Here is a 57,671-nt window from a genome sequence, read left to right as displayed (position 1 = left end):
GTTGAAAGAAAAATTGATCGCTGCTTTTAAAGCCGGCATTAAAACCGCTCTCATTCCTGTCAAAAATTACGAAAGGGATTTAGACGAGATCCCTGCTGAAGTGCGAGAGAATTTAAACATCGTTGCGGTGAAAAACATCGCTGAAGTGTTAGAAAAAACCTTACTTTAGAATGAAAGCAGGCATTATTGGTTTAGGGCTTATGGGGGGCAGTTTAGGGCTAGCCTTACAAGAATGGGGGCGTTTTAAAAGCGTTATAGGCTATGATCATAACGCTTTGCATGCTAAATTGGCTTTGACTTTGGGGCTTGTAGATGAGTGCGTGGGATTTGAAAAGATTTTAGAATGCGATGTGATTTTTTTAGCCATTCCGGTTGAGGGCATCATTGCATGTTTGAAAAAAATGACCTCTATCAAAAAAAGCGCAACGATTATTGATTTAGGGGGGCAAAAGCGCAAATCATTCACAATATCCCTAAAAGCATCCGTCAAAATTTCATCGCCGCGCACCCCATGTGTGGGACAGAGTTTTATGGCCCTAAAGCGAGCGTTAAGGGGCTGTATGAAAACGCTTTGGTGATATTGTGCGATTTAGAAGATTCAGGGACTGAGCAAGTAGAGATCGCTAAAGAAATCTTTTTAGGCATTAAAGCACGCTTGATTAAAATGAAATCCAACGAGCATGACACCCATGTGGCTTATATCAGCCATTTACCCCATGTTTTGAGCTACGCTCTAGCTAATAGCGTTTTAAAGCAAAACGACCCAGAGATGATTTTATCCTTAGCGGGTGGGGGTTTTAGGGATATGAGCCGTTTGTCTAAAAGCTCGCCTTTAATGTGGAAAGATATTTTCAAACAAAACCGAGACAATGTCTTAGAAGCGATTAAAAAATGCGAAAAAGAAATCGCGCAAGCTAAGGCTTGGATAGAAAATAACGATTATGAAAGCCTTGCAGAATGGATGGTGCAAGCGAACAAACTCCAGGAATTCATGTAAAGGTTCATGTAAAGTAAAATGATGTAAAATAATTTAAAATTTACATATCGTTGTTTTTAGAGTTGCTAGAAGCAAAAGGGGGTGTTTTTGGATTGTCCTTATAGGCTGTTTCATGTGGATTGCCTGTGGATAGCATGGATTGATCTACAACCATAAGAGATTATCTTAAATTCAGATCTTATGAAACGCTTCCAACAAAAACAAATTTTAGCCGTTTAGGGATTTGATTCCTTAAACCTTTTTATCAAAAATACCGGTGTTTTTATGAGACATTTTAAGGGCGGTTTTAATACTTCTTAGCGTTGTTAAGATACTTAGGCAATTCATTCAACTCAGCGTTTTTATCGTTCTTAAAAACCACTTGCTTTTCAACTTGCTCATATTCTTTACAATCTCTTCTCATTTTTTGTAAGGGATATTTTTGGTTGTCATTAGGGATGTAAAAACATTCGCTTTTAGCGTTTTCATAGTTATCGGTTAGGCTTATATCATAGTGGTACCAAAACCCGCTAGGGATAGCGATATTCTTAGAGCTAAAAGTCCTATAACCCTGTTTGATGATGGTGAGTTCTTCTACTAAAACTTGATGGTATTTCCTAGCCAAATTACGGCCCTCTTTTTCTACTGATAAAACAGAATGCCTGTTGGTGTTTTTGGCTTCAGGGGTGATATTAGTCATTCTGTAAGTTTCTCTTAAAGGGTTAGACGCAAAATCAAAAGAAGCGTCATTCGCCACAAAATGCCCCCTATCAAAACCGCTTCTTGTGTAATCTTGTGTCGTGGCTTGTTGGTATTTGGCTAATCGTGTGTCCGTTTTAAACTCATAGCGTTTTTCAATATTATTTTTATCCACTAAATCCCCAAACAACACGCTCACGCCATAAATAGGGTTTTTTAACTCGCTAGAATAACACACCGAATAAAAGTTATTTTTTAAGACTTTACAATCAATGTTAGTGAGAATGCCATTAGCATAGGTCTTAGTGGGGTTAGCGCTATTTACTTAATCCTTGATTTCATTAAGCTTTTTAGTGGTGTAGCTGTTAATAGCCTTAGTGAAATTATCCAGCATGTCCGCTTGGAGCCAACCCATAGCAATCAAGCTAAAACAGAGCAGGTTTTTAAAGATTTTCATGTTTTGCTCCTTTTTGATTGGCTTGAATACTACAACAATATTTTTAATCGTTTGTTTTTACCCACTAAATAGCCTAGTGTATAGCGTTTTGATGCGTTAAACGGCACGCATTGAATGATTGAACTTAAGAATAAAAAATTTCATTGTATTTTTTAGTGATCCCATCTATCCCCCATGCGTCTTCGTCAATATCGCCCAAGTTTAAATAGTCTTCGTTAGAGTCTAAAAGCGCACAACAAATCCTTTTTTGCTCGTTTAAATCTAAATTTTGGAACTCTTCGCTATGGATTTCATCAATCTTACAATCGGCGCGTTTTAAAAAGCGCTCATTAAGATCGTTAAAGATTTTTAGGCATTCATTCGCGCTTTTAGCGTTAAGGATTTGTTTTTTAATTTCTAAATTCACTTCTTTCAATTCAGCATAGACAAAACTCCCGCCCCCTTAAAACCGCATTTTTTAGAAATGCCCCCTTGCTCGCCCCCTATGACTTTTTTTAACCTTTCTTTGGTGATTGTTTCTATATAGTCCATTTGCTCGATGCCAATGTAGCGGCGTTTCATTTTGTGCGCCACCGCGCAAGTCGTCCCGCTCCCGGCAAAAAAGTCTAACACGAGATCGTTTTTTTTTGTGGCTGACATTAGAATAATTTCTAGTAAATGTTCTGGTTTTTTACCATTTTTTAAAATTACACCCCCTTCTTGTGCAACTCCTCCTGTTGTAACAATTTTTTTCCAAATATCACTTAAAAATACAGATTGGTTGTTTTTTGCAGAAACTAATTCAATTCTCGCCGTATCTGTGTTTCTATTAAAATCTGTCCTTATAATTTTAACATTTTCATGAGAATTTTTTAAAGCATAAATTTGAGAATTAAAATGTAGAGTAATTGCCTTATCCCTAAGTGCTATATTAGGTTTTGATGCAAAAATTCTATATGAGTTTTCAAACTTCCATTCATCTTGTTCTTTGATATTATTATTTTGCAAATATTGACTTAAAGGCATAAGCCTATGACAAGATAAAATCTCATTAAGTTCTTTTTCGTTATTACTAGCAATTAAAGTATCTATTGTATTAGAAATATATTCTGACAGCGTTGGAATGATAATGTTATATTCTTTATCCCATTTTCTTTTTTGAACTTTCGGTATTGCTAAGCATACATTTTCCTTATTTTTTGCATAAACTAATATATACTCTTTAACCTTTGGAAATTTTTTTCCTTGAATTGCATGTTGAATTTTATTTCCCGACTCATTGCTCATTTCACACACTATACAATTCACAAAATTCTCCCTAAAAAAAATCTCATCCATCAAAACTTTTAAATAAGCTTGTTCGTTGTCATCGCATTGCACAAAAATCACGCCATCATCGCTTAAAAATTCCCTAGCCGCTTCAAGCCTGTTTTTCATAAACACTAGCCATGAGCTGTGGTTGAAATTATCGTTGTAATTAAAGCTGTCATTACCCGTATTATAAGGGGGGTCAATGTAGATGCATTTCACTTTTTTAGCGAATTTCTTTTTTAAAGAATGAAGAGCGATCAAATTATTGCCTTTGATAAGATAGTTCGTGTTCTTGTCTTTTAAAGCGCTTTCTAAATCGCCTTGTCCATGCATTTCAAAATGACACAACGCTTTTTTATTTAAAAGCGTGTCAATTTCTTTTTTATGCAATATTTCATGGTAAAAAAGCTCGTTAGATTTGGTGCTGTTATCTTTAGTGCTACCCAGTAAAACATTGTCTTTAAAAGGGAAATGCAAAACGACGGATCCGCTAGACTTTAAAAAGCCCCCTTGTGAATATAAGCCTATTTTATTTTTAAATCGTGTGAAAGATTTTTCTAATTCTTTTATTTCTAAACATTCCAATAACGCTTCTTGATTGAATACAAGCGTGTTGGCGATCATTTTAAAAAAAGCGTTTTTGTAGTCGTTAGCGTTTTCATGCTCAAACATGAAAGTTAAAAGCTTTTCATCATTCTGTAGGATTAAAGTTTCTAAGCGCTCTTTAGTGAAATGATTAATTAAAATATCCAGTAGGGTTTTGAGTGGGGTTTTTAACATTCTTTGTCCTTAAAAATTTGATTGAAAGCGGTTGTGAATTCGCCATTGACTACGCTATTATGGAGCGTGAAAAAAGGCAAGCCTTTTAAATGGAGTTTTTTGTCATGGCTTTTAAGCGTGGCGTTTTCTAGCATTTCTAAAAACTCTTCTTTCCAAGCGTTAGAAGGCTCTAAATGCTCGCCTTTAGCTTCCATGTAACAAGTGAAGCCTAAAAATTCATCGCTATGCGTTTGAGCAAAAAGGATAAAATCCGGCTCAAAACCTTGCGCGTAAAAGGGGCCTTCTATATCGCAAAAAACTTTTAATTCAGCGAAATGATCGTTCCTTAAAACGCACCATTCTTTGAATTTCTTGTCTAAAATCTCTTTATTTTTATTGATAAAATCTAAAAACTCCCTTTCTAAATCGCTGTCTAGTTTTCGCATGTCTTTAAAAAGCAGCCATTCATAGGGGGGAATGTTTTTTTCCCATTCGCTAGCGCTAAGGCTTTTATTATGCGTTTCAAATTCTTTCAATTCTAACGCGCTCACGCTAGGTTTATCTTGCTCTTTTAAAAGCGTGTCTTTTAAGTTTTCAATGATATAAACAGCGAGTTTTAAAAGGATTTCGTTGTTATCAAACTTTTGGTTTTTATGGAAGTTTGTTTTTAATGGAGAAATATATTGCTCTATAAATCCCACTTTATTGTTAAAGGGATGTTTTTTAAAGGCTTTTTTAAGCGTTTTGAAATCCAGGTTTTTTAAATTAAGAGCTTTTAAAAAATAGTTTATAGGGATTTTATCTAAAGTGTGGGGTATATAATAAGTTGTATCGCCTTTATTTTCTTCTTTAAAATCCACTTTCTTTTCACGCACAATAAAGCCAAATAAGGGGACATGCAAACTTTGGAGCTTGACCTTAACAGAGTCTGTATAGTCTTTATTGAATAGGTTTTTATTCTTGTCTTTTGTATTGCTCGCATAGTAGCATTTGAAACGCTTGGTGGGTGTTAAAGGGATAGTCTGTTTTTCATTTACAAATCCTAATCCTAAATCTTGTAACTCGTTGTTTAATTGAGCGATAAACTCGCTGTTATAAATGGCATGGTAGTCTAATCTCTCTAGCGCGCTTAAGGGGTTGGAAAGATCAAATTTGCGTTGGTAAAACTCTATGCGGCTTGGCTTGAAATCGTTATAGCTAAAGGGGTAGTATCTCGCTCCTCGCCCTATGAGCTGGGCGTCTTTTGTGGTGTCTTTTTGATTCGCTTTATTTTTAAGCCTGACAATGTCAAACAAATTCAACACATCCCAGCCTTCATTGAGCTTATCCACGCTAAAAATCACTCTTTTAGGGTTGTCTCTGTCTTCTAGGGAGTTTAATAAGAGCATGCTCTTTTCTAATTCTTTTTCGTTATTGGTGTTAATCTGGGTGCTTTTTTTGAATTTCGTTTGCAAGAATGCCACAAGGTTAGGGGTGTATTTTTGCTTGTCAAAAAAGTTTTTAGCGGCTTTAAAAAAAGCGTTGCGGCTGTAATGGAAAAAATTTTCCAAATCTAAAGGGCTTAAATTTTCTAAAAAGGCGTTGAAGCGCTCTTGATTTTTTTTACTCTCTTCAATCCTTTCGCTTTTAAACAAAATGCATGGTTTAAAGTTTTCAATATTATGGTGTTGGGCTAGTAATTCTTTATACAAACTGGAAACGCATGCCCCTAAAAAGCGCGTTTCTAATGCTTTATTTTCATAAGAAAGGGAGTAGATGTTTTTGCAAAATTTATCCTCGCTAAATTCTTTTAAGGTGTAAGTTACCACCTTTAAGTTTTCGTATTTGTTTTTAACGCTTTTTTCTTTAGGGATAGTGGCGCTAAATTCCAGCAATAAATTGTCTTTATTTTGTTCTAGGGCTAATTTCACCACGCTTTCCCAATTGCGTTTTTCACTAGCCTCACTATCATTTAATTTCTTTTTAGTCTCTGTGTTTAAATGGTGCGCTTCATCCGCTAAAAAAACTAATTTTTGATCTTTTAAATCCTCTAGGGTGATAGCGTTTTCTTTAGCTTTAGTGAATAATGAAAACAAGCCTTGAATGGTGCTAAAATAAATGTTGATAGCGTTGTTATGACTCTCGTTTAAATTATTGATGCTTTTAATTTCTGTATTTTCATCATTGATATTAATATTTTCACTAAAAAGGTATTTTGATGAAACGCTGTCTGTAAAATTCAATTTCGTTTTTTCTAAAATGCTGGTGCTATTCACAAAAAAGATGAAGTTTTGATAGCCTTGCTTGTAGCATTCTAAAATCAAACCCGCCATCACTAAGGTTTTACCGCTACCGGTGGCCATTTCAAACATGAAATGCTTTTGAGTGGGGTTGGATTGGCGTTTTTCTAAATAATTATATATCGCTTTTTTTTGATAATCTCTAAGCTCTTTTTTTAAATTACTGGTGATGTGGGTGGGTAGATCTATTTCTCCATTACTGGGTGCGTTATTTGGCGTGCGATCTTTTATTGCTGATTGGGGGGGGGGGTAACTTTGAGTGAATGAATCTTGCATGAAATCCCTTAATGAAAAAGTGAGAAAATTATAGCGTAAAGTTTTGAGATTGGCTTTAGAGGCGCTAGCGAACAATTAAATTAAAATCAAATAAAGTTTTAGTTTTAATATTTAATGGAATAAAGCCCTTAAAATCAAAAGCGCTTCTTTTTCTTTGCTATAATCAGTCTCAAAAAACCAACTTTTTTAAAACAAAGGAATGATTATGCAAGAGATTTTTTTATGTTCTATTTCCAATGTGCGCAGTGGGGATTGCAAAGAAGATTGCGCTTATTGCACGCAAAGCTCACACCATCAAGGAGCGATCAAGCGCTATAAATTCAAAGATGAAAAAGTGGTTTTACAAGAGGCCAGAGCGTTAAGGGAATTGGGGGCTTTAGGGTTTTGTCTGGTTACTTCAGGGCGCGAATTAGACGATGAAAAATGCGAATACATCGCTAAATTGGCTAAAGCCATCAACAAAGAAGAATTAGGCTTGCATCTAATCGCATGCTGCGGGCGCGCGGATTTGGAGCAATTAGAGTTTTTAAGAGATGCGGGCATTCATAGTTATAACCATAATTTAGAGACTTCGCAAAATTTCTTCCCTAAGATTTGTTCCACGCACACATGGGAAGAAAGGTTTATCACATGCGAAAACGCATTAAGGGCGGGATTAGGCTTGTGCAGTGGGGGGATTTTTGGGCTTAATGAGAGCTGGGAAGACAGGATTGAAATGCTTAGAGCATTAGCTTCGCTCTCCCCGCACACCACGCCCATTAATTTTTTCATTAAAAACCCAGTATTGCCCATTGATGCAGAGACTTTAAGCGCGGATGAAGCCCTAGAATGCGTGCTTTTGGCTAAAGAGTTTTTGCCTAACGCTAGGCTTATGGTGGCTGGGGGGCGTGAAGTGGTGTTTAAAGATAACGATAAAAAGGAAGCCAAGCTTTTTGAATACGGCATCAATGCGGTGGTGTTGGGGGATTATTTAACCACCAAAGGCAAAGCCCCTAAAAAAGATATAGAAAAACTGCTCTCTTATGGCTTGACAATGGCGACAAGTTGTCATTGATGAGGGAATTTTTTAAAAGCGTTAGAGGGTTTTTGCGCCTTCTTAGAATGATTTTCCCCAAGCGTCTGAAAAACGCTTTTTTAGGCTTGAGCGAATTGTTTTACTACGCTTCCAGCTTGAGTTTTTATACGATTTTGTCTTTATCGCCTATTTTGTTGTTTGTGTTTAGTCTTTTTGTGTCTCATTACTTGCAAGCGCACAGCGGTGAAATGGAAGCCTTGATTTTCCCCAACGCCCCTAAACTCATTGGCGCGATTAAGGATTTTTTAGAAAATTTTAAAAAAACAGACATGACCTTAGGCACGCTTGAAGAAGTGTCTATTGTGGTGGCGTTGGTGCTTTTTTGTGAAAATTACCGCTCCATCACATCAAAAATTTTTCAAGCAAAGCCCAGAGATTATGCGCATTTTAAGGGTAAAGAAATCTTTTTATTTTGGGGTTTTGGCACGACTTTAGTGTTTTTATTCGCTCTGCCTTTAGTGGTGTTTTTTGATATTAAGATCCAAGTGTTTTTTGAAGATAAAGATTCAAATTTGTTGCATGTTTTAAGATGGATAGGCACTTACGCGTTTTTTTTGATCCTTTTTACCATTCCTACAAATAAGGTGTTTAAACATTATTTTTGGGTGTTTTTATGGGTGTTTTTTACGAGCGTTTCTTGGCATGTGCTAAAATGGGCCTTCACTTATTATGTGTTGTATAACCGCACTTACCATGAGCTGTATGGGAGCGTTTCTATTTTGTGGTTTTTGATGAGCTGGGTGTATGTGAGCTGGCTTGTGATTTTAATTGGCATGTATGGGTGCAAGGTGTGTGATGCATTCGATCCTAAAGAAGTGTTTAAGAAATTTTTAGGCTTTTTTAAAAAAGAAACTTGATGAAAAAAGTTTTCTTTTAGATCGGTTCTAAAAATCTAAAAACACATAGAACCATTTAAACCCCCAAAACCCAAACTAGAACAACTTAAAAACAAAAGAAATAAAAAAGCAACACTAACGGAATAAAGAATAAAAATCTAAAACGCTAAAAGCGTTTTTTACAATCAAACTAAAGAGCTTGGTTATAAAGCGATAACTTTTTAAAGAATAAAACTTTCTAAAAACATTTCTTAGCGCTTTTTAGAATTTAAGTGCAGTTTAAGGATTTTAAAAAACTTCATAAACTTCCTTTAAAAAGAAGCTTGGATAAGAGTTTTATAAATAATTACATTCTTTAGAGAATAAAACTTTTTTCTTAAATCCATGTTTAATTGATGCGGACTCTTTTCTCGCCAAAGATATAAATCTTAAACTTTTTAAAAAATTGGATTTTAGATCTTATGTTATGATTTTAAGTTTTATTTTGCCATCAAACTCGCTTTCTTAAAACCCTAAAACCTTTGAATAAAACAATAAAACCCCAAATCAAAACAACTAAAAATAAAAAAAATGAAAAAAACAACAGAAAAATAAAGCACTAAAATATAATCAATAATGGAATTAAGTAAAAAGCAAGATTAAAAAAAACATTTCCCTATCCCTGCACCGACCTACTTTTCCACCCTTGCAAAGGGTAACATGTGAGATTTTTAAACTAAGACAACTCTTTCACCTTTGGCTTTTAAGGCTTCTTGCACCTTTTCATACCACCCCATAATGATTTGCGAGGTTTCTGTCCCCGGACTTACGCACTTATTTAAAGTGCCTCTACCCTGTGGGATCGTCTGCCCCTCTTTTGCCCAATCTAAAATCTTAACGGGTCGCCTGTAATGTATCCAATCCACTAAAGGGTCTTCTTCTTCGCTAACACATAATGCCCGATCTTTGTGAATGTTATACGCCCCGCCGATGACTTGTGCGAGTGCTACAAGTTGTTGTCCATGCTTGATGGCTACAATGTCATTCACCCGCATCACTTCTAAAAAATCTCTAATTTGTCCTTTGCTCTCTTCCCAATCCGCTAAACCAATGAAGTGGTATTCTTCTAAAATTTGGCACACATCATGCACATCCCATCTTACTTGCAGATGTTGCTGATGGATTTGCATGTGCCAAAATCCTTGAAAAGGAATGCTTGAAACATCTACGACCATAAAAACCTCCTAATTGTTGGTATTCTCTACCCATTTTCTTAATTGCCCATACCTCTCATCTCCAAAAACTGAGAAACTTTAGCGTAAAACCCTAAAAACCCCTAAACAAACAAAACAATGAGTCAATAATGAAATCAAATAAAAAAGCAAGACTAAAAAAGCATTTCCCTATCCCTGCACCGACCTACATTCCCACTCTTGAAAAGAGCAGTATTATCAGCGATGAAGAGCTTGACTTCCAGGTTCGGAATGGTTAACTGGGTAGTTCCTCTTCTCTAAAGGCACAAGGAAAAGGGAGCTAAAGATAAAATGCATTTACCCTTAACTCCCCTTTCTCTTCAATAGGGAGCTGTTTTTAACAAAGAAGATCGTTAATAGCCTTTAGCTTTAAATCATTGAGATGGTATCTCATTCCTCATTAAAGTTTAACCCTATAAAAGTCTTCATAAAACTCCAACTCTCTTACACTCAGTAAGGCAGTGGTAACTTATCCATGCTTATTGCCGTTATCTTATCAAAAAGCAAAAAACAAGCCAAACGCTCTATTAGTAGTAGTCAGCTAAACGCATTACTGCGCTCACACATCTACCCTATCAAGCACATAGTCTTTGTGCGAGCTTCAGGGAAAGTTTATCTTGGAGTTGGCTTCCTGCTTAGATGCTTTCAGCAGTTATCACATCCGTGTGTAGCTACCCAGCGATGCTCTTGGCAGAACAACTGGTGCACCAGTGACACGTCCATCCCGGTCCTCTCGTACTAGGGACAGCTCTCCTCAACTTTCCTACGCCCACGGCAGATAGGGACCGAACTGTCTCACGACGTTCTGAACCCAGCTCGCGTACCGCTTTAAATGGCGAACAGCCATACCCTTGGGACCTGCTCCAGCCCCAGGATGCGATGAGCCGACATCGAGGTGCCAAACCTCCCCGTCGATGTGAGCTCTTGGGGGAGATCAGCCTGTTATCCCCGGGGTACCTTTTATCCTTTGAGCGATGGCCCTTCCACACAGAACCACCGGATCACTATGACCGACTTTCGTCTCTGCTTGACTTGTATGTCTTACAGTCAGGCTGGCTTGTGCCATTACACTCAACTTGCGATTTCCAACCGCAATGAGCCAACCTTTGCAAGCCTCCGTTACTTTTTAGGAGGCGACCGCCCCAGTCAAACTACCCACCAAGCATTGTCCTGCCTGTGGATAACACAGGCCAGTTAGCTAACAGAAACATCAAGGGTGGTATCTCAAGGATGGCTCCATAAGAGCCAAAGCCCTTACTTCAAAGCCTCCCACCTATCCTGCGCATGATATTCCCATTAGCAGTGCTAAGTTGTAGTAAAGGTCCACGGGGTCTTTCCGTCTTGCCGCGGGTAGGAGGAATTTTCACCTCCACTACAATTTCACTGAATCTCTGGTTGAGACAGCTCCCATCTCGTTACGCCATTCATGCAGGTCGGTATTTAACCGACAAGGAATTTCGCTACCTTAGGACCGTTATAGTTACGGCCGCCGTTTACTCGGGCTTCAATTCAACGCTTCATCTTGCGACTGACGCATCCTCTTAACCTTCGAGCACCGGGCAGGCGTCACACCTTATACTTCCTCTTACGAGTTGGCAAAGTGCTGTGTTTTTGGTAAACAGTCGGGAGGGACTCTTTGCTGAGACCGCATTGCTGCGGCACACCTTATCGCGAACTTACGGTGCTAGTTTGCAGAGTTCCTTAACCAGAGTTCTTTCACGCGCCTTAGAATACTCATCTCATCTACCTGTGTCGGTTTGCGGTACGGACGACTATGGATATGCTTAGAGGCTTTTCTTGGCACGACGGTATCAGCGATTCTCCCTTTGTCCTAAAAGGACTCAAAGAGCCTGTTTGGGTTTCAAATACAGAGGTGGATTTGCCTTCCCTCCAATCTACGCCCTTAGACTAGCGCTTCCATCAGCTAGCTCGCTTAACCCTATGCGTCCCCCCATCACGCTCCATAGTCGGTATTGGAATATTAACCAATTTGCCATCACCTACCCCTTTCGGACTCGGCTTAGGACCCGACTAACCCTACGATGACGACCATCGCGTAGGAAACCTTAGATTTACGGCGGATACAATTCTCATATATCTTATCGTTACTCATTCCTGCATGCTCACTTCATACCGCTCCAGCACTCCTTACCGGTATACCTTCAACGCTGGTATGAACGCTCTTCTACCACTGTGTTTAACACAATCTACAAATTCGGTGTCTATCTTAGCCCCGTTATATTTTCAGCGCATGACCACTAGACCAGTGAGCTGTTACGCTTTCTTTAAAGGATGGCTGCTTCTAAGCCAACCTCCTGGTTGTTTGAGTAGCCACACATCTTTTTCCACTCAGAATAGAACTTAGGGACCTTATTTGGTAGTCTGGGTTGTTCCCCTTTTGACGATTGATTTTATCACCCACCGCCTGACTCCCAAGATACGATAAAAGGTATTCGAAGTTTGATAGGGTTTGGTACCGCGGCGAGCAGCCCTAGCCCAATCAGGGCTCTACCCCCTTTTATTATCACTTGAGGCTATACCTAAATATATTTCGAAGAGAACCAGCTATCACTAAGTTTGTTTGGCCTTTCACCCCTATCCACAGCTCATCCCAACCCGTTTCAATGGGTACGAGTTCAGTCCTCCACGCGCTATTACACGCGTTTCAACTTGGCCATGGATAGATCACTTAGCTTCGGGTCTGCAGCATCTGACTTGTTCGCCCTATTAAGACTCGCTTTCGCTACGGCTTCGCATTCGCTTAACCTTGCCAGATACCACAACTCGCAGGATCATTATGCAAAAGGCAGTCCATCACCCTGATAAATCATAGGGCTCTGAATGATTGTAAGCAGATGGTTTCAGGTTCTATTTCACTCCGCTCACTGCGGTTCTTTTCACCTTTCCCTCACGGTACTTGTTCGCTATCGCTCAAAGAGTAGTATTTAGGGTTGGAGAGTGGTCTCCCCGGCTTCAACCTGGATTTCTCGTGTCCTGGCCTACTCTGGATCCTGCTACCTAAGAACGCCTTGTCGCATACAAGGCTATCACTTTCTATGGCTTACCTTTCCAGGTAACTCTGCTAAAGCGTTCTCTTGGATGTTGCAGTCCTCAACCCCGAATGCAAGCACTCGGTTTGCCCTTTTCCCCGTTCGCTCGCCACTACTTAGGGAATCTCGTTGATTTCTTTTCCTCTAGTTACTGAGATGTTTCACTTCACTAGGTTCGCTCTCTAAATTAGAGTAACTAATATCTCTATTAGTTGGGTTGCCCCATTCGGACATCTACGCATCAAAGCTCCTTGACAGCTCCGCATAGCTTATCGCAGTCTAGTACGTCCTTCATCGCCTCTCTTTGGCAAGGCATCCGCCATCTGCTCTTAAAAGCTTGTTTTAAATTTTAAAATATCCTTTAAAACCCGCCCTTTTATAATGAATAACGACAATTGCACGAATATTCTTCAAACGCTACCACTGCCTTAATGAATATAAGACAGAGTTATTGTAGTTTTACTTTACTTTTACATAGGCTATTAACAATGTTAAATCAAATAACTTCGTTTTTCTTCAAAAACTTGCTATAATCACTCTTAATGTTAAACCCTTTAAGAAGACTAAAAATGCTTGATCCCTAATCTTTTTTAATCAAGTTTTACCAACTAGTGAGCTTTTATTTAAAGCTTTTTAGCTTGTAGAACTTGCTTGAATGGTTTCAAATTAAAGAACTTTTTAAAGCTTGTCTTTAAAAACGAAATGTAATTATAGACATGCAATGCTTAAATTTTGCTTAAAGTTTTTGGAATGTGAAATAAATTTTAGAGTTGGAAAGAAATGAATGAAAGTTATTTGGAAATGATTGGAAATCATTGGAAATGATGGGGGAGCGATTGGAAAAGGGGGGTAGAGAATAAAGCTTTAAAGATTAAACGCATCATTAAATTAAATCAAACACATCGTTATAATAAGATAAAGACACATCATTATTAAATAAAACATATCATTAAAAAATCAAACGCATCGTTAAAAAACAAAACGCATCATCATTAGATAAAACAAATAACGCAAAAATAAATATGCACCATTAACCATTGATTGAATACCGCTAGATACAATACTCTAAGTCGTCTTTTTTTCAAAAAAGGGGTAGAAATGGCATTCAATCATTCTATCATTCAATCATTCTATCATTCAATCATTCTATCATTCTATCATTCAATCATTCTATCATTCTATCATTCAATCATTCTATCATTCTATCATTCTATCATTCAATCATTCTATCATTCAATCATTCTATCATTCAATCATTCAATCATTCAATCATTCAATCATTCAAGCAATCAAGCAATCAAGCAATCAAGCAATCAAGCAATCAAGCAATCAAGCAATCAAGCAACGCTACCATAACTTTTACCGCTTTTACAAAAGATCGCTTAAAAATCCCCTACTCTTTGTTATTCCTTCTATTATTAACCCTTGCATTAACCCTTTTATTCCCTCTCTCATTAATCCGCACCGCAACATTTTTAAAAAATTTGATTCGATAAGCCCCATTTTTAAACCAGTGGGGCTTACAGAGTTAAATTCAATACAAGGAGAAGACGATGGCTCAGTTAGAAGATTTGAAAGCGCATGAAAAATACAATTTGTTGTTGTGCATGGTTTCAGGCGCCTATAAAGGGACTATTCCAGGGAATGAGGATTTTAAAGAGTTGTGCGATGAATGCACTTTAAATTATTTCCGCTCACGGCGGAACAAAGCGGCTCAGCACAAGTATTTTGAACTCATGCGTAAAGCGGATTATATCATTGGCATTGTGAATGAGGATTCAACGACTAGAGGGGCTGAAGTCCAACGGAGCGTTTTTGCCCTAAAGATTGACCATGACACTATCGGGACTGATGAAGAGGGAGCGTTAAAGGTTGAGGGCGTTTGCGCTCAAAAAGGGAGCCAAGAATACGAAGAATTAGTCAATAAAAACACTTGGCATTTCACGCGCAGCACAAGACTTGGACAACCAAAATTGATTGAGCGAAAAAATGAAGGGTTATGGGTTTTTACCCATAAACCTATGAAAGGATTTTAATGGAATTGTTGACTTTAGATGGCGTGGTTGAAAAAGGCGTGTTTGAAATCCCTAGCTATCAAAGGGGGTATGCATGGCAGAAAAGGCAATTGAAGGATTTTTGGAACGATTTAGAGCATGTCTCTAAGCTGGGAAACAAATTCCATTACATGCATAGTTTAACCTTAAGAGGGCTTGAAAATGAGCTTGAAGATAGCGCTTTTGAAATCATAGACGGCCAGCAACGATTGGCTACGAGCTTGATTTTACTGGGCCTTTTAGCCAAAACCACCCAAAACAAAGACCCAAAGTATTCTTTAATCAACCTTGAACCCATTCTATCCTATAAGTATTATGGCTTGAGTGAAGCTTTTAGGGCGATCATGGAAGAAGAAAAAGATTTAAAAGCGTTTCAAACTTCTTTTTACGCTAAAAATCTTATTGAGGCTTACGCATTTTTTCAAGAAAAAATCAGCGATACGCCTATGGAAACGCTTGAAAAAATGTTTGACGCTCTCACTAAAAAAATGCTTTTTAGCGTGGTGGGATTGAACGATAACCGAATCGATCCGTTCAGCTCTTTTGAAACGATCAACAATCGTGGTAAGGATCTATCCACTTTAGAATTGTTAAAAAACCGCTTGCATTTTGTGGTGCACAAGATTTGCGATGAAGAAGATTTAGAAAATCTTCAACAAGAAATCAATGACACCTACACCAGGATTTATCACGATTTGAGGCAGTTTGAAGACGCTCATTTAGAAAGTTTTTTAAAGCATTTTGTGGCGTATTATTATGGCGAGAAAGGGGATTTTAAAAAAAGGTTATTGGAGATGGAGTTTAACGCTCATAAAAGATATACCGACAACACCAACTTTGATGATGAATATGAAAGAATAGATGATTTGTTATTTTATCTTTCTTATTCTTCTAAAGTTTGGCATTTCTTGCACACTCTTGATGAAAAATCTATCGCCCTTATTTTTGATGACAATAGAAAGCTTGAGATGGAAATCACGCCTAAAATGCACGGCTTGTTAGACAAGATGCGGCGCTTAAACGCTTTGAGCAAAGACGCTTTTCTGCCCTTATTGCTTTCTCTTTTAACCATACAGCTTGTTGGAAGAAGTGCTAATGAACAGCCTTACACCACCAAAGAATTAGAGGGCTTATTAGAATATTTGGAGCGTTTCGGGTTTTTAATCTATGGGGTTGCTGGCAAGGATACGGCCAAAAACGAATGGATTGAATTGGCTTTTCAAGCGTTCAGAGCGTATAGATATGGGGAAGAAAATATCGTCATTGAAAAATTTCCAACGCTAGAAAAGAGTTTTTTCAACAGACAAGGAAATAGCGGCTTGGAATTGCTTGAAGAGAATATCCATTCCAAAAAGAATACTGAGAAGTGGTATAAGTGGGGCAAGGCGCTGAATTACTTGCTTTATGAATACGAGCTATACCATAACCCTGAAACGACTTTGAATTTTGATAGCAGTTTAGAAAGCATTGAGCACATCTTGCCTCAAAAACCCGATCAAGGCTATAGCGCTAAAGAAAAAAATTGGGCTAAAAATCCCTACATCGTGCATGCTTTAGGGAACTTGCTCTTAATTCCTAAAAACGCTAACAGCTCTTTAAGCAACAAGTCTTTTGAGGAAAAAAGAAAAGAATACCTAAAAGGCTCTTATAGTGAAAAAGAAGTGGCTAAAAACGCTTCTTTTGGAGTCGCGCAAATCAAAGAAAGGAGCGAAAAATTATTAGACTTTTTAATCGCGCGTTATCGTATCGCTGAATTGGTGGGTGAAAGCGCCATTAAAGCTTTTAAAAACGCTTTTTTAAAGGATATTGAATGATGCGATCACTCAAAATAAGGGGGGCGTTTGAAAAGCGCCCATCCCACAACAAGGAGGAACAAGCCATGCCAAAAAGATAAAAAACATTGACCGACCGATTATAGCGGAATTTAAAGCAAATTTTTACCAAGGAGTATTTCATGGGTTTTCAAAACGAAAATAAGTTAGAGTTGGGTGCGTCAGTCAAAGCCACAATCAACGACAAAGTGGTGGAGGCTAAAGTCATTAATATTGGGTTTAATCGTGTAACCTTAAGGAGTCAAAAAGGCAACGAAGCCACTTATGTTTTCAATAGCGAAAAATTCTTAAAATGGTTTAAGGAAGTGCCTGTGAATGAAGTTGCGAATAATCACGCTAAAGAAAGTGCTGATGACTTTTTGAAAGGCGTTAAAATCGTTACGAGCGGGGAGAGTGTTAAAGAAAGGACTTCAACTGCTAAAGAGAAAGAAAGCAAGTTCAAGTTGGACTTTGATTTCCCTGATGATACCACTAGCCCTTTTATGGTCTTTGCTAACGCTTACGCTCACGAAAAAAGAAGCAAAAGACTTGGTTTGTTATTCTCTCCGATGAGTTATGGTGGAATGGGGTTTCAAGCGAGTTTGATTATCATTCATTCGCTTTCTTTTATGGCGGATTTAAAGCATCATAGCGATGCGGAGTGGAATGCTATGATTGAAAATAGAAACACTGACGATTGTTTCTTTGACACTTTTGATGATATGCTTATGGGTGATGTTACTTTATTCTGTAAAGTGATAGAAACTTATGCTAAAAACTTAACAAGGCCTGATGGTAAGGGCGAGAATGGTTATGGTGTAACTTTGGAAGAGTGGGCGAAATTCTTGCCTAAAAATAAAGAAGAGGCAAAATTTGTGGCACAACTCTTATGCGATGGTGGCATTAATAAATATGATTTAACATGTGCGGGTCTTACTCCTGGCGTTTTAGCTGACAATCTTTGGTCTTATGGTTTTAGAGATGAGGATTATGATGAGGAGGGGAATGTGATTAGGGAGAGGGATATTGTTACGGGAGAGGAGGGTAATGTAGAATAAACCCCCCCCTTATTGGGGTGGCTCTCCTTTTTTGATCTTTTATTTTTCTTTTTTCATTCTCTCTAATTTGTCCGTTTAATTTGGAAGGGCTTTAATCTTAAAACCCTATTTTTGCGCGTTATTTCGCATTCAAAAGGCGTTTTTCTTTAAATTCCTGGTATTCTTTGATCGCATAATTCACAAAGGGCTTGATCGCAATCCCACCCCTAGAGGCAAAATCCCCATACACTTCCAAATACTTTGGCTCTAGCAATTGGACTAAATCTAATAAGATCGTATTGATGCAGCTCTCATGAAAGCTCCCATGGTTTCTGTAACTGAATAAATAGAGTTTTAAAGACTTGCTTTCTACCATTTTGTCTTTAGGGATGTAGCGGATAAAAATCACGCCAAAATCCGGCTGGGAAGTGATGGGGCAAAGGCTTGTAAATTCCTTGCATTCTAGCGTGATTAGGGGGTCTAAATTGGGGTTTGGGTTAGGGAAGGCTTCTAGTAAATCGCTGTTGTATTCAAAAACATAGGGCGTTTTAGCGCCTAAGGATTTGAGGTTTAGTCCAGGGGTCATTAATCTTTCCTTGATTTAAGTTATAATAAGGCTATTTTAACCCATTTTTTAGGAAACTCATGAACCAACGCATAGAAATGATTACGGCTTTATTAGATGAAAAAAAGGCTTTTGATATTACGCACATTGATTTGTCTCAAACCCCCTATTTGGTAGAAGATGTCATTATCGCCACCACGCTAGCGAATAAGCATGCCCTTTCTTTATTAGACGCGCTTAAAAACACCCTTAAGCCTTTAGGGGAAGTCTTTTACCAGATAGATGAGTCTAATGAAGAGTGGATCATTTTGGATTTGGGGGATTTGATGATCCATCTTTTCACCGAAGAATGCCGTAAAAAATTTGATTTAGAAGGGTTTTTGAACGCTTATAAAAGAGGGCTTCCTTATCAAAACGCCTAAGAAACTCATCGCGCTTTTAGGGCCTAGCGGGAGCGGGAAAAGCGCTCTTTCTGTTGAATTAGCCCAAGAATTGGACGCTGAAATCTTTTCTTTGGATTCTTTGAGTATTTATAAAGACGTTAATATCGCTTCGGCAAAACCCAGCCTAAAAGAGCGAAAAAATATCAAGCATTACGCCCTAGACTACCTTAGCATTGATGAAAAAAATAACGCTCCCCTTTTTAAAACCCTTTTAGAGGACGCCATAAGGGTGTCTTCTAAAGAAATTTTACTCATTGTGGGGGGAGCAGTTTTTACTTAAAATCCATTTTAGAAGGTTTGAGCCGCATGCCAAAAATTAGCGGTGAGGAGGTTGTAAAAATAGAGCGAGAAATCAGCACCCTAGCTGACCCTTACGCGTTTTTAAAATCCATTGACCCTAACATGGCTTTTAAAATCCATCCAAACGACACTTACCGCATCCATAAGGCTTTAGAAATCTTTTATGCCACCCACACGCCCCCAAGCGAGTATTTTAAGGCTAACCCTAAAAAACCCTTTGAGCATGCCATCTCATTATTCGCTCTGTCTGTTGAAAAAAACGCGCTTACAAACAACATCAAACAGCGCACCAAAAACATGCTTGATTGCGGCCTTATTGAAGAAATCAAAGCCCTTTATACTCAATACCCTAAAGATTCGCAGCCTTTTAAAGCCATAGGCGTTAAAGAGAGCATTCTTTTTTTAGAAAAACGACTCACTTTAAAGGAGCTAGAAGAAGCGATTACCTCTAACACCATGAAATTAGCCAAGCGCCAAAACACTTTCAATAAAACCCAATTCAATAACCTTTATGTGGGGAGCACTAAAGAAGTTAGGCATGCGATTTTAAAACACTCAAAAAGCGATATAAGGGAGCGATAAATGGATACGCAAAATTTACCCGATCAAATTATCCCTATTTTTATGAGTTTTGATAAGAATTACGCGCTAGGGGCAGGAGTTTGCCTTTATTCGTTACTCTCCCATGCGAGCAGGCACACAAGCATGGTAGATTTTAGCCCCCTAAATCAAAGCAACCAACTTTTAGGCACTAACATCGTGTATAAAATCCATTGTTTGGTTAAAGGGGTAACTTTAGAGCAGCAAAACAAGCTTTTAAAAACCATTGAGCCTTTTAAAAAATTCGCTTCATTAGAGTTTATAGACATCAATTCGCTCGATCATTCCATAGAAAGCTATCTCAATGAGTCTTGCTCCAAGCGTTATGGCGGGCTTCTTGTTTTGTGCCGGCTCTTGCTCGCTTCGCTCTTCCCTAATTATTCTAAAATCATTTCCATAGATGTGGATACGGTGTTTTTAGGCGATGTTGCAAGCGCTTATTTTGCGCTGGATAACGACCCCACTAAATTGCTTGGCATGGTGAGAGACACTTTTTTCCACCTTTCTTTTGAAGCTTTTTGTGATTTTATTGAGCGTGCTTGTAAGAATTTTAAAATTGATTTTTCGCATTTTAGCCCAAACGAATTACAACGCATCCATCAGGGCTTTAACATGGGCTTTTTGGTGGCGAATTTAGATTTGTGGCGCGAAAATGGGTTTGAAAAAACCGCTTTAGAGTTTTTAAAAACTAGAGGGAAAGACCTTTTCTACCCTGAGCAGTGTTTAATCAATATGGTGTTTTTAGAGCGCGTTTTAGAATTGCCTATTTATTATAATTGCTATTCTGATTCTTTCAAAGAGCACTACCCTAAAAATATTATCATGCTCCATTTCATCCAATACAAGCCGTGGCGTTCTGTGAGTTCTTTAAACGGGCGTTTGATTTGCTATGAAGCTGAAGCGGGTTTTTGGCTCGCCAACCTTTTTTGCACCCCTTTTAAAAACGATTTTTTTAAAGAACGCCTTGAAATGGCTAAAGACCAACAAATGCAATCTTTTAAAACCCACATCCGATCAAAAACGATTAGGGATTATTTTTATTTTAGGATAAAGACTTTCTTAAGGTCTTTTTTTGGAAACTAGGTATTAAAATACACTTTTTAGAAATTTTTCTTATGCTTAATTAAAACTCTAAAATAAGGACATTTTCCATTTACAGATAAATCCTTACCATCATTTCCCTTCCTAAAACCAATAATCTCAAACTGCTTAGGATTAAATTTATGTAAAAAAGTTATAGGGACTCCCATAGAACCCCTATAGTCCAAAGGTATATCTATAGTTCTATTCACATTAATTCCATCAAAATTATCATATAGCTCATACTTATTTTTATCGTATTTCTTTGTGAGTGGTAATATCTCATGCCTTTTTTTATAATCCAAATTTGTAAGCCATAAACAATTATTAGGGGAGATTAAGCGATTGCCTAAGCTATCAATTTTAGTTTCTGTGCCATAAAGTTCATAATGTCTTGGAACAATAAAACTTGAAATCCCTCGACCAAGATGCATGCCTAACCATACTTTATTGTTTTTAATTAGAGTAAAAATGTTTTTGTATGTAATTGCATTGATGTTTCCAATAATCAAAAACTTCTTGCTGTGTTCGATCAATTGCGCTACAAACTCTCTAAAAAGCGAAAAAGGTGGATTAGTTACTACAATGTCTGCTTCTTTTAACAACTGAATGCTCTCCTCACTACGAAAATCGCCATCTCCTTTAAAAAATTTCAATCCATCAATGGTTGTTTGCCAATCCTTTTTCCCTTCATACTCGCAATAAAATCCCTTTGAGATTTTATTGCTATTACTAGATATTTCTGGTTCCATATAACAAGCAGAAATTAATTTTTTAAGCCCTAGTTCTTGAAAATGAACAAAAAAATATTTGAAAAAATTACTTACCCTTGCGTCATCACAATTGCAAAAAACAACTTTATTTTTAAAATATTGTTTATAGTATTGCAACTCGTTTTCTATATCTGCCAATTGCGTATAAAATTCATCGCTTTTAAGTTGCTTGGCTTTTTGCAATATTTGATTAGTCGCTTTTCTTGACATTGTTTTTACCAACAATTTGATTAAAAAGTGAGCTACCTAAAACCTTAAGGGAGGTTCTAGCTACTTCAAGCATGATTTCAAACATTTTATTTAAATCCCATCTTTGTCTATCTCCTTGCGTGTAAATAGAGGTGGCTTACAACATGATAGTTCTATCCCTATATGGAATAAACTTATTTTTACATAAATTTTGATTGATAGGCATTCCGTAATTAGCTGCCATTAATTTATCCAATCTATTAAGAACTCCAGAACTATACTCAAGAGTTACTACCCTTCCATCAGGTCTTTTTACCGATATGGTTTGAGTTAAAAAATTAGAGCCTTCTAAAAATAAAATGTTAAGGAAAATGCAATTCTTTGAGCATAAAATTAGCCATTTCAGCAATATTTTTATACGCTCTTTCTATAGCATTCCCAGCTTGCATTAAATCTTGATTACTATCTTTACCCACTAATATTCCTTTTTGAATATTTTCTATATCTTTTCTCTGATATTTAGCTTCTGTTATTAATATAACTCTCCAATTCCCATCATCATCTTTAATCTCAATAATACCTCCATCAGGTTTTATTTTAGAACTTTGAACGAACAAAGTTCTTCCAAGCTCACTATCAAGTCCTTGCAATACAGAATTAATTTCTTCCTTGGTTATGCTTGCTCTGTGCCTAAATGACAAGCTCTTAAATTCATCTTCAAGTTTTTGCATAACAAGTTTAGAGATACTGCTCACACCCATATCATGCAATTTGGCCTCATCGGTAAAAATATTCGTAACACCTAAAGACTCTTTATGCTGTTTGCTTAATCTTTGAGATTGATTTTTTTAGCCATTTTCTACCTTAAAATCTTCACTTCTTCTTCTAAATGAATGCCGTATTCTTGTAACACTCTGGTTTTAGCGAGTTCTATCAGATCTAGGGCTTCTTCAAATTCCGCGCCCCCCAAATTCACCAAAAAATTCGCATGCTCTTTGGCAAATCCCACTCTTTTTAGACAATAGCCCCTTAAGCCCACACCCTCTAAAAGCCTGCCCGCATGATCGTTAGGCGGGTTTTTGAAACAGCTCCCAAAATTAGGCAATTTGGGGTGGCTTTTGCGCATGCTTTGACACGCTTTTAAAACCCCTTCCCTAAAACCATGCGTTTTTTTAAACCTAGCTCTTAAAACAACGCCATTGAATTTGCTATTGCGATAACTCAACCCCAAAGCTTCACTCCCTAGCCATTCATTATTGATATAAGCGCTTTCTAAAACATTTTTGATTTCAAATTCTTTCATGCCGGCATTCATTTTAACTAACGCCCCTAAAGTGCCAGGCAATTGCCCTAAAAATTCCAAACCCCCTAAATCATTCGCCCTAAAATAATTAAAAATTTTAGACGAGTTGGCCGCCCCCCCTATTTCAACGCATCCGCCATGATCGCAAATATAATCGTAGTTTTTTCCTAATAAAGCGAGATTTTTCGCGCTAGGAGCGATTAAAAGGTTGTTCGCTAAACCTATAATCTGGTGTTCTTGAGAGATTTCATCATCGTTTTCTAAAACGCTCACTTTTAAAGGCACGCCGATTTTCACGCTGCTGTAACGAGAAAAATCAATGGTTGTTTCTAGCATTTTCTAGCCTATGATTTTAGGAATGAGCTTGATTAAGGTTTGGGTGTAATCTAAAAGCATGTTCGTCATCCACGGCATGGTTAAAATCAGCACCCCAATCACGGCTAAAATCTTAGGCACAAAAGACAAAGTCATTTCATTGATTTGAGTGGTCGCTTGAAAAATACTGACTAACAGCCCCACCACCAAGCCCGCTAGTAATACCGGTAAAGAAATCATCAAAGTGATTTTATAAGTCTCAATGGCGAGTTTCATGAGTTGTGATTCCATAACATTCCTTTTATCTTAAGATTTCTTCTAATTGCTGAAAGCTTTGTTCAAAAGGCTGTAAAGCGTTTTCATCTTGCGCTAAAAACTGCTCCATTAAAGCCTTTTTCTTAATCGCTTCATCAAGCTCTTTATCGTTCCCCATTTGATAAGAGCCGATGCGAATGAGCATTTCATTTTCTTTCAACAACGCATACAAACGGCGGAATTTTCTCGCATGCAGGTTTTGAGACTCGCTGATGATGTCTTTAGCCACCCTTGATGCGGAGTTTAAAATATTGATAGGCGGATAGATCCCATAATCGGTTAATTCCCTGCTTAAGACAATATGCCCATCTAAAATACTCCTTGCTTGATCGGCTATGGGATCGCTCAAATCATCGCCCTCTACTAGCACGCTAAAAAAAGCCGTAATGCTCCCCTTATTTTCTTCCTTGCCCGCCCTCTCCATTAATTGAGGCAATAAAGAAAGCGCGGATGGGGGGTAGCCTTTGGAAGTGGGCGGTTCGCCTAAAGCTAAACCGATTTCTCTTTGAGCCATAGCGAAACGAGTCACTGAATCCATGATAAACAACACGTCTAGCCCTTGGTTTTTAAAATACTCCGCCACGCTCATCGCACAAAAGGCCCCGTATTTGCGCATCAAAGGGCTATCATCGCTCGTAGCGACCACCAACACGCAAGAGCTTAAATCCCCTTTTAAGTTTTTCTCTATAAATTCAGGGATTTCTCTGCCCCTTTCCCCAATCAAAGCGATCACTTTAATCGGCGCTAAGCAACCCCTAGTGATCATGCCCATTAGCGTGGATTTACCCACCCCAGAGCCGGCAAAAATGCCCAGTTTTTGCCCCTTACCGCAAGTCAAAAGCCCATCAATGCTCTTCACCCCCACGCTAAAAACCTCATCAATCAAGCCTCTTTTTAAAGGGGCTATAGGTGTTGTAATCACAGGCGCTAATCGTTCATAATCTAGCGCCCCCTTATTGTCAATGACTTGCCCTAAAGGGTTAAGCACCCTCCCTAAAAGATTACGGCCTACAGGGAAATTCAACCCCTCTTTTAAGAACAGCACCTTATCGCCAGCCCTAGCCCCCTCTATAAAATTAAAGGGCGTGAAACCAAACTGCTCTTTTTCTGCCACCACCACCATTCCCACGCATTCGCTGCCATCGCTTTTTTCAATCTTCACCACATCGCCCACAGAGGGGTTAAAACCATCCGCATAAACAATATTGGGCATGATTTTTTTCACGCTCCCGTAGCGAGGCGATAGATCAAAATGCTGATTCAAGCGGTTTTTTAAGGATTTTAGGGGCATTTAAAGCTCTTTAGTCCATAAGACTTCAGCGATTTGGCGCTCATTATTGATCCTATTCACATGCACGATCACATCAATCGCACTTTTAAAATACGCTCGCATTAGATCTTTATCCAAAGAATGCGTATAACGCATGCTTAAATTCAGTGAAAGGGCTTCTAAAGTGTTTTGAGCACTATTAGCGTGAATGGTTGAGAGCATGCCCTTATGCCCGGTGTTTCCTAAACGCAAAAAGAGCGCTGCATTCCTGGTGTCAATCTCGCCCACAATGAGCCTGTCCGGGTTTAAGCGCATGGCCATATTGAGAGCGTCTTCATAATTAAAGCGCGTGTTCTCTTGCTTGCCCACTAAAAGCCCCACGCAATTGCTGAACGCTTTTAAATCCAATTCTTGGCTGTCTTCAACGCTCACCACCCTTTCATCTTTATTGACGCAGTCTAAAAGAGCGTTTAATAAGCTTGTTTTACCGCTTGAAGTCTCCCCACTAATGAGAATGTTATGCCCTTTAAGCGCTAAATCTTTCAAACCCTTTGGATCGCTTGCTTTGAAAGTGAAATCGTCTAAACTTAAGGGCTTAAGCCTAGGCACACGGATATTGAGCGTGATTTGATTGTTCGTAGTGATACTGAAGTGATTCGCGCTCACCCTATAGCGCGTGAAAGGGATAGAGCAATTTAAAGTGGGGTGCTCTTCATCAAAAAACAACCCCCTAAAACTAGCCAATTGCTCGCAAAACCTCAATAAAAACGCCTTATCAAAAAGCGCATGCCCTCTTTTTTCTCGGGTGTTATTGACTTTATAAAGCCAAAATTCCTGCTCGGTGTTGATGATTAGCTCGGTGATCCCGCTTTCTAAAAAAGGGGTAAAATGGCTAATTAGGGCTTGCAAAACTCTATGGGTTTGTAAAGTTTCCAAAAGCCCTATCCTTTTATCATCGCTCTTTTAAAACCTGTTCGCAACGCTTGCAAGGGGTGTTTTCTAACTCGCTTTTAAAACGCCAACACCTGGGGCATTTATAAAAGGGGGCTTTAAAGAGCGTGAATGCTGGCGTTTCGCTCAATCTTTCTTTTGCAATCCCCACAAAGCTTACCATCAGCAATTCTTCTACTAAATTTTCACGCAACGCTTTTTCTTTCACTTCAATAGCGCATTCCAACGAATTTTTCACCACGCCTTCTTTTTTCAAGCGGTCTAACTCTTCATTAAAGGCAGAACGCAAGGCTAAAACGGCTTCAAAATTTTCTGGTTTTTTAAACTCTTTAAGGTGGAGTTTTTCTAAAATATTAATGTCTTTTAAATCAAACACGTCTTTGGCTTGTAAAAACGCGCAAAGCACCTGACTATGCTCTAAAACTTCTTCAATCGTGTGCGTTAAAATCGGGGCTAAAAAGTAACACAATTGACTAGCCACAGCGAGTAAGACCATTTGAATGGCTTGGCGTTTTTCATTATTTTTGCTATCACAATACAAACTATCCTTACAAGCGTCTAAATAAATCCCGCTCAATTCATTGGTAACAAACGCCATTAAAATATTCAAGCCTTTCACAAAATCATGCTCTTCAAACGCGCTATTGACTCCAGCGCTTGCTGTTTCTAAAGCCTCTAATATAAAATGATCTAAAGGGCTGAAGCTATGGGATCGTTCTAAATCCTTAAGATCCATATCGCTAAAATTGGCGAGTAAGAATTTTAGGGTGTTGCGGAATTTCTTATAATGCTGTTCTGTTTGAATGAAAAAGGTTTGAGAGACTCTCAAATCGTTTTGATAGTCATTAAACGCTACCCACAAACGCACCACATCGCTCCCATGCTTTTTGAGTAAGTTGTCCAAAGACACCACATTGCCCTTAGATTTGCTCATTTTTTCGCCCTTTTCATCGACGATAAAGCCATGCGTAATGACTTTTTTAAAAGGGGCTTGGTTGTTTAAAACACAACCGATTAGAAGCGAGCTTTGAAACCACCCCCTATGCTGATCGCTCCCTTCTAAGATCACATCGCTAGGGCTTTGCCCTTTTTCTCCATGGTAGTCTTCTAAAACCGCCTTAAAGGTGCTACCGCTATCAAACCACACGTCTAAAATGTGCATGATTTTCTCATAATGCTTGGCGTTATCTTGATAATTAGGGGGTAATAAATCTTTCACGCTATACTCCCACCACACATCACAGCCTTTTTTTTCAAAAAGATTGGCCACATGCTCTAAAACTTCGCTTTCAAAACAAGGCTTACTGGTGCGTTTGTCTATGAAAAAGGCCAATGGCACGCCCCATTTTCTTTGTCGACTCAAGCACCAATCAGGGCGGTTTTCTATCATGGTTTTTAGGCGGTTTTTCCCGCTGCTTGGCACAAATTCCACCTTTTCAATCGCATCTAAAGCCACTTCTCTTAAGGTTTTTTGAGAGCCATCATTTTGAATAAAAGGCTCATCCATTAAAATAAACCATTGCGTGGTCGCTCTGTAAATCACAGGCTTGTGCGTCCTCCAGCAATGCGGGTAGGAATGTTCAATCTCTTGCTCTAGCAATAAAGAATCGCCCAATTGCTCTATAATGCGTTTTTGAGCCTTAAAAACATGCTCGCCCAGATAGCTTTCATCTAATAATTTCTTATGGATAATGCCCTCATCATAGCAACCTTTCTCATCTACAGACATTAACACTTCTAAATTATATTTTAAGCCTAAATAATAGTCCTCTTCACCATGCCCGGGTGCGGTATGCACGGCTCCTGTGCCATCTTCTAAACCGACATGCTCTCCTAGAGTGATTAGGGAATCTCTTTGGTTTAAAGGATTGGTCGCTTTCAAGTATTCTAAATCATTGGAATTGAATTCATGTGCAATCTCACTATCCACCACCCCTAAAGCGGCTAATTTTTCATGCAAGGCTTTAGCGACTAAATAGCCTTTTTGGGTGAGTGCATAAACAGCGTCTTTTTTCAAAGCGATCGCTTCATTCGCATACAAAGTCCAAGGCGTGGTCGTCCAAATCACCAAGCTCGCTTTTTTGACTTTTAACTTTTCTAAACTCTCCTTTTTCAAATCAAACGCCACGAAAATGGAGGGCGATTTTTTCATCTTGTATTCCACTTCAGCTTCCGCTAAAGCGCTCTCGCATGCATAACTCCAATAAATAGGCTTGTGGCGCTCTTTCAAAAGCCCTTTTTTAGCCACTTCCACTAAAGCCCTATAAATGCTCGCTTCAAATTTAAAATCCATGGTTTTATAAGGATCTTCAAAATCCCCCAAAACGCCTAATTGCAAAAATTCATTCTTTTGGATTTCTAAAAATTTTTTCGCATGATCTCGGCACTTTTCTCTAAACAGCGTGGGGTTTTCTAGGCTCGTTTTTTCTTTTTCTAATCGCTCTAAAATTTGCTGCTCAATGGGCAAGCCATGGCAATCCCAACCGGGCGTGTAATAGATTTTCTTCCCCTTAAAATATTCTCTTTTAACGACAATGTCTTTTAAAATTTTATTTAAGGCATGCCCTAAATGCAAATGCCCGTTCGCATAAGGCGGCCCGTCATGCAAGGTGAAATCCCCATGGTTATCTTTCCTATTTTGCATGCGTTTGAACGCTTGTTGCTTTTGCCATTTGGCGTAAGTTTTAGGCTCATTAACGCTCAAATTCCCTTTCATAGAAAAGGTGGTTGTGTTTAAGTTTAGGGTGTCTTTGTATTCTTTCACTGATTGTTCCTTAGTCTTTTATCTTATGATTCTTTTGTTTTAGGAGCGATATAAAGGTGCGTGTCTTTTCGCGGCACATTTTTTAAAGTAGGGATTTGTAAAATCGTGTATTCTTCTATCCCTTTTAAATAGTGCAAACTAATCGCATCGCCTATTTTCACTTCTTTACTGGCCTTAGTGCAACTCCCATTGAGCCACACCGCCCCTATGTTGCACATATCTGTCGCTAAAACGCGCCGCTTCACTAAACCCACTGATTGTAAAAATTTGTCTATTCGCATGCGTTTATTTTACCCTATTCTTTAAGTTTTTATCCATAACTTATAAGGGTTTTAGTTTTAGCATGTTAGCATTCAGCCACCACTCTTTTTAAGGAATTTGCTTGAAGTTTCAAATTGTGAGTTTGTTAGCCGCTCTTTTATTAGCCTCTTGTTTGCCCCCTAAGGGCCATCATTCTGGTTTGGTGAATATGTATATCGCTCATCAAGGCCAAAGCGTGCGCACTTATTGGCGCAAAATAGATAGAGGAGTTGTCGCCAAACACAATGAAACGCTTGAAAAAAACCCTAAAGCAAAGCTCAAAGACCCTAGGGGGCCTTTGTTCATGCTAGGGAGTGAGCGCTTCATGCTCTTATGGAAAAACCGCTACGCTTTAGCCAAAGTCCAATCGTTCAAGCTAGAGCCTGGGTTTTATTACTTGGATTCTTTTAGCGTGGAAACTCAAAAAGGCATCTTGCAGAGCGCCCCCGGCTATTCATACACCAAAAATGGCTATGATTTCAAAAACAACCGCCCTTTTTTCCTGGCCTTTGAAGTCAAACCTGATAGCAAAATCATTCTTCCTAGCGTGGAATTGAGCCTGATTAAAACCCCTAGAGGCTTTTTAGGGGTGTTCTTGTTTGATAATAATGAAAAGGGGGCTAACGCTAAGTGGATTGAGGGGAGTTTGAATTTAAAGCTTAAAAACGCTTCCTTTAAAGACGCGTGGGGGTTGGAACCATAAAGCATGAAGCGATCGCTCGCTTTTAGTAAGCTCTTTATGTATGATTAGATTGTAAAAAACGCTTTAAGCATTTTTTAGATTCTATTACCCCTATTCAATTGGAACAAAGCCATTAAATTTTTAAAAACTTTTAAAAACGATAAACATAATCCGCGCTCCAAGTAACATAGCTTTCAAAAATGCCCCTAGGGATTTTTGCTTGTAAAACCCTCACACTTTCGCAACTCTTTAGCTTTTTTAAAGAACAACTAGGAGCGTCGCCATGAACGCTTGCGCTCAATTCTAGCGTATGGTGCTTATCGCCCATTCTTAGCCCTAACGAACCATAGCCCTGAAATTGCGCTAATTGCACTAATATATTACCAAAATCTTTAAGAACATGGGCTGTTACGCTCTCACCCCCTAACCCAGCCCCTATAAAATAACCAATGAAAAATTTCTCATTTTCATACACATTGTGTAAAAAATCCATAAAAAAGCTGTAAGTTGACATTGTTATAATACCACCATTAAAAAAAGAAACAGGACTTATTATGTCTATGGGTATCACTCCAAATAAGTATTGTTGGTATTTATCTTTTTCCATGTAATTGCCCGCTTTATAGGAATATTGGAACCCTCCCCTAACGCCAAAACCCATTTTTTTAATCTTAACAGGAGCGGCATGCTGATACCCCACCTTAAAATTAAAGCCGTTTAAGATTGTGCTAGGATCTTTTCTTTCTAAGAGTCTTCCACCAAAATTGAAGTTATAGTGACTTAGCAAAACAAAACTATCTTTATAAGCTAAATTCCATGAAAACATCCCGCTATAGCCAAGACCGGCAAAAAAAGCACTTTTATCCGCTCTTTGATGTTTAGCCTTAGCTTTTTCTTTCGCTAAAGCTTCTTGAACTTTCTTTCCAACGAGTTTATTAAGCCCGCTCTCATCTATAGCGTGGCCAAAATGAAACCCTAGCACAGAATAAAAAGCTAAAAATAAAATGTTGGTTTTTAAAAAATGGGGGGGTAATTTGCATACCCTTTCCTTGATTGAAAAATTGTTTTAATATTTTGAATATTATAAAACATTGAAGCTTAAATTAAAAGTCTTAACAATATTATTGGATAAAAAATTACTTTTTATAGGCATTGATGAGTATTGATGAGCGTTTGCAACAACGAAAACCAAGCGTGTTGCGGTGGTTGGATTGGATTTAATAGGTTTGATTAGAACGGGTTAGATTTGAATGGATGGTATTTTAAAGTCAAAACCAGAGACAACCCTAGTCAAGTTGCCCCTAGCCACACCGATATTACTCGTGATGCCCGTGGCAGCAACCTTCTTCTTGATGATGACTATCGCTAGCGCTGCAACAACCTTCTTCATGATGAGAGCTGTGGTGGTGATGGTGGTGTTCACCGCCGTGATAGTGGTGGTGGTGTGTGTGGTGGTGATGGTGGTGGTGCCCGCCGTGTTGTTCTTCATGGTGTGCCATGATGACTCCTTTGATTAAAAATTTAAATTCTAGCTCACTGGCTAGGATTTTATTCTACAATATAAAATCTAATTAATTGTTAATGAAAGAAAATTTAGCGCTAATTTTTAATCTATATTCCCTAAATTTTGAAAAAAGAGTTTTCAAATTTGCTGAGAGAGTTTTTTCTCCCTCAATTGCCCGCAAGCCGCTTCAATATCCAAGGCTTTAGACTCTCTAATGGTGCATAATAAGCCTTTGGCGTTTAAAAAATCCGCAAACATTCTAGCGCTCTCTAAGCTAGGGCGTTCAAACTTAGAGCCTTCATGCGGGTTGAATAAGATCAAATTCACTTTGGATTTAATGCCGTTTAAAAGTTTTAAAAGTTTTTTAGCGCAGTCCAAGCTGTCGTTTAGATCTTTAATTAAAAGGTATTCAAACATCACTCTTTTTCGTTGTTCTAAAGGCCATTTTTTCACTTCATTCAAAACGCATTCAATGTTGTATTTTTTATTCAAGGGCATTAAAGATGAACGCGTTTTGTCATCTACGGCGTGTAAGGATATGGCTAATTGCACGCCTAAATTTTTGCCCGCTAAAATGGGGATTTTATCGGCCACGCCGCTCGTGGAAATGGTGATTCTTTTAGGTGAAATTTGCATGCCGGTATTAAAAATTTCAATCGCTTTACACACCTCATCTAAATTGTTCAAAGGCTCGCCCATTCCCATAAAAACAATATTGAGCGCTTTTTCAAGGGGGAGGTTATTATCTTCTTTAATGAGTAGGGCTTGCTGGATAATCTCGCTCGCTTTTAAATTCCTTACAAAACCGCCTTTTTGAGTGAAACAAAACGCGCAACCCACTTGACAGCCGATTTGACAAGACACGCATACGGTGTATTTTTCCCCCTCTAAAATGGCGTTCGTCTTTTCGTCAATCTTTTTATCCTTCATTTTCAACAACACCGCTTCAAAAGTGTGGTTGTCTCTTAAAGATTTAAAAAGGTATTTTTTAGAGCCATCAACGCTCTCCCTCACATGCGTGATTTCTATCGTGCGCAAAGTAAATTCTTGCTCTAAATAAGCGATAAAATCTTTTGAAAAATTATTTTGCATGTCTTTAAAGCTTGTTTTATACTTCGCATAGAGCCACAAATAAAGCTGCTTAGCCCTAAAGCTTGGTTTTAAAAGCTGGCCCAATTCCTTTAGAGTGAAATCATAAACGCTCGCTTTCATGCTTTAAGCCCTAATTCTAAAAGTTGGTGCAAGTGCAAGACCCCTAAAACCTTATTATGATCATCTACGCACACTAAAAGCTGGATCTTATGGCGTTCTAAAAATTCTAACGCTTCTAAAAGAAGAGCGTCTAAATTCTTAAAGCTTTTAGGTTTTAAAGTGGCAAAATGCCTCACTTCGCTCTTTAAACTCACCCCTTTTAATAACGCCCTACGGACATCGCCATCGCTTAACACCCCCACAAGCTCGTTAGCTTCATTGACTAAAATCGCACTGCCTAAGCGTTTTTCACTCATTTCTATGAGTGCGTCTTTAAAACTTGTGCTAGGAGCGATTAGGGGGAGGTTCGTGGTTTGCAATAAGTCTTTAACTTTGACAAAAAGTTTTTTGCCTAAAAGCCCGCCCGGATGAAAGGAGGCAAAATCTTCTTGGCTGAAGTTTTTCGCTCGCATCAAGCATGCCATTAAAACATCGCCTAAGGCTAGAGTTAGGGTAGTAGAAGTCGTTGGAGCGGTGTTAATGGGGCAAGCTTCTTTTTTAATTTTCAAGCTCAAATAATAATCGCCGAGTTTAGAGATCGAACTATTAGGGCTTTTAGTGAAAGTGATGATTTTATGGCTTAAGCGTTTTAAATGGCTCACCAGATTCAATAATTCTAAAGACTCGCCCCCATAGCTAATCATTAAGATCACATCGTTTTTTTCCACCATGCCCAAATCCCCATGCATGGCTTCTGTGGGGTGTAAAAACGCGCTCCTGTTACCGGTGCTTAGCATAGAAGCAGCGATTTTTTGCGCCACTAAAGCGCTCTTACCCACGCCCACTATCACAAGCTTACCCCCTTTTTCTTGGCTTTTTAAAATGAGCTTGACAACCGCTTCTAAATCGTTAGGTTCTTGGAATTGCTTAACGCTTTCTAAAAGTGCACTCGCTTCATCTCTTAAGACTTGCACGGCGATAGCGTTGTAATCAGGTAGCATGGACATGACAAATAATAGCCGGGTATTTTCTAAACTTTTTAAAGAGCGCTTTTCTGATGAAATTACGAGTGTGATCTTCTAATTTTTTAGGGTTATTCAAAATTTCGGCGTTGCTGGATTTTAATAACATTTCTAAGCCCCCTTGAATTTCTTTCATCAAAGGCTTTTCATCTTTAAAGCCCACAAGCCCTAAACTGGAAAATTGAGAGCTTTCTAAAAGCGCTTGCTTGTTTTTATTCACAAAAATCGTAGCCACAAACACCCCCAAGCTAGCGACTTCTTCTCTTTGTTGCACAATACTTGTGTCAATACTCAAATTGCTTTGGTTATCCACATAGCTTTTACCGCTTTTAATGGTGCCTACTTTTTTGATAAATGCAGGGCCGACTTCCACCTGATCGCCATCTTCCATTAAATAGATATTTTTTTCAGGCACCCCGCAAGAAATAGCGGTTTGCTTGTGGCGCGCGACATGGTTATATTCCCCATGCACGGGCAAGAAAAACTTAGGCTTAATGAGTCTTAACATGAGCTTTTGCTCTTCTTGGGCGGCATGCCCGCTCACATGGATATTGTCAAATTCTTGATAAGCCACTTTAGCTTCTTTTTTGATCAAGAAATTCAATACCGCTGAAACGCTCGCTTCATTGCCAGGAATGGCTTTAGCGGAGATGATGACTAAATCGTTGGGTTTGATAGAAATGTGGCGGTGCTCATCAGTCGCCATGCGATAAAGCGCGCTCATGGTTTCGCCTTGTGAGCCGGTCGTTACGATTAAGACTTCATTGTCCGGGTATTTAGCGACTTCATTGGCTTCAATAAAAGATTGATAAGGCAAATGGATATAGCCCAATTCTCTAGCGATGTCTAGGTTTTTTTCCATAGAGCGCCCGATCACAGCGATCTTGCGGTTGTATTTAATGCCGTATTGTATGGCTTGATAGACCCGGTGGATATTGCTAGAGAAGGTGCTCATAATCACCCTCCCTTGCGCTTCTTTAAAAAGCGTGTCAAAAGCCGGCGCTATGGTGCTTTCACTCGGTGTAGTTCCGGATTTATGGGAGTTGGTGGAATCGCTTAAAAGAAGCATCACGCCCTTTTCGCCATAGTGCGCTAAACGATACAAATCCGTGGGCAAATTATCCACTGGAGTGTGATCGATTTTAAAATCGCCGGTGTGAATGATCGTTCCCGCTTTAGTTTGGATCGCTAAAGCGCTGCTGTCAATGATAGAATGCGTGATGTGGATCCATTCAATGATAAATTCGCCCACGCTAATGGGGCAGCGCTTTTCTACGATTTTAAAATACGAGCGGTATTTTTTCAAACCATGTTCATCAAACTTGCTCCCAATCAGCCCTAAACTCAAGGGCGTTCCATAAAGGGGGAATTGCAGCTCTTTAAACAAATAAGGCGTGGCCCCTATGTGATCTTCATGGGCATGGGTGATGATAATACCGGCGATTTTGTCCTTGATCTGGTGCAAATAGGAAAAATCCGGGATTAAAATATCCACGCCAAAAAGCCCTTCTTTAGGGAAGCTCATGCCCGCATCAATCACGATCGCGCTCTTTGGGGTTTCAATGACCATCATGTTCCCCCCAATCTCGCCCAAGCCCCCTAAAGGCGTGATCTTAACGCTCGCTTTAGAGTTTAGATTCATCTTATAATGCGGGTTTAAATGCTCCACTTGGATCTTGTTGTTAGCTTCAACGCCCTTTTTGAGCTCCTTATGAAAGCCTAAAGTCCCTCTCTCATTCACATGCAAAATTTCCGTAACGCCCTCTACTTTGTTGCTATCCAATTCTTCTTTGGCGTAATTTCGTGTTTTTTGGGGGGTGTGTTTAGCTTTGTGGTGGTTGTTTGGTTTTTTGTTGGGGTGGCGCTCTTTTTTATGGTGTGAAGGCGCTTCATGGTTTGAAGACTCTGCGTTTTTTTGCGCGTTTTCTCTGAAACGCTTTTTGCGGTTGGTGAAGCGCTCAAACGCTCCGGCTCGCATCTCATCAGCTTTTGAATTTTCACTGCTGTTTTCATGGTTTTCATTATTTTGGTTGTTATCAGTCATAACGATTATTCCTTTATTTCAATTTTTATCTTTCAATTTTTAAAAAGGCACTAGCCTTTTAAAACGGATTTTAAGAGCTTGAGATAATCTTTTACCTCAGACGCCCTCACGCTTGTTGGTTGGTTTTCTAACGCTAAAAAATCTAACACCTTATCAAGCTTTTCTTTATAAGAAACGCTTTTTTTAAGATTGTTTGAAAGCGTCTTCCTGGGAGATGAGAAACAAGCTTTCAAAAAATCTTCTAATGTTTCAAACCCTTTTTGTAGGGCTTCTTCAAAAAATGGCGCTTGGACTAGTGAAGCTAACGCCTTTTCTTTCAGCGGCTCTTTAATCACTTCAAACACGCTAGAAAACACCTTTGGAGGCGGGCTAAACGCGCTAGGCGGCACATCAAACAAAAGGGTAGCATCCCCTATCGTGTGAGCTAAAACGCTTAAGGCATTTTGCGAACCTTTAGCACAAAATTTGAGCGCCACTTCCTTTTGTGTCATCACCAATAAACCCCTGCATTTAGGGTCTTTAAGCGCGTTTAAAACAAGCCTAGTAGCAATATAATAAGGCAAATTAGAAATCAAAAAATAAGGCTCTTCTTCTTTTAAAAAAAGAGCGTCTTTTTCTACCAATTCTAATTGAAAAGGCTTTTTTTGCACCTTTAGTTTTGATCGCATTTTCTCGCACAAATTGCTATCTATCTCATAAGTCTTTAAAGGATAGCGATCCAACAACTTAAGAGTCAAATCCCCTAACCCCACGCCGATTTCAATTAATCTTAACGAATTTAAGGGAGGCAAAGCATTAACGATTCTGTCTAAAAACGACTCATCCGTTAAAAAATGCTGTCCTAAAGACTTTTTAGCTACTACCATAGCACGCTTTTAATTCCTAGTATTATACCTTAAAAAGGGGATTTGTCTTTCCTTTTTAATGCAACTTCTTTATTATAGCTTTTTTCATTCAAAGATGTTGGTAGTTTTGACAATAGAAGCGTTTAAATTGGTGCTCGTATTAAAAATTAGTATTAAAATCTTTTCCGTTAATAATTGGTTAGATTTCGCATTATAAAATGAAATCCTAGCCAATGAGCTAGAATTTAAATTTCAATTAAAGGAGTCATCATGGCACACCATGAACAACAACAACAACAGGCTAACAGCCAACACCACCACCATCACCATGCACACCACCACCATTACTATGGCGGCGAACACCACCACCATAACGCGCAACAACACGCTGAACAACAAGCAGAGCAACAAGCTCAACAGCAGCAACAACAACAAGCACACCAACAACAACAAAAAGCACAACAACAAAACCAACAATATTGATTGGGGCGTTTGTGGGGGCGGCCTTAGGGCTACTCCTAGCTTTTAACCCTTTCTTTTAATCCAGTAAATCTATCCGTTTAAACTAGCCCTTTTAACTCCATTAGATTTTTAAACTTTTAAATTTCCTCTTTTTTATGATTGCCAAATGGCTCTGTTTTTTGTCAAATAAAGACAAATTCTTAGGGGTTTGCTTTGGGGTTTGTCCTTGACTTTTGGGGCGTTGGTCATTTTGGCATAAAGCTTATTTTCTTAAGGGGATAGAAATAATTCTCCCCTCTATAAAACTAAATCCTCTCATATAGAGCGCTTTTAAAAAATACCGCTTGCTCTAGCTTTTTGATTATTTGTCTTAAAAATCACTCCCTTAAAAACCCGTATTCATAGACTTTAGGCTGTATTTCTTTGGCGAGATCTTTTAGAGCGTCTTGCAAGTTAGCGTAAAGCTGTTTGTAATATCCATCTTTGGCTTTAGCGGGTAAATTTAATTTGCCTTGCGCGTTACGGCCTTGAAAAATTCTTTGATGTCATAAAGGCTTATATTAGCGTTGTAGGGGCGGTTTGTGAAATCTTGTGTGTGGTAATAGCGATAAATTTCTCTGCCAGCATCAAACACCTTTGAAGCGCACAGGCTGAATTCTAGGGGCTTGTTTTCTTTTTTGGCGTTTAAAAAGAGGCTATCGCCCTCCTCTTTTATCCCACCCTTTAAAAAGTCTAATAAAGCGTGACTAGAATATCTTTCTTTGGCATTGACTTCAGTTTCGCTAAAGGGGATAAAATGGTTAGTCCCTTGAGTGGTAGTGATGCGGTTTTGGGTATGAAAAAGCATGAAAATCAAACAATTGTTTTTAAACTCGCTGTCGTCTTGGAAAGCGTCATCATAGGGAGCGTAAAACTGATCCCTATCGTTTTGCCATGTGGCTTTGATGCAATGGCGGATGGAAAAGTAGATTGCACCGATGAGAAGGTTTGTGGGGGTTAAACCAAAAAAGTAATGTTGCGTTTAGGATTTTTGTTATTTGCCAGATTAACAAAATTATTGTTTTGAAAATCCACGCCAGCGCAATCAATAAACCCTAAAATATTAGAATTATTTATATTGTATTGTTTTAAATATTGATTTATATTTTTAACCCTATCCACTATCGGCTTAAAAGTTTTATACCCCAAAAATCCGCCAAGCGAGTCAAACACTTCCAAATTGAGCGCGTTGGTTGGTTTTAAGGGGGGGTAGCGGTATCCCACACCAAAAAGCCGATGGGGAATTGCCCTTTCACATTATCAAAGCTATCCGCAGGCACCATAAACCCCTCTAAAAATTTGGCTTTAAAGACTTCTCTGAATTTTTTAAAATTGCTAGAATTAAGGTATTTGAGCGTTGAAAAACTCGCCATAATGCAGCCATTTAATTCCTTATAAATGCGCATGAAAAATTGAGCGAAAAGTTCGTTATTGGCTTTATTCAATTCATCTTTATACTTCTTGCAAATAAGATTGCCCCTAGCCACTAAATCTTTATTCTTCCCTGTGCCGCTAGGCGTTTTAGCTGAAGTCGCTTCCGCATACGGCGGGTTGATGTAAATGATGAGCTTTTTTCGTTTCTCTTTGTCGTTTAAGATTTCTTGCAAGCTTTTTGGCGTTTTATCGCTCTTAAAGTCATCGTTTAAAAAATCAAATTGGAAAACATGGTTTTCTAGCAGATTCAGTTTGTTGGTAGCGGCCAATTCTTTAACGATCGCCACATCGTTGCTGTCTAAAGTGGATAGAAAACAATTAGCTTTATTAGTCAAGCCATTCAAAAGATTCCCAGTCCCCCCAGCGCAATCCCAAATGATATAGTCCTCTTGATAATCTTGCCCCAAAGCTTTAGCTAAATATTCTTGACTCTTTTCCACCCAGATTTTAGGGGTGAAAAACGCCCCTTTCCTCTCTCTCACATCGCTTGGCACTAACAAATCGCGCCGCTCTAAAATAAAAGCTTGAAACTCTGATTTAGGAGGCCTTTCATAAATGCTCCAAAATTCTTTGTGGGCTTGTTGGCCGTCTGTGAAACCAACTTCCATAAAATCTATTTTGCCTAACTCATTCACACCCCTTTTCAATCTATAATAACTGGAGTTTAAAATCGTTTGCAATTTCTCAATAATGGTTTTATCGCCATCGCTGAGCAAATCCGCTAAATAATAGTCTGCGTCTAAAATGCCTTTGGTTTTAGCCACCTCCCAATCTATATCAATGGTAGGTTTGACAGCTTCAAACCACTTTTGATAGATCGTAGGGAAATTGTTTTTATCAATCTGGATTTTGTTGAGTAAATGGCTAGAGTTTAAATTGTTTTCAATAAATTCTTTGCATTCCTGGCTTTGGTTTTTAAAGTCAAAAACGAATTTATGGGATTTCATGGTTTTAAACGCATCTAAAGCGTGTTTAAAACCCTCTGTGTTGTGGTTGCTTGGAGTGATAGAAAAATCTATATCGCTTTTATAAAAAAAGCTTGTGATTGCATCATCATAAGCGATAAATTCCATTCTAAAAGCGTTAAAAGCGCACAAATAAGGCGGTGTGTGGTGGTTATAAAGCCTGTGCTTGCCTATGGTTAAAAGAAGTTGCGTGAAAGCTTTGTTTAAATCGTCAAAATCGCCCCTTTTAGCTTCGCCCCATAAAATGGGTAAGATAGCGTTAAAGTGCTTATAGCTTAGCATGAAATCTATTTTACCCCCGCTATAAAGGAATTTTTTATCCTTAAAGAACTCGGCTTTGATCTGGCTTTTTAAGGGCTCTTCATTGAGATTGCTAAAATCTAAAAGCATTCAAAACACCACCGTTTTGTTTTCATGCACAAACACCCGATCTTCTAAAACCAGTTTTAAAGCCCTAGCCAAAACCAGTTTTTCTATATCCTTACCCGCTAGGCGCATTTTTTCCACGCTGTAATTGTGGTTAATGGGCAGAGTGTCTTGTATGATAATTGGCCCAGCATCAAGGCTTTCATTCACAAAATGCGCCGTGGCTCCGATGACTTTCACGCCCCTTTCAAACGCTTGCTGATAAGGGTTAGCCCCGATGAATGCGGGCAAGAAACTATGATGGATATTGAGAATCTGGTTTTCATAGCGCTTCGTAAAATCATGGCTTAAAATGCGCATGTATTTGGCTAAAACGAGCAAATCCGCGCTCGCTTTGTGTTTTAATTCCAAGTTTTTAATGATTGCTAAAACTTCTTTTTCATGCAAAGCTTGATTGTCGCAAGGTGCATAAAAATAAGGGATGTCAAATTTTTCCACTAAAGGGCGTAAAATCTCGTGGTTGGAAATAACGCCTAAAACTTGAGCGCTCAATTCCCCTCCATACACCCTTAAAAGCAAATCCCCTAAGCAATGGCTCTCTTTAGTAGCGAGCAGAATGATGTTTTTTTTATGCGTTAAAATGACTTCAATCAATAGTTCGCTAAAGTTTTCTAGGGCTTTAAAAAGAGCGGTTTTTAAGGATCGCTCTTCTTGCTCTTTAATTCCAGTATTCAAGGGCTTAATTTCTTTTTGGATCTTTAGCCGCATGAAAAAGCGCTGTTTTAAGGGATCAACAAATTCATCGTTTTTAACGATATTATAGCCCTTGTTAGCGATAATGGTGCTAATCGCACTCACCAAGCCTTTAGAATCTCTAGCTTGAATTTTTAAAATAAATTCTAACATCTTTATCTCATTAATAATTGATAGCCAAACGCTTGCGTGATGATATTTGTGGCTGATTGCGTGGCTTTTTCAATGAAGCGCTCCATGGGGCTTTTTTCTAGCCAATAGGCTTTTTTAACCTTACTCAATTCCATTAAGCGATTTTGCGCTTGCTTGATCGTGCTGATTTTATCAATGAGTTTTAATTTTAGAGCGTTTTGAGCGCTAAAGACCTTCCCTTCAGCAAAATCCTTATAATCCTTAGCGTTTAATTTCCTAGCTTTTGCGACATCATCCACAAACATTTGGTATTGCTCATTGACTAAATTTTGCAAAAAATCTTTTTCGTTGGGTTTCCACGCTCTGGTGAAAGTGCCTATTTCTTTGTATTCGCCCGCATGCACGCCTTGAGTGGCTACGCCGACTTTATTGAGCAAATTTTCCACATTCGCACCCGAAAAAATCACCCCAATCGATCCGATCAAACTCGCTTTAGAGGCATAAACTTCGCTCGCTTGCATGCCCGCATAATAACTCCCGCTCGCCATAACCCCCTAGCATACGCTAAAACGGGCATTTTTTGCTTCAAATCAGCGATTTTTTCGCTCAATTCCACGCTCGCTGACACCGCCCCACCAGGAGAGTCAATCAACAATAAAACGCCCTTAATGCTAGGGGTTTTTAAGATTTTATCCACTTCTTTGTCAAAATCCTCGGTGCTAAAAATCGCCCCATTTAAATAGAGTTTAGCGAGATTGGGCGGGGTGCTTGGGGTGCTTTCTTTAGCGCTAAAAAAGACTAATACAATGAGTAACAGCACAAACGACTTGAAATACTTCGTGATAAAATCTAAAGGCATAATGATTAAAGCCTTAAAGATTTTTTGAATGAAACTCCACATGCAGCTTTTCCTAAACTTAATATTTGACCGTAAGAGTGTATTATACTTCAAATGTTTTAAGGATTAAATCATGGCGTGTAAATTTTGCCCCAAGATCAGAAAAACAGATTGGATTTTTATCTTAATCGCTGCTTTAGGCTTTTATGCAGTCAATAAACTAGGGTATGTGCCCCAATTCAATACCCCCACTTCAAAGATTTCACACTCTCTTTCACGCCCTATTGAAAAGCCTGACAATATGACCGAAGAAGAAAGGAAAAAGCGTTTTATAGAGCTGCAAAAAGCATGCTTACTCCATAAAGACAAGAAAGCATGCGAAGAGGTTTTTTAGATTGCATTTGTTGTTTTTTGTGCTTTTTAGGGTCATTGTAGTTTTATACGCCCTTTTTGTTTGCAAAAAGGCTTTTTTTAGCGGTGATTTTTTAGCGATCTAACACCCCCCAACACCCCAAAATTCAAGCACTCTTAAGCTAAGTCTAAGTCTACTATAATCAAAGGATTTTAAAGGGAACTTAAAATCGTGTTTGTAAAGGTTTGGAATGAGTGAAAACATTAAAGAAAAAACCACGAAAGCTTTTAGGGTTGATTTAGATAGCAGAGAAAATCAAAGTATTTTAAAACCCATCGCACGCTATTCTTTTAACAACCAAGCCTATCAAGTTGATGAAGCGCCTGAAAAGATTGCTAAAAAGATTTATGAATTGATTAAAGACGCCAAACATTCTAACGATGGCATCGTTTTAAACCACATTAAAATTAAAGAAGCCTTTTTTAGCCCGTTCAAACCGCAGCTAAAAAGCGCTCAAGTGTTCCTATCGCATTTGCATGCGGATAAAAATGAGGCTTTAGAGGTTAAAGGCTATTTGGAAAGCAAAACAAACCACAAAGTGTTTGTAGATTCGCTTTTTTGGGATTATAAAGACGATGTCTTAAACAAATTGGCAGAATACGATGATACAAGTAGGATTAAAGACGCTTTCACGCTCATTCTCAGGGAATCTTTACAAGACATGATTGAAAAATGCCCCTATTTCGTGTTTTTACAAAGTAAGAACAGCGTTTCTCTTAATCAAGGGCTATCACGCAATCAAGATCTATTAAAAATCACTTATTCCGCATGGATTTATGAAGAATTAAAAATCGCTCATTCTACTAGTGAGAGTCGCCCAATTCCAATGATGGAAAGCATGCAAGTCTTTCATGATATATCGCTATTTTTAGAAAGTTTTGAGACCATAACCCTTAAAAAACTATCGCAACAAATCAATTCATAGGAACAAGCATGTTTTTTAAAACTTATCAAAAATTATTGGGTGCGAGCTGTTTGGCGTTGTATTTAGCGGGCTGTGGGGGCGATAGTGGCAAACCACTAGTTGGGATTGAAAAAAATAGCTTCAATTCTACCGTGAAAATCATTTCTAAAACCGACAACATAGAAATCCAAGACTTGAAGCTCAATCGTGGCAATTGCAAGCATGATCAAAATTTCTTGGTAAAGTTAATACAAGAAACAGCCAATGCATACCTGTTTGTATCAGAAAAAGAAAAAGCGATTAAAAACCACCAAGCAAAAATCGCAAGACTTCAAAAAGATTTAGAAGAGCTCACGCAGTATGTGCAACAATTCAACAATCTTGATAAATTGTTAGAAAATATTAGTGACATTCTCAACGATAAAGCTCATGGAAAATTCAAGCTTCTTAACAAAACAATTAGTTATGGTGTAACTGCTAATGACTTTTTTTTAGCTAAATCCTTAACAGGAATAGGAGTATTCTTCTTAGATGGTTCTTCTCATAAATATACAAAAAATGATAACCAAATATATGTTGCTAAGAGGATACTTGATAACTATAACTATCAATATGAACCAAGTAAAGAACCACCAAATGAGAAACTATGGAATGTTCTAGACAATATAATAGGTGCTATTGAAGACACCAAAAACCCCAAAGACTACCCTTATATCAACCTTAAAGAACTCAAAAAATTACTATATAGTTTTGCTGTTGATAATCATGGCAATTCAGCCGATGGCTTTTGGGTTAAAGTTGAAAAGGAAGGTTTTGATGACTATAATTTGTATGTGTCAAAAAAAGGTCTCCAAGGCCTTGCTAAACTAAAATCCATGTGGCCTAGCGTAGGGAAATTTTATTTCGCTTATTTGAAAGAAGCTATCCCAAGGCATGCCAAAGAATATACTGAAAAGCAGATTAGTTCTGAAGAAAAGTCTATCAAAGCCAATCAAGTCAAACTCACTGAAGCGACGCAAAATATTGACAAAATGGAAAAACTCATTAAAGATCTAGAAAGCAAGAAAAACACCTTATCAGTGTATTTAAAATTTGGAGAAAGTTTCACAGTGCATTATAAGTGTCAAAATCTCATAGAAGTTGGAGTCAAAACCGACAAAGGCGCTTGGACTTTTAACTTTAAGAGATAAATATCAAACATGGAAAATACCCCGATAGACAGAGCAAAAATCCTTATAGAAGAGCTTAAAATCTTGCAAGGCGTTATCAACAGAATGGCGCAAAATTCTTTAGAGTGCAAGAAATGGACACTCGCGCTCGCTGTGGGTGTCTTATCCCTTAAAATAGAAGCGATTTCTAATTCTTATGGGTTATGCGTTTTAGGGGTGCTACTTCTATGTTTTTGGTTTTTAGACGCTTATTATCTCATGCAAGAAAAATTATTCAGGAAGCAATACCAATGGCTGATAGAAAACAGACTTAAAACCGATGAAAGGTTGTTTGAAGTCTTTCCTGCTCATCAAACTTGCCAATTAACGCAATTCTTATCTGCCATGCGTTCGCGTAGCCTTTTCCCCTATTGGGTGTTAGGTCTTTGTTTGGTAGGCTATGGTTTGTTTTTAATTCTGTTTTAATGAAGCACTGGCTATAAAACAACTTGACTCCAATCAAACGACAACTTTTAAAGCGTTTTAAGATTTAGGGTATCGCAAAATAACCCCACCACTTTCCATATCCATTCCCATAAAACTTGATACAAGTTTTACCTAAACTCACACTCTTCTAAATGGAGTAAATGGTTGATTTATCTATCTCTTTAAACGCACTCAAACTAATTTTTGATAAATCCCAAAAACTTTCTGTCCTATTGATAGGGTTTATTCCTTTTACAAATTCATTTTTTTTATGAATGTTTTACACTATAGTGAGACTTTACAACCCACTAAATACTGGCATTTTTGAATTGGTTTGATGATCTGATTGGTGGTTGATTTATGAGTGGTTTTTGCTATTTTCTAAATATCTATTTAAATAATACTAAGCCGTTTCTCTAAATCAAGCTTTGAGAAATCTAATTGTATGTTTATTTAATACCGCATGCCTAGTAACTTAAGACTCCTTGATGAGAGTTTAAATTATCTCTAAAACAAAATTAAAACCATGTTCAATTTAAAATAACAGTGTCCAAATTTCCGAATTTGAACAAAAATGACACTGCTACTGAGATATTTTAAACCCCCTATATCTATCTACTCCACCACATAGGGATAAAGCATGGAAGATCTCTCTCTTTTAGAGTCAATGCCAACAAGTTTCCCAACAGAATTATTATCATCTCCTTTATAATATATAAATTTTTGGTTTGGGGTATCCATCTTTTCTAGAAGCAAATCACACATTCTTTCAACATTATCATTAGTTCTAGAAAGTTCAGAGCGAATCTCTCTCATCCCAGCTTCAAGCTCCCCTACTTTATCTTTAAGCTCTTGGTTTTCAGATTCAAGTTTTTCACATTTAAGCTCAAGCTCTTGATTCTTAGCTTTTAGTTTTCGATAGCTATTCATCTATTTTCCTTTTTTTAGAATTTTAGAATAAAGTTTATAGAGCGGACAATCCAAACCTTGCTTATCGGCAAACTGAACAAATCTACCACATGAAACAAATTCGTTTGAATCGTTAATGTTGCTGAATTTAATTTTCATATATACCTCCTATAGAGTTGAATTTCGCTTTTTAGTGCCTAGGAGCAGGAGACAAAGCCGAATACACGACAGCAATCTCCAAACACCAAGGGCAGTTATTATATCCAAACTCAAAATTAAAGTCAAGTTCTAAAGTTGTGAAAACCAAAAACCGATTAAAATCAAGGAGATAACAAATAAGACAAAAGAAAGAATAAGCTCAATCTTTCAAAACTAAGCAAAAGAAGTTCTTTTGTCAGGTAATACTCTTGGCTTTTAACAAGCGAATGTTAAAAGCTTTTCTCTAGAAAGGAGGTGATCCAACCGCAGGTTCACCTACGGTTACCTTGTTACGACTTCACCCCAGTCGCTGTGTGTGCCGTGGGCAGTAGCTAATTTAGCATCCTGACTTAAGGCAAACACAACTCCCATGGTGTGACGGGCGGTGAGTACAAGACCCGGGAACGTATTCACCGCAACATGGCTGATTTGCGATTACTAGCGATTCCAGCTTCATGCAGGCGAGTTGCAGCCTACAATCCGAACTGAGAGGTGTTTTGAAGATTGGCTCCACTTCGCAGTATTGCTTCTCTTTGTGCACCCCATTGTAGCACGTGTGTAGCCCTAGGCGTAAGGGCCATGATGACTTGACGTCGTCCCCACCTTCCTCCTCCTTACGGAGGCAGTATCCTTAGAGTTCTCAGCATAACCTGTTAGCAACTAAGAAAGGGGGTTGCGCTCGTTGCGGGACTTAACCCAACATCTCACGACACGAGCTGACGACAGCCGTGCAGCACCTGTTTTCAAGGTCTAGCAAGCCAGACACTCCACTATTTCTAGCGGATTCTCTCAATGTCAAGCCTAGGTAAGGTTCTTCGTGTATCTTCGAATTAAACCACATGCTCCACCGCTTGTGCGGGTCCCCGTCTATTCCTTTGAGTTTTAATCTTGCGACCGTACTCCCCAGGCGGGATGCTTAATGCGTTAGCTGCATTACTGGAGAGACTAAGCCCTCCAACAACTAGCATCCATCGTTTAGGGCGTGGACTACCAGGGTATCTAATCCTGTTTGCTCCCCACGCTTTCGCGCAATCAGCGTCAGTAATGTTCCAGCAGGTCGCCTTCGCAATGAGTATTCCTCTTGATCTCTACGGATTTTACCCCTACACCAAGAATTCCACCTACCTCTCCCACACTCTAGAATAGTAGTTTCAAATGCAGTTCTATGGTTAAGCCATAGGATTTCACACCTGACTGACTATCCCGCCTACGCGCTCTTTACGCCCAGTGATTCCGAGTAACGCTTGCACCCTCCGTATTACCGCGGCTGCTGGCACGGAGTTAGCCGGTGCTTATTCGTTAGATACCGTCATTATCTTCTCTAACAAAAGGAGTTTACAATCCTAAAACCTTCATCCTCCACGCGGCGTTGCTGCTTCAGGGTTTCCCCCATTGAGCAATATTCCCTACTGCTGCCTCCCGTAGGAGTCTGGACCGTGTCTCAGTTCCAGTGTGTCCGTTCACCCTCTCAGGCCGGATACCCGTCATAGCCTTGGTAAGCCATTACCTTACCAACAAGCTGATAGGACATAGGCTGATCTCTTAGCGATAAATCTTTCCCCCGTAGGGAGTATCTGGTATTAATCATCGTTTCCAATGGCTATCCCAAACTAAGAGGCACATAACCTATGCGTTACTCACCCGTGCGCCACTAATCAGCCTTCTAGCAAGCTAGAAAGCTTCATCGTTCGACTTGCATGTATTAGGCACGCCGCCAGCGTTCACTCTGAGCCAGGATCAAACTCTCCATAAAAGTGTTTGTCCTAAAGCTCTTTTGTTTTTTGATAGGCTGTTATCATTTTCTAATAACAGCTTTAGCGTATCACAAGAACTCGTTTTAGACTTTATTGAATAAAACGGGTTGTGTTCTTAAGTATTACAACAACAAAACAGAAAGAAACTTTTTAAAAAGGTTTAGCTAAACGCTAACCTAAAAATACTCTCATGCCATTCAACCATCAATTATATACGCAATCATATACGATAATACAATCAATGGTATTGACCAGCACTCGTTGGGTAAGAATTTCTTATACAAGAATGGAAGTTATTCAAACTCTCACTCTTTCAAATAAGTTATCCTTAAATAGTATTAGAATATCCCTTTAAAAAGAACTTCTATCAATTTGCTTAGTTTTCAAAGATCGTTTGCTTTTAATCAGCTATCCTTGTAAGGTATCAAGCGGCTTTTTAAAAGCCCTTGCTGAAACAAGGAAATGAAAGTATAGTCATAGAAAGCTTAAGGTTTGCTTAAATTTAGGGAATGTTTTGAAAAATATTTTGATTTTTTAGAGCGTTTAAAAATTGCACGATCTTTTCTTTAGGGATAATCACCAAACTTTCTTGGTTTTCTAAAGTGCTGCTAGCCATTCCCATAAACTCCCCCACTTCGCTAAAATAAGGCCTCCCTCCCCACAACACGCTCCCCTTCTTAAAAGAAGCATCAAGCGAAAGAAACTTTTTAGATTTCAAAAGTTCAGCCACAGAAATATCCGTTATCTGTATGGAAAAAGAATTCCCCTCATTCAACGCCGGGTAGTAGAGATCAGAATTGGGTGTTTTTTGATTGGTGTAAGGATTTGAATGGAAAGTTTGAGCGTATTTGGTGTAAATCCTTGCATGATAATAGCTCTCTTCTCTTTTATGGCAATAATCGTCTCTAAAATCGGCGGTTTTTAAAAGCGAAAGCCCTTGATTCCTATCCATCGCTTCAAGGCGTAGGCTGGCTATACAAATCAGCTCTTTAGCGCTGCTGTCTTGCATTTTGGCTAAAATCGTTTTAGGGTATAAGCCGTTAGAATAAAGCGTTTCAGAAGAAGCGATATAACGCCCGTTTTTGAGCAAAGTCGCATAGCCTTCTTTATAAGTCCCATCGCTAAAATACACTTTCAATAACGCAACAGAATAAACCCATGCAGGGAGCGTTGGATCAAGAGGCGGATCGTCTCTAGTAATCTGAATGTTATTAGCGTTCATCATGCATGACAATAAAACGATACAACAACCCACCGCCAATCTTTTATGCCAAAACGCCATCATCAAACTTACCGCTTAAATTTCAAAAGTACCCTACAACACTATCGGCCAAAATACCATTTGTTTTAATTTGTTGCTATAATAGATCATTTGAATGACAAAAGCTTATCGCAAAGGTTTATGATGGATCCAATTAAAACTTATGAAATTAAAGAAGAAGAGCTTGCAAAAACCGCTTACGCCACGATCAAAACCAATAAAGGCAATATCACTTTAGAGCTTTTTTACAAAGACGCGCCCCAAGCGGTGAGTAACTTTGTAGCTCTGGCTAAAGAGGGTTTTTATGATGGGCTTAGCTTCCATCGTGTGATCGCCGGCTTTGTGGCTCAAGGAGGCTGCCCTTATGGCACAGGCACAGGCGGGCCAGGACACCGCATTAAATGCGAAGTGGCTCATAACCCCAACAAGCACAAAAGAGGCTCGCTCTCTATGGCGCATGCCGGAAGAGATACAGGGGGGAGTCAATTTTTCTTGTGTTTTGTGGATTTGCCCCATTTAGATGGCGAGCACACCGTATTTGGCAAAATCAAAAACGCAGAAAGCCTTAATGTCTTGGATAAAATCAAACAAGGCGATATTATAGAGAGCGTTGTGTTTAGCCCTTCTCTATAAGGAACAAGAGATTAGACATGCTCATACTCAGCCGCAAAGTTAATGAGGGGATTGTCATTGATGATAACATCCACATTAAAGTCATTTCCATAGATAGAGGGAGTGTGCGTTTAGGGTTTGAAGCACCTGAAAGCACCCTTATTTTGCGCGCTGAACTCAAAGAGGCTATTGTGAGCGAAAACCAAAAAGCTTCTGCGTGCGTAGATGAAAGCTTGTTAGAAAACATCAAAAAGGTCATTAAGCCTTGATGCATGTTTTTGAAGTTTATCCTAAAGTCAATATTTTTTTAAAAATTCTTCACAAAGAAGGGGCTTGCCATAAGCTCATTTCTCGCATGTGCTTAGTCAAAGATAAGCTAAAGGATATTATCAGCGTCAAAAGCGCACTTTCTTTTTCGTTAAAAGGGGATTTTGACTGCCCTTTAGAAGAAAACTCGCTCTTTAAAGCCCTCCAAATTTTAAAGAATTTTTTAAAATCAAAAAATTCCTCTCATTCTGCCATCAAATCCCTAGACACCCTAGCGATTGAAGTGGAAAAAAACATCCCCACTCAAGCCGGACTAGGCGGTGGGAGCGCTGATGCTGGGGGCTATTGTATCATTTAAATCACATTTTTGACTGGCGTTTGAGTTTAAAAGAGCTTTATAGCATGGGATCTTTAGTGGGCACGGACACCAATTTTTTCATCTCGCAATACAAAAGCGCTAACGCTACTTCTTATGGCGAAGTCATTGAAAATTTTGAAGAAGAGCCTTTAGAAAATCGCCTAGAAATCTATGCTCCAACTCATGTTTTTTGCAGCACTAAAGCCGTTTATCAAGCTTATAAACCTAAAACTTGTTTTTCTCAAGCTAAAGAATGGCTTAAAAAACCGAGTTTAGAATGCCTAAAAACTTGCGACCGAAGCGAACTAAATGATCTTTTAAAACCGGCTTTACTCACTAACCAAGCTTTAAGAAGTATAGAAAGCGAACTAGGCAAGGAGTGGTTTTTTAGCGGGAGCGGGAGCGCGTTTTTTAGGCTAAAGCCTGCTCAAGGGGGGCTAGATTGAAACTCATTGCCAGCAACAAAAAAGCCTATTTTGACTATGAGATTTTGGAAACTTTAGAAGCGGGATTAGCGCTTTTAGGCTCTGAAGTGAAGGCTTTGAGGCAAACTAGGGTGAATTTAAAAGATAATTTTGTTAAAATAATCAAAGGAGAAGCTTTTTTATTTGGTGTTCATATATCATATTTAGATACAATCCATGCGTATTATAAGCCCAATGAAAGGCGAGAGCGTAAGTTGCTTTTACACAAAAAGCAATTATTGAAATGGCAAATGGAAGCGTCTAAAGAACGCTTGAGTATCGTAGGATTGAAATTGTATTTTAACCAAAAGAATAGAGCTAAAATCCAAATTGCTTTAGTGAAAGGAAAAAGATTGCACGACAAAAGACAAAGTCTCAAAGAAAAAGCACTCAATAAAGAAATTCTTACCGATTTAAAACACCACTTTAAAGGATAATAATGAAAGAAATGGTAGATTATGGGATCATAGGGTTTTTGATCTTCTTATCCGTCATCGTTATAGCGATCGCAATAGAAAGGTTGTGGTTTTTTGCCACTCTTCGTGTAGATGACTACACAGACAGGCGCAAGTTAGAATTAGCCTTACACAAACGACTGACTTTAGTGGCCACGATTGGCTCAAACGCCCCCTATATCGGTCTTTTAGGGACGGTTATGGGGATCATGCTCACTTTTATGGATTTAGGATCCGCTTCTGGCATTGACACTAAAGCGATCATGACTAATTTAGCCCTTGCTTTAAAAGCGACTGGCATGGGGTTATTGGTAGCGATCCCTGCGATTGTGATTTATAATTTGCTCGTGAGAAAAAGCGAGATTTTGGTTACCAAATGGGATATTTTCCACCACCCGGTTGACACGCAATCCCATGAGATTTATAACAAAGCCTAAGGATTGAGCGGTGAAAAAAGTAGAATCCATGAATGTGGTGCCTTTCATTGACATCATGCTTGTGTTGTTAGTGATCGTGCTTACAACGGCGTCTTTTGTGCAAACTTCAAAGCTCCCTATTAGCATTCCCCAAGTGGATAAAGACAGCACTGATTCTAAAGACGTGTTGGACAAAAAACAAGTTACGATCGCCATTTCTAATAAGGGTTCTTTTTATTTTGACGATAAAGAAATCAGCTTTGAAAATTTAAAACACAAGGTTTCCACTTTGGCTAAAGACACCCCTATTGTCTTGCAAGGCGATAAGAAAAGCAATTTGGATAACTTTATCAAAGTGGTGGATTTATTGCAAACGAACAATCTGAAGCAACTTTACATTCTTGTTGAAGATAAAAAGAATCAAAAAAATTAGTTTTAGTCAATTTTTAGCATTCTTTAGCTAAAATCTGTGTTTATGTTTAATTTTTATCAAGGGAGTTTTAAATGAAACGCACTTACCAACCACACAACACACCAAGAAAGCGAACCCATGGCTTTCTTGTGAGAATGAAAACCAAAAACGGGCGCAAGGTGATTAATGCCAGACGAGCTAAGGGCAGAAAAAAGCTTTCCGTCTAAACCCTATGACTCTTTAAAAAACAAGAGTGAGTTTGACAGGGTTTATCAAAAGGGGTTTAAAAAACATAACCCTTTTTTTTCGCTCTTTGTTTTGGATTTGTCAAAAGATCCGCCAAAAGGAAAAGAGGGTTTTAAAGATCCGCTCTTTTGTAGGCTTAAAGACAAAAAAACGCTTTATTTATTAGGCTTGAGCGTGTCCAAAAAAGTCGGCAACGCCGTGAAACGAAACCTTATCAAACGCCGTTTGCGTTCGCTTACATCAAAGCATGCCGCTCTTTGTCAAGGGCTTGCTTTGGTGTTTGTGCCTAGAAGCGATTGTTACCATTTAGATTTTTGGGCTTTAGAAAAACATTTTTTAGAAATGCTAACTTCCATTAAAAACTATATGAACAAAGCCTTAAAAGACTTGAAAAAAGGAATAACTCATACCTATGCGAAACAATAAAACGCCTTTTTTGAGCGCGATTTTTACGGCATCAATTAGGGGTTACCAACGCTTTTTTTCGGCTTTCACCCCTTCAAGCTGCCGGTTTTACCCCACTTGCTCCAACTACGCTCTGTGGTTGCTCTCTTTTGAAAGCCCTTTGAGCGCTGTGGGTAAAATCGCTATAAGGATACTCTCATGCAACCCTTTTTGCTCTGGCGGCATTGCTTACCCTACTACTCGCTTGAAACGCCCTAGTTTGCTCCAATCTCATAAAGATTTTAACCGCAATTTTAAAACCATCACTTTTTGGCTCATTCCCACAAAAAGCCGCACAACTTACTACATCATTAAGGTTTAATCACAATGGATAGAAACAACAATAATAATCTCCGCTTGATTTTAGCGATCGCTCTGTCTTTCTTGTTTATCGCTCTTTATAGCTATTTTTTCCAAAAACCAAACAAAACAACAACCCAAACCACAAAGCAAGAAACAACCAACAACCACACAACAACAAGTCCTAACGCGCCCAACGCCCAACATTTTAGCACTACTCAAACAACCCCACAAGAGAATTTGTTAAGCACGATTTCTTTTGAGCATGCCAAAATTGAAATTGATTCTTTAGGGCGCATCAAACAGGTTTATCTCAAGGATAAAAAGTATCTAGCCCCTAAACAAAAGGGCTTTTTAGAGCATGTGGGCCATCTTTTTAGCTCCAAAGAAAACGCGCAACCCCCCCTAAAAGAGCTCCCCCTCTTAGCAGCCGATAAACTCAAGCCTTTAGAAGTGCGTTTTTTAGACCCCACGCTCAATAACAAAGCGTTCAACACCCCTTATAGCGCTTCAAAAACCACTCTTGGGCCTAATGAACAGCTTGTTTTAACCCAAGATTTAGGCGCTCTTACTATCATTAAAACCCTGACTTTCTATGATGATTTGCATTATGATTTAAAAATCGCATTCAAATCGCCCAATAACCTTATCCCTAGCTATGTGATCACCAATGGTTACAGGCCGGTGGCTGATTTGGACAGCTACACCTTTTCAGGCGTGCTTTTAGAAAATAACGACAAAAAAATTGAAAAAATTGAAGATAAAGACGCTAAAGAGATCAAACGCTTTTCTAACACCCTCTTTTTATCCAGCGTGGATAGGTATTTCACCACCTTGCTTTTCACTAAAGATCCTCAAGGTTTTGAAGCCTTAATCGATTCAGAAATCGGCACTAAAAACCCCTTAGGGTTCATTTCCCTTAAAAATGAAGCGGATTTGCATGGCTATATTGGCCCTAAAGATTACCGCTCTTTGAAAGCGATTTCACCCATGCTCACAGATGCGATAGAGTATGGCTTGATCACTTTCTTTGCTAAAGGCGTGTTTGTTTTACTGGATTATTTGTATCAATTTGTGGGCAATTGGGGTTGGGCTATCATTCTTTTAACGATTATCGTGCGCATCATCCTTTATCCTTTAAGCTATAAGGGCATGGTGAGCATGCAAAAGCTCAAAGAATTAGCCCCTAAAATGAAAGAACTCCAAGAAAAATACAAGGGCGAACCCCAAAAATTGCAAGCCCACATGATGCAGCTTTACAAAAAACATGGGGCCAACCCGCTAGGGGGTTGTCTGCCCTTAATCTTACAAATCCCGGTGTTTTTTGCGATTTATAGGGTGCTTTATAACGCTGTGGAATTGAAAAGCTCAGAGTGGATCTTATGGATTCATGACTTATCCATCATGGATCCGTATTTTATTTTACCGCTTCTTATGGGAGCGTCTATGTATTGGCACCAAAGCGTTACGCCAAACACCATGACCGATCCCATGCAAGCGAAGATTTTTAAATTCTTGCCCCTATTGTTCACGCTTTTTTTAATCACTTTCCCTGCAGGGTTAGTCTTGTATTGGACCACGAACAACATCCTTTCGGTGTTGCAACAACTCATCATCAATAAAGTCTTAGAGAATAAAAAACGAGCCCATGCGCAAAACAAAAAGGAACATTGATGCAAAATCCTATTGAAATCAAAGCCAAAACCTTAGAAGAGGCTCTCATTCAAGCTTCTATCGCCTTGAATTGCCCCATCATTAATTTGCAATATGAAGTCATTCAAACGCCATCTAAAGGGTTTTTAAGCATCGGTAAAAAAGAAGCCATTATTTTAGCGAGCGTTAAAGAAAGCGTTAAAGAGGTTAAAGAAGAAAGCGTTAAAGAAATTGACACGAAAGGAATCCATCAAAGCGCAGAAGAAAAAAAACAAAACTTAGAAACAGAAACGCCGCAAGAAGAAAGAATCACCCCTAAACCCCCTAAAAAAAACCTTAAAGAAGAATCTCATAATGGAGACAAACTCCATGAAATTAAGCAAGAATTGAAAGACTTATTCTCCCACTTGCCCTATAAAATCAACAAAGTGGAAGTCAGTCTTTATGAACCGGGGGTTTTATTGATCGATATTGATGGCGAAGACTCCGCTCTTTTGATTGGCGAAAAGGGTTATCGCTACAAAGCCCTTTCTTACTTGCTTTTTAACTGGATCCACCCTGCTTATGGCTATAGCATCCGCTTAGAAATCTCCACTTTTTTACAAAACCAAGAAAAGGTTATGGAAACGCAACTCCAAAGCGTGATCATGACCGTGCATGAAGTGGGTAAGGGGCAGATGAAAGCCCCTGATGGCGTTTTAACCTATATCGCTTTAAAGAAATTACGAAAAGCGTTCCCTAATAAATATGTTTCCATTAAAACCAATTTAAACGATGAAAAATACATCGTCATCAACGACTTTAACAATGAATGACACCATCGCCGCTATCGCTACCCCTTTAGGCAAGGGAGCGATTAGCATCATTAAAATCAGCGGCCATAACGCTCTAAACGTCCTCAAACAACTCACCCAAAAACAAGACTTCACCCCCAGATACGCTTACGTGTGCGATATTTTTTCTAATGGCGTTTTATTAGACAAAGCGTTAGTGATTTATTTCAAAGCCCCTTATAGTTTCACCGGCGAAGATGTGTGCGAAATCCAATGCCATGGAAGCCCCCTTTTAGCGCAAAATATCCTTCAAGCTTGCTTGAATTTAGGGGCTAGGCTCGCTAAAGCGGGGGAATTCAGTAAAAAAGCCTTTTTAAACCATAAAATGGATTTGAGCGAGATTGAAGCGAGCGTTCAACTCATCCTTTGTGAAGATGAAAGCGTTTTAAACGCTCTAGCCAGGCAGCTTAAGGGCGAGTTAAAAATCTTTATTGAAGAGGCCAGGAATAATCTTTTAAAGCTTTTGGCGAGCTCAGAAGTTTTGATTGATTATAGCGAAGAAGACATTCCTAGCGATTTTTTAAAGGAAGTGTCTTTTAATTTAGAAAAACAAATCGCCTCTTTTAAGGATTTGTTAGATTTTTCTAATACGCAAAAACAAAGGAATAAGGGGCATGCTTTAAGCATTGTTGGCAAACCCAATGCCGGCAAAAGTTCTTTATTAAACGCCATGCTGTTAGAAGAAAGGGCTTTAGTGAGCGATATTAAAGGCACAACAAGAGACACCATAGAAGAAGTCATTGAATTACAAGGGCATAAGGTGCGCTTGATTGACACGGCCGGTATTAGAGAGAGCGCGGATAAAATAGAGCGTTTAGGGATTGAAAAAAGCCTTAAAAGTTTAGAAAATTGCGACATTATTTTAGGCGTGTTCGATCTTTCTAAACCCCTAGAAAAAGAAGATTTTACTATCATTGACGCCCTTAATCGCGCTAAAAAGCCTTGCATTGTTGTTTTGAATAAAAACGATCTAGCCCCTAAACTAGAGCTTGAAATCTTAAAATCTTATCTTAAAATCCCTTATTCTATCCTAGAAACTAACACCCTAAATTCCAAGGCTTGTTTGAAAGATTTGAGCCAAAAAATCAGTGGGTTTTTCCCCAAACTAGACACCCAAAACAAGCTCTTGCTCACTTCCCTAGCCCAAACAACCGCCCTAGAAAACGCCATTACTGAATTGCAAAACGCTAAAAGCCATTTAGACACTTTGGAGCTTTTTTCTTATCATATTTTAAGCGCGATAGAAAACTTGAACTTGCTCACCCGCCCTTATGAAACCAGCCAAATGCTTGATAGCATGTTCAGCGAATTTTGCTTGGGCAAATGAAATCGCTTAAAAAATGGATTAAAACCCTTTTTAGCGCTGCTTTTTAAGACTTTTTTACCCATTAGCGCCGTTTAATACCCGTATTTGCAAAAAACCATACTGCCATTTTTCAAAAAAAAAAAAAAAAGGTAAAATGAGCTAGTTTAAAATGTATGCATACCTATAAGCTATTTTTGAGTAAAAATGTTAAAAAAGACAATAAGGAGATTTTATGTTAAAACTCGCTAGCAAAACGATTTGTTTGTCCCTAATCGGATCATTCACCGCTGTAGAAGCCTTTCAAAAACACCAAAAAGACGGCTTTTTTATAGAAGCCGGCTTTGAAACCGGGCTATTACAAGGCACACAAACCCAAGAACAAACCATAGCCACCACTCAAGAAAAACCCAAACCCAAACCAAAGCCAAAGCCCAAACCCATTACCCCTCAAAGCACCTATGGGAAATACTACATCTCCCAAAGCACCATTTTAAAGAATGCGACTGAGTTGTTTGCAGAGGACAATATCACCAACTTAACCTTTTATTCTTTAACCCCTGTGTATGTAACCGCTTATAACCAAGAAAGCGCTGAAGAAGCAGGCTATGGTGATAGCAGCTTGATTATGATACAAAACTTCTTGCCTTATAATTTAAACAACATTGAGCTGAGTTATACAGACAATCAAGGCAATGTAGTCAGTTTGGGCGTGATAGAGACTATCCCTAAACAATCTCAAATCATTCTGCCCGCAAGCTTGTTTAACGATCCGCAACTTAACGCTGATGGCTTCCAACAGCTCCAAACTGCCACCACAAAATTTTCTGATTCCAGCACGCAGAATCTGTTTGATAAGCTCAGTAGGGTTACAACCAATCTTCAAATGACTTATATCAATTACAACCAATTTTCTAGCGGTAACGGCAGTGGTTCTAAACCCCCATGCCCTCCATATGAAAATCAAGAAAACTGCACGGCTAAAGTGCCGTCTTTCACCTCTCAAGACGCTAAAAATTTGACCAATTTAATGCTGAACATGATGGCGGTGTTTGATTCTAAATCTTGGGAAGATGCCGTTAAAAACGCTCCCTTTCAGTTTAGCGACAACAACCTGTCAAAACCATGTTATTCTGATTATTCTACATGCGTGAATCCTTACAACGATGGGCTTGTTGATCCTAAATTGATCGCTAAAAATAAAGGAGATGAATACAATATAGAAAACGGGCAAACAGGATCAGTGATATTAACGCCGCAAGACGTTATCTATAGCTATAGAGTTACGAATAATCTTTATGTGAATCTCTTGCCCCCAAGAGGAGGGGATTTAGGGTTAGGGTCTCAATATGGCGGCCCGAATGGCCCAGGCGATGATGGCACCAATTTTGGCGCTTTAGGGATATTGTCTCCTTTCTTAGACCCTGAAATACTCTTTGGCAAAGAATTGAATAAAGTCGCCATCATGCAATTAAGAGACATTATCCATGAATACGGCCATACTTTAGGCTATACGCATAACGGAAACATGACTTATCAAAGGGTGCGCATGTGTGAAGA

At 38.7% G+C, this 57,671-nt stretch carries 47 protein-coding genes, 3 rRNA genes and 9 pseudogenes (2 of these 59 cut by a window edge); 31 read left to right on the top strand and 28 right to left on the bottom strand.

The features are described from left to right. Together lon and D2C78_02305 are read left to right on the top strand one after the other, a co-directional pair. On the top strand, positions 1–169 hold the 3' end of the coding sequence (gene lon / locus D2C78_02310; GenBank protein QEF34884.1) for an endopeptidase La. 2,324 nt of this gene lie to the left of the window's left edge; only the last 169 of its 2,493 coding nucleotides appear in the window; its start codon lies off the left edge, out of view; the stop codon is at positions 167–169. Positions 170–200: 31 nt separating this feature from the next. Further along, positions 201–997 (top strand): annotated as a pseudogene (locus D2C78_02305) (prephenate dehydrogenase). 286 nt (positions 998–1,283) lie between these two features. Here the strand turns inward: D2C78_02305 and D2C78_02300 are convergent. From D2C78_02300 to D2C78_02290, 3 genes and pseudogenes are all read right to left on the bottom strand, one after another. Continuing rightward, a complete protein-coding gene (locus D2C78_02300) occupies positions 1,284–1,961 on the bottom strand; it encodes a DNA/RNA non-specific endonuclease (protein ID QEF34883.1) in 678 nt (225 codons plus the stop codon). A 295-nt stretch (positions 1,962–2,256) separates the two neighbouring features. Then, a pseudogene (locus tag D2C78_02295) lies at positions 2,257–4,202 on the bottom strand (site-specific DNA-methyltransferase). Continuing rightward, the gene (locus D2C78_02290) at positions 4,196–6,811 is read right to left on the bottom strand and encodes a restriction endonuclease (GenBank protein ID QEF34882.1); all 2,616 of its coding nucleotides are present in this window, start codon (positions 6,809–6,811) and stop codon (positions 4,196–4,198) included. Before D2C78_02290 ends, D2C78_02295 begins: the two are co-directional and overlap by 7 nt. Between D2C78_02290 and D2C78_02285 the strand changes: the two are divergent. The 3 genes and pseudogenes from D2C78_02285 to D2C78_02275 all read left to right on the top strand — a co-directional run bounded on the left by D2C78_02285 (position 6,811) and on the right by D2C78_02275 (position 8,668). Then, positions 6,811–6,991, top strand: a pseudogene (locus D2C78_02285) (hypothetical protein). The gene D2C78_02290 and the pseudogene D2C78_02285 overlap by 1 nt on opposite strands. After that, a complete protein-coding gene (locus tag D2C78_02280; GenBank protein ID QEF34881.1) occupies positions 6,942–7,790 on the top strand; it encodes a biotin synthase in 849 nt (282 codons plus the stop codon). The pseudogene D2C78_02285 and the gene D2C78_02280 overlap by 50 nt, the downstream one beginning before the upstream one ends. Beyond that, positions 7,790–8,668: a YihY family inner membrane protein gene (locus D2C78_02275; GenBank protein QEF34880.1), complete on the top strand. Its 879-nt coding sequence runs from the start codon at positions 7,790–7,792 to the stop codon at positions 8,666–8,668. Before D2C78_02280 ends, D2C78_02275 begins: the two co-directional genes overlap by 1 nt. Positions 8,669–9,357: 689 nt before the next feature. Here D2C78_02275 and D2C78_02270 read toward each other — a convergent pair. The 3 genes from D2C78_02270 to D2C78_02260 form a co-directional block, all read right to left on the bottom strand. Next, complete coding sequence (locus tag D2C78_02270; GenBank protein QEF34879.1) at positions 9,358–9,861, bottom strand: pyruvate kinase; 504 nt, start codon at positions 9,859–9,861, stop codon at positions 9,358–9,360. A 171-nt stretch (positions 9,862–10,032) separates the two neighbouring features. Beyond that, positions 10,033–10,150 (bottom strand): 5S ribosomal RNA (gene rrf, locus D2C78_02265). A 235-nt stretch (positions 10,151–10,385) separates the two neighbouring features. Beyond that, a 23S ribosomal RNA gene (locus D2C78_02260) occupies positions 10,386–13,273 on the bottom strand. 764 nt (positions 13,274–14,037) lie between these two features. Between D2C78_02260 and D2C78_02255 the strand changes: the two genes are divergently transcribed. From D2C78_02255 to D2C78_02240, 4 genes are all read left to right on the top strand, one after another. Then, positions 14,038–14,514: a hypothetical protein gene (locus D2C78_02255; protein ID QEF35802.1), complete on the top strand. Its 477-nt coding sequence runs from the start codon at positions 14,038–14,040 to the stop codon at positions 14,512–14,514. Further along, complete coding sequence (locus D2C78_02250) at positions 14,483–14,965, top strand: hypothetical protein (protein ID QEF34878.1); 483 nt, start codon at positions 14,483–14,485, stop codon at positions 14,963–14,965. Before D2C78_02255 ends, D2C78_02250 begins: the two co-directional genes overlap by 32 nt. Beyond that, a complete protein-coding gene (locus tag D2C78_02245) occupies positions 14,965–16,797 on the top strand; it encodes a DUF262 domain-containing protein (GenBank protein ID QEF34877.1) in 1,833 nt (610 codons plus the stop codon). The genes D2C78_02250 and D2C78_02245 overlap by 1 nt, the downstream gene beginning before the upstream one ends. 140 nt (positions 16,798–16,937) lie before the next feature. Further along, entirely contained in the window at positions 16,938–17,852 is a 915-nt protein-coding gene (locus D2C78_02240) for a hypothetical protein (GenBank protein ID QEF34876.1), read from the top strand. A gap of 118 nt (positions 17,853–17,970) precedes the next feature. Here D2C78_02240 and queF read toward each other — a convergent pair whose 3' ends face one another. Continuing rightward, the gene (gene queF, locus D2C78_02235) at positions 17,971–18,417 is read right to left on the bottom strand and encodes an NADPH-dependent 7-cyano-7-deazaguanine reductase QueF (protein QEF34875.1); all 447 of its coding nucleotides are present in this window, start codon (positions 18,415–18,417) and stop codon (positions 17,971–17,973) included. Positions 18,418–18,476: 59 nt separating this feature from the next. Between queF and rsfS the strand changes: the two genes are divergently transcribed. The 3 genes and pseudogenes from rsfS (at position 18,477) to D2C78_02220 (ending at position 20,822) form a co-directional block, all read left to right on the top strand. Continuing rightward, on the top strand, positions 18,477–18,818 hold the full coding sequence (gene rsfS / locus D2C78_02230; protein QEF34874.1) for a ribosome silencing factor: 342 nt from the start codon (positions 18,477–18,479) through the stop codon (positions 18,816–18,818). Positions 18,819–18,918: 100 nt separating this feature from the next. Next, positions 18,919–19,721, top strand: a pseudogene (miaA, locus tag D2C78_02225) (tRNA (adenosine(37)-N6)-dimethylallyltransferase MiaA). Beyond that, on the top strand, positions 19,722–20,822 hold the full coding sequence (locus tag D2C78_02220; protein ID QEF34873.1) for a glycosyltransferase family 8 protein: 1,101 nt from the start codon (positions 19,722–19,724) through the stop codon (positions 20,820–20,822). 17 nt (positions 20,823–20,839) lie between these two features. Here D2C78_02220 and D2C78_02215 read toward each other — a convergent pair whose 3' ends face one another. From D2C78_02215 to D2C78_02180, 8 genes and pseudogenes are all read right to left on the bottom strand, one after another. Beyond that, complete coding sequence (locus D2C78_02215; GenBank protein ID QEF35801.1) at positions 20,840–21,802, bottom strand: adenosine deaminase; 963 nt, start codon at positions 21,800–21,802, stop codon at positions 20,840–20,842. Continuing rightward, positions 21,783–22,542 (bottom strand): annotated as a pseudogene (locus D2C78_02210) (restriction endonuclease). The gene D2C78_02215 and the pseudogene D2C78_02210 overlap by 20 nt, the downstream one beginning before the upstream one ends. Positions 22,543–22,640: 98 nt before the next feature. Continuing rightward, on the bottom strand, positions 22,641–23,420 hold the full coding sequence (locus tag D2C78_02205; protein ID QEF34872.1) for a UDP-N-acetylmuramate dehydrogenase: 780 nt from the start codon (positions 23,418–23,420) through the stop codon (positions 22,641–22,643). A gap of 3 nt (positions 23,421–23,423) precedes the next feature. Continuing rightward, complete coding sequence (fliQ, locus tag D2C78_02200; protein ID QEF34871.1) at positions 23,424–23,690, bottom strand: flagellar biosynthetic protein FliQ; 267 nt, start codon at positions 23,688–23,690, stop codon at positions 23,424–23,426. Positions 23,691–23,700: 10 nt separating this feature from the next. Further along, complete coding sequence (gene fliI / locus D2C78_02195; GenBank protein ID QEF34870.1) at positions 23,701–25,005, bottom strand: flagellar protein export ATPase FliI; 1,305 nt, start codon at positions 25,003–25,005, stop codon at positions 23,701–23,703. Next, positions 25,006–25,920, bottom strand: a complete 915-nt coding sequence (locus D2C78_02190; GenBank protein ID QEF34869.1) for a conjugal transfer protein TrbB — start codon at positions 25,918–25,920, stop codon at positions 25,006–25,008. A 16-nt stretch (positions 25,921–25,936) separates the two neighbouring features. Beyond that, on the bottom strand, positions 25,937–28,699 hold the full coding sequence (locus D2C78_02185; GenBank protein ID QEF34868.1) for an isoleucine--tRNA ligase: 2,763 nt from the start codon (positions 28,697–28,699) through the stop codon (positions 25,937–25,939). 23 nt (positions 28,700–28,722) lie between these two features. Then, the gene (locus D2C78_02180; protein QEF34867.1) at positions 28,723–28,980 is read right to left on the bottom strand and encodes an RNA-binding S4 domain-containing protein; all 258 of its coding nucleotides are present in this window, start codon (positions 28,978–28,980) and stop codon (positions 28,723–28,725) included. Positions 28,981–29,081: 101 nt separating this feature from the next. Between D2C78_02180 and D2C78_02175 the strand changes: the two genes are divergently transcribed. After that, positions 29,082–29,702: a hypothetical protein gene (locus tag D2C78_02175; protein ID QEF34866.1), complete on the top strand. Its 621-nt coding sequence runs from the start codon at positions 29,082–29,084 to the stop codon at positions 29,700–29,702. A 130-nt stretch (positions 29,703–29,832) separates the two neighbouring features. Here the strand turns inward: D2C78_02175 and D2C78_02170 are convergent, their stop codons facing one another. The 6 genes from D2C78_02170 to rsmA all read right to left on the bottom strand — a co-directional run bounded on the left by D2C78_02170 (position 29,833) and on the right by rsmA (position 36,308). Beyond that, on the bottom strand, positions 29,833–30,687 hold the full coding sequence (locus D2C78_02170; GenBank protein ID QEF34865.1) for an outer membrane beta-barrel protein: 855 nt from the start codon (positions 30,685–30,687) through the stop codon (positions 29,833–29,835). A gap of 234 nt (positions 30,688–30,921) precedes the next feature. After that, positions 30,922–31,170: a hypothetical protein gene (locus D2C78_02165; GenBank protein QEF34864.1), complete on the bottom strand. Its 249-nt coding sequence runs from the start codon at positions 31,168–31,170 to the stop codon at positions 30,922–30,924. A gap of 153 nt (positions 31,171–31,323) precedes the next feature. Next, positions 31,324–32,397 carry a 23S rRNA (adenine(2503)-C(2))-methyltransferase RlmN gene (gene rlmN / locus D2C78_02160; protein QEF34863.1) on the bottom strand — a complete coding sequence of 358 codons (1,074 nt, stop codon included), beginning with the start codon at positions 32,395–32,397 and terminating at the stop codon, positions 31,324–31,326. After that, positions 32,394–33,383, bottom strand: a complete 990-nt coding sequence (locus D2C78_02155; GenBank protein ID QEF34862.1) for a KpsF/GutQ family sugar-phosphate isomerase — start codon at positions 33,381–33,383, stop codon at positions 32,394–32,396. The genes rlmN and D2C78_02155 overlap by 4 nt, the downstream gene beginning before the upstream one ends. Further along, the gene (locus tag D2C78_02150; protein ID QEF34861.1) at positions 33,367–35,442 is read right to left on the bottom strand and encodes a ribonuclease J; all 2,076 of its coding nucleotides are present in this window, start codon (positions 35,440–35,442) and stop codon (positions 33,367–33,369) included. The genes D2C78_02155 and D2C78_02150 overlap by 17 nt, the downstream gene beginning before the upstream one ends. Before the next feature lie 50 nt (positions 35,443–35,492). Further along, positions 35,493–36,308 carry a 16S rRNA (adenine(1518)-N(6)/adenine(1519)-N(6))-dimethyltransferase RsmA gene (rsmA, locus tag D2C78_02145; protein ID QEF34860.1) on the bottom strand — a complete coding sequence of 272 codons (816 nt, stop codon included), beginning with the start codon at positions 36,306–36,308 and terminating at the stop codon, positions 35,493–35,495. Positions 36,309–36,557: 249 nt separating this feature from the next. Between rsmA and D2C78_02140 the strand changes: the two genes are divergently transcribed. Beyond that, entirely contained in the window at positions 36,558–36,770 is a 213-nt protein-coding gene (locus D2C78_02140) for a nickel transporter (protein ID QEF34859.1), read from the top strand. Between the two features lie 100 nt (positions 36,771–36,870). Here D2C78_02140 and D2C78_02135 read toward each other — a convergent pair. From D2C78_02135 to sppA, 4 genes and pseudogenes are all read right to left on the bottom strand, one after another. After that, positions 36,871–37,068, bottom strand: a pseudogene (locus tag D2C78_02135) (hypothetical protein). A 58-nt stretch (positions 37,069–37,126) separates the two neighbouring features. After that, a pseudogene (locus D2C78_02130) lies at positions 37,127–39,577 on the bottom strand (hypothetical protein). After that, positions 39,578–40,459 carry a formyltetrahydrofolate deformylase gene (gene purU / locus D2C78_02125; GenBank protein ID QEF34858.1) on the bottom strand — a complete coding sequence of 294 codons (882 nt, stop codon included), beginning with the start codon at positions 40,457–40,459 and terminating at the stop codon, positions 39,578–39,580. A gap of 2 nt (positions 40,460–40,461) precedes the next feature. Next, a pseudogene (gene sppA / locus D2C78_02120) lies at positions 40,462–41,339 on the bottom strand (signal peptide peptidase SppA). Positions 41,340–41,409: 70 nt separating this feature from the next. On the opposite strand from sppA, the gene D2C78_02115 reads away from it, so the two are divergent. The 4 genes from D2C78_02115 (at position 41,410) to D2C78_02100 (ending at position 44,226) form a co-directional block, all read left to right on the top strand. Then, on the top strand, positions 41,410–41,670 hold the full coding sequence (locus D2C78_02115) for a hypothetical protein (GenBank protein ID QEF34857.1): 261 nt from the start codon (positions 41,410–41,412) through the stop codon (positions 41,668–41,670). A gap of 208 nt (positions 41,671–41,878) precedes the next feature. Next, entirely contained in the window at positions 41,879–42,613 is a 735-nt protein-coding gene (locus tag D2C78_02110) for a TIR domain protein (protein ID QEF34856.1), read from the top strand. 8 nt (positions 42,614–42,621) lie between these two features. Next, on the top strand, positions 42,622–43,782 hold the full coding sequence (locus D2C78_02105; protein QEF34855.1) for a hypothetical protein: 1,161 nt from the start codon (positions 42,622–42,624) through the stop codon (positions 43,780–43,782). Positions 43,783–43,791: 9 nt separating this feature from the next. Beyond that, complete coding sequence (locus tag D2C78_02100) at positions 43,792–44,226, top strand: hypothetical protein (protein QEF34854.1); 435 nt, start codon at positions 43,792–43,794, stop codon at positions 44,224–44,226. A gap of 615 nt (positions 44,227–44,841) precedes the next feature. Here D2C78_02100 and D2C78_02095 read toward each other — a convergent pair. The 3 genes from D2C78_02095 to D2C78_02085 form a co-directional block, all read right to left on the bottom strand. Further along, positions 44,842–45,042: a hypothetical protein gene (locus D2C78_02095; protein QEF35800.1), complete on the bottom strand. Its 201-nt coding sequence runs from the start codon at positions 45,040–45,042 to the stop codon at positions 44,842–44,844. A 534-nt stretch (positions 45,043–45,576) separates the two neighbouring features. Then, positions 45,577–47,086 (bottom strand): 16S ribosomal RNA (locus D2C78_02090). A gap of 503 nt (positions 47,087–47,589) precedes the next feature. Next, complete coding sequence (locus tag D2C78_02085; GenBank protein ID QEF35799.1) at positions 47,590–48,369, bottom strand: hypothetical protein; 780 nt, start codon at positions 48,367–48,369, stop codon at positions 47,590–47,592. A gap of 120 nt (positions 48,370–48,489) precedes the next feature. Between D2C78_02085 and D2C78_02080 the strand changes: the two genes are divergently transcribed. The 13 genes and pseudogenes from D2C78_02080 to D2C78_02020 form a co-directional block, all read left to right on the top strand. Continuing rightward, positions 48,490–48,981, top strand: coding sequence for a peptidylprolyl isomerase (locus D2C78_02080; protein ID QEF34853.1), 492 nt, complete (start codon positions 48,490–48,492; stop codon positions 48,979–48,981). 17 nt (positions 48,982–48,998) lie between these two features. Next, positions 48,999–49,229, top strand: a complete 231-nt coding sequence (locus D2C78_02075; GenBank protein ID QEF34852.1) for a carbon storage regulator — start codon at positions 48,999–49,001, stop codon at positions 49,227–49,229. Then, positions 49,226–50,031 (top strand): annotated as a pseudogene (locus tag D2C78_02070) (4-(cytidine 5'-diphospho)-2-C-methyl-D-erythritol kinase). The gene D2C78_02075 and the pseudogene D2C78_02070 overlap by 4 nt, the downstream one beginning before the upstream one ends. Further along, positions 50,028–50,486, top strand: coding sequence for an SsrA-binding protein (gene smpB, locus D2C78_02065; GenBank protein QEF34851.1), 459 nt, complete (start codon positions 50,028–50,030; stop codon positions 50,484–50,486). Before D2C78_02070 ends, smpB begins: the two are co-directional and overlap by 4 nt. Positions 50,487–50,488: 2 nt before the next feature. Beyond that, positions 50,489–50,941 (top strand): TonB-system energizer ExbB, encoded by a 453-nt coding sequence (gene exbB / locus D2C78_02060; GenBank protein ID QEF34850.1) that lies wholly within the window; start codon positions 50,489–50,491, stop codon positions 50,939–50,941. 10 nt (positions 50,942–50,951) lie between these two features. Next, positions 50,952–51,353, top strand: a complete 402-nt coding sequence (locus D2C78_02055) for a biopolymer transporter ExbD (protein QEF34849.1) — start codon at positions 50,952–50,954, stop codon at positions 51,351–51,353. Positions 51,354–51,424: 71 nt separating this feature from the next. Next, positions 51,425–51,559 (top strand): 50S ribosomal protein L34, encoded by a 135-nt coding sequence (rpmH, locus tag D2C78_02050; protein QEF34848.1) that lies wholly within the window; start codon positions 51,425–51,427, stop codon positions 51,557–51,559. Beyond that, on the top strand, positions 51,519–52,004 hold the full coding sequence (gene rnpA, locus D2C78_02045; GenBank protein ID QEF34847.1) for a ribonuclease P protein component: 486 nt from the start codon (positions 51,519–51,521) through the stop codon (positions 52,002–52,004). Before rpmH ends, rnpA begins: the two co-directional genes overlap by 41 nt. Continuing rightward, the gene (gene yidD / locus D2C78_02040) at positions 51,991–52,344 is read left to right on the top strand and encodes a membrane protein insertion efficiency factor YidD (GenBank protein ID QEF34846.1); all 354 of its coding nucleotides are present in this window, start codon (positions 51,991–51,993) and stop codon (positions 52,342–52,344) included. Before rnpA ends, yidD begins: the two co-directional genes overlap by 14 nt. A 5-nt stretch (positions 52,345–52,349) precedes the next feature. Beyond that, a complete protein-coding gene (yidC, locus tag D2C78_02035) occupies positions 52,350–53,996 on the top strand; it encodes a membrane protein insertase YidC (protein QEF34845.1) in 1,647 nt (548 codons plus the stop codon). Beyond that, a complete protein-coding gene (locus tag D2C78_02030) occupies positions 53,996–54,790 on the top strand; it encodes a protein jag (protein QEF34844.1) in 795 nt (264 codons plus the stop codon). Before yidC ends, D2C78_02030 begins: the two co-directional genes overlap by 1 nt. After that, positions 54,750–56,135, top strand: coding sequence for a tRNA uridine-5-carboxymethylaminomethyl(34) synthesis GTPase MnmE (gene mnmE / locus D2C78_02025; GenBank protein ID QEF34843.1), 1,386 nt, complete (start codon positions 54,750–54,752; stop codon positions 56,133–56,135). The genes D2C78_02030 and mnmE overlap by 41 nt, the downstream gene beginning before the upstream one ends. Positions 56,136–56,346: 211 nt before the next feature. Continuing rightward, positions 56,347–57,671 carry the 5' portion of an outer membrane beta-barrel protein gene (locus tag D2C78_02020; GenBank protein ID QEF34842.1) on the top strand. It continues 922 nt past the right edge of the window, so 1,325 of the gene's 2,247 nt are visible here — the first part of the coding sequence; it begins with the start codon at positions 56,347–56,349; the stop codon falls past the right edge of the window.

It is taken from the genome of Helicobacter pylori (assembly GCA_008032935.1).
Taxonomy (GTDB): Bacteria; Campylobacterota; Campylobacteria; order Campylobacterales; family Helicobacteraceae; genus Helicobacter; species Helicobacter pylori_CX.
Note: the sequence above shows the minus strand (reverse complement) of the source record. Positions and strands in the feature narration are given on the sequence as shown.

Bases quoted from the DNA above. Each gene is read 5' to 3' on its own strand.
- D2C78_02155 (QEF34862.1), bottom strand. From the start codon at position 33,383: ATGTCCATGCTACCTGATTACAACGCTATCGCCGTGCAAGTCTTAAGA.
- queF (QEF34875.1), bottom strand. From the start codon at position 18,417: ATGACCCCTGGACTAAACCTCAAATCCTTAGGCGCTAAAACGCCCTAT.
- fliQ (QEF34871.1), bottom strand. From the start codon at position 23,690: ATGGAATCACAACTCATGAAACTCGCCATTGAGACTTATAAAATCACT.
- exbB (QEF34850.1), top strand. From the start codon at position 50,489: ATGAAAGAAATGGTAGATTATGGGATCATAGGGTTTTTGATCTTCTTA.
- D2C78_02100 (QEF34854.1), top strand. From the start codon at position 43,792: ATGGAAAATACCCCGATAGACAGAGCAAAAATCCTTATAGAAGAGCTT.
- D2C78_02180 (QEF34867.1), bottom strand. From the start codon at position 28,980: ATGCGAATAGACAAATTTTTACAATCAGTGGGTTTAGTGAAGCGGCGC.
- D2C78_02030 (QEF34844.1), top strand. From the start codon at position 53,996: ATGCAAAATCCTATTGAAATCAAAGCCAAAACCTTAGAAGAGGCTCTC.
- yidD (QEF34846.1), top strand. From the start codon at position 51,991: ATGCGAAACAATAAAACGCCTTTTTTGAGCGCGATTTTTACGGCATCA.
- D2C78_02270 (QEF34879.1), bottom strand. From the start codon at position 9,861: ATGGTCGTAGATGTTTCAAGCATTCCTTTTCAAGGATTTTGGCACATG.
- rpmH (QEF34848.1), top strand. From the start codon at position 51,425: ATGAAACGCACTTACCAACCACACAACACACCAAGAAAGCGAACCCAT.
- rnpA (QEF34847.1), top strand. From the start codon at position 51,519: ATGCCAGACGAGCTAAGGGCAGAAAAAAGCTTTCCGTCTAAACCCTAT.
- D2C78_02085 (QEF35799.1), bottom strand. From the start codon at position 48,369: ATGGCGTTTTGGCATAAAAGATTGGCGGTGGGTTGTTGTATCGTTTTA.
- D2C78_02280 (QEF34881.1), top strand. From the start codon at position 6,942: ATGCAAGAGATTTTTTTATGTTCTATTTCCAATGTGCGCAGTGGGGAT.
- yidC (QEF34845.1), top strand. From the start codon at position 52,350: ATGGATAGAAACAACAATAATAATCTCCGCTTGATTTTAGCGATCGCT.
- D2C78_02080 (QEF34853.1), top strand. From the start codon at position 48,490: ATGATGGATCCAATTAAAACTTATGAAATTAAAGAAGAAGAGCTTGCA.
- D2C78_02215 (QEF35801.1), bottom strand. From the start codon at position 21,802: ATGTCAAGAAAAGCGACTAATCAAATATTGCAAAAAGCCAAGCAACTT.
- D2C78_02110 (QEF34856.1), top strand. From the start codon at position 41,879: ATGAGTGAAAACATTAAAGAAAAAACCACGAAAGCTTTTAGGGTTGAT.
- purU (QEF34858.1), bottom strand. From the start codon at position 40,459: ATGTTAGAATTTATTTTAAAAATTCAAGCTAGAGATTCTAAAGGCTTG.
- D2C78_02220 (QEF34873.1), top strand. From the start codon at position 19,722: ATGGATACGCAAAATTTACCCGATCAAATTATCCCTATTTTTATGAGT.
- D2C78_02105 (QEF34855.1), top strand. From the start codon at position 42,622: ATGTTTTTTAAAACTTATCAAAAATTATTGGGTGCGAGCTGTTTGGCG.
- D2C78_02075 (QEF34852.1), top strand. From the start codon at position 48,999: ATGCTCATACTCAGCCGCAAAGTTAATGAGGGGATTGTCATTGATGAT.
- D2C78_02275 (QEF34880.1), top strand. From the start codon at position 7,790: ATGAGGGAATTTTTTAAAAGCGTTAGAGGGTTTTTGCGCCTTCTTAGA.
- rsfS (QEF34874.1), top strand. From the start codon at position 18,477: ATGAACCAACGCATAGAAATGATTACGGCTTTATTAGATGAAAAAAAG.
- D2C78_02165 (QEF34864.1), bottom strand. From the start codon at position 31,170: ATGAAGAACAACACGGCGGGCACCACCACCATCACCACCACACACACC.
- D2C78_02140 (QEF34859.1), top strand. From the start codon at position 36,558: ATGGCACACCATGAACAACAACAACAACAGGCTAACAGCCAACACCAC.
- D2C78_02115 (QEF34857.1), top strand. From the start codon at position 41,410: ATGGCGTGTAAATTTTGCCCCAAGATCAGAAAAACAGATTGGATTTTT.
- D2C78_02245 (QEF34877.1), top strand. From the start codon at position 14,965: ATGGAATTGTTGACTTTAGATGGCGTGGTTGAAAAAGGCGTGTTTGAA.
- D2C78_02250 (QEF34878.1), top strand. From the start codon at position 14,483: ATGGCTCAGTTAGAAGATTTGAAAGCGCATGAAAAATACAATTTGTTG.
- D2C78_02205 (QEF34872.1), bottom strand. From the start codon at position 23,420: ATGCTAGAAACAACCATTGATTTTTCTCGTTACAGCAGCGTGAAAATC.
- fliI (QEF34870.1), bottom strand. From the start codon at position 25,005: ATGCCCCTAAAATCCTTAAAAAACCGCTTGAATCAGCATTTTGATCTA.
- D2C78_02150 (QEF34861.1), bottom strand. From the start codon at position 35,442: ATGACTGATAACAACCAAAATAATGAAAACCATGAAAACAGCAGTGAA.
- rlmN (QEF34863.1), bottom strand. From the start codon at position 32,397: ATGAAAGCGAGCGTTTATGATTTCACTCTAAAGGAATTGGGCCAGCTT.
- D2C78_02095 (QEF35800.1), bottom strand. From the start codon at position 45,042: ATGAGAGAGATTCGCTCTGAACTTTCTAGAACTAATGATAATGTTGAA.
- rsmA (QEF34860.1), bottom strand. From the start codon at position 36,308: ATGGTAGTAGCTAAAAAGTCTTTAGGACAGCATTTTTTAACGGATGAG.
- D2C78_02240 (QEF34876.1), top strand. From the start codon at position 16,938: ATGGGTTTTCAAAACGAAAATAAGTTAGAGTTGGGTGCGTCAGTCAAA.
- mnmE (QEF34843.1), top strand. From the start codon at position 54,750: ATGAAAAATACATCGTCATCAACGACTTTAACAATGAATGACACCATC.